The organism is Spirosoma fluminis (assembly GCF_054778895.1).
This window is the reverse complement of the sequence record NZ_BAAGZD010000016.1, coordinates 56,491-114,161: the sequence shown is the minus strand read 5'-3', so window position 1 is coordinate 114,161 and position 57,671 is coordinate 56,491. Positions and strand designations below refer to the sequence as shown.

The window sequence follows — 57,671 nt, the reverse complement described above, 5'->3', positions numbered from 1 at the left end:
AAGAGCAGCGCGACCCCGGCCAGCATACCTACCGCAACCAGCACCGTTGTTCTGCGCCAACGTAACGCCACCTTCACCAACGGCTCGTAATGTTTATACAGCCAATCCATCAGCCGGTCGGAGAAGGTTCGCTTGTCGGTGATGGTTTTAGGCAGCAGCAGCGCCGACATCATGGGGACGTACGTCAACGATAAAACCAGGGCGGCCAGAATCGCGAACCCGACCGTTTGCGCCATTGGCCGGAACATTTTCCCTTCGATACCCGTCAGGGAGAGAATGGGCAGGTAAACGATCAGAATAATTATTTCGCCAAAAGCGGCCGACTTCCGGATCGACGACGCCGAATCGAATACCGCATCATCCATTTCGGCCGCGCTGAGGGTTCGGCCCACGTAGCGTTTATTCGAGCCGAAGTGATGCAGCACAGCCTCGACAATAATAATTGATCCGTCAACGATCAAACCAAAGTCAATGGCTCCCAGGCTCATCAGATTCGCCGACAGACCCAGCGTTTTCATCATCCCCAGCGTAAACAGCATAGCCAGCGGAATCACTGATGCGACGATCAGGCCCGCCCGCCAACTGCCAATCAAGATGAGTAACACGGCGACAACGATCAGTCCGCCTTCCAGCAGGTTACGTTTAACGGTGCTGATAGTCTGGTCGATCAGTTTCGTCCGGTCGATGAACGGTTCAATCCTGATTCCCTCGGGCAGCGACGACTGAATGCGCTGGATTCGTTCCTTTACTCCCTCAATGGTAGTTTCCGAGTCGGCTCCTTTCAGCATAAGAACGATTCCGCCCACCGCTTCTCGCTCACCGTTACGAGTCAGGGCCCCGAAGCGAACGGCGTGGCCAAAGCGGGCCTTGGCTACGTTACCGATGCGAATAGGCAGGCCGTGGTCAGCCCGGATGATTATGTTTTCAATATCCTTCAGGTTCACTACCGCTCCCTCGCCCCGGATGAAATACGCCTGGTTGTTCCGTTCGATGTAGGATCCGCCCGTATTGGCGTTGTTGCGGGCCATAGCGTCGGTGAGCTCGGTTAGGGTCACTCCGGCCGATCGCAGCCGATCGGGGTCGACAGCCACTTCGTACTCTTTCAGATACCCGCCAAAACTGCTGATTTCGATTACGCCCGGAATACCCGCCAACTGACGTTTTACGATCCAATCCTGAACAGATCGTAACTCGGTTAGCGAGTACCGGTCTTCATAGCCGGGTTTCGGAACCAGGGTGTATTGATAGATTTCCCCTAGCCCCGTTGTAATGGGGGCCAAAAAAGGACGCCCGTAATCAGCCGGAATGTCCTGAACGGCCGTTTGCAGCTGTTCAGAAACCAGCTGGCGCGCTTTCAGCATGTCGGTGTCTTCAGTAAAAACGACGGTTATCACCGATATACCCAGTCTGGAGACAGAACGAATCTCTTCGACGTTCTGTAGGTTGGCCATCGCCAGTTCGAGCGGAGTTGTGATGAAACGTTCGGCTTCCTGAGCCGCCAGGGCAGGCGTTTGTGTAAGGATAACAACCTGATTATTGGTTATGTCAGGTACGGCATCTACCGGCAGATTATACGCCGAGTAGCCGCCCCAGCCAATCAGGGCGGCCACAAAAGCGCCAATCATTAATTTATTTCGAATGCTAAATCGAATAATGGCATCAAACATGAATATAGAAAAGTACAGACCGCTGGGGCGGCTGAAATGACCAACTATAGGAGCCTGACCAAGCCGGGTACGTCAAGTCAGGCGGGCGCAACAAGAAAGTTACAGCTTGTTGACAAGCTGTATTCGTAAGACGACAGGGAGTGAAGCAGATTTACAGACGGGGCGGCTGAAACAGGGGGGTGAACACCTGCTGGCCCGTCATGGGTCGGATGTGAAAAACGGCGGCTGCCAGTAATTCCGTCACGAACGGTTTATAGACCAGCCGAAATAACTGCGTGAAGTCGTATGTAGCAGAATGATTATCGACAGCAGGCAAGCGGCTGTGGCTGTGATTGGGCGCTTTGTGGTGATGCGAATCCAGTACGTAGTGTTCGATCAGAAACGCCCAGAACGCCAGATCGCAACCTTCTTCGCGTTGGTGTTCGTGGTAATGCGCCATTAACTCGGGCAACCGCGCTACCCTCTCATTATTTACCCGAGGAAGCAAATTCCCGGTAAAAATGAGCACCGCCAGTAGTAGCGCAATTACCTGTTTCATGCGTGCTGAAAGAAAACCGATTGTCTCTGACTGACCTGATCTACGCAGTGAGTTGACTTTCAATCGTATTGAAGATAGCCAAAATTACAACATTTAACCATAAGCCTCCTACTGCCGGCCGTCTGCTTTCTTACAACGCTGGAGTCTATAAACTAAATAAGCTGTATCGCCCGGAAATTATGTTATTAAATACCTTATCTTGTTAATCAAACAAATACAAATATCATTTTTTGGTAACATAATACTTTGCTGCAGCGTTATGAATTTTTTACGTGTACTGCTTATAGTATTGGGGCTACTAGTTCAGATGCCATTGACTGCTCAGCGTTTTAAACCGCTTGTTTGCGCCACCCCCGATCTGACCGAATCAGAACGTAGTGGCCTGAGCAGCCAGGCAGTTTTTGCGTTACGTACCAAACGAGCCGCTGGCGCGCAGTCTGCCATTGCTTATGTTCCGATTCGCCCGCACATCATTCGCCGGAGCAACGGAACTGACGGCATGGCGCTGGATAAGCTGAACACAATCATCGCGATTGCAAACAGCTATTACCTGCAAAATGGCAGTGGAATCCAGTTTTACTTCTGCGGCACGACACCTGATTACATTAATAACGATGCCCTATTCAATAGCTTTCCGGCATTCAATGAATCCAGCATCAACGGTCGGGATGCCGCCAACGCGCTGAATCAGTATTACGTCAACGCATTTGATACCAATACGTTGGGCGGTTACGCGTACTTCCCGAGTGCGGATACCCGTCAATCAACCCGCTCCTTTATCCTGAATGGCGACGAAGCCGATCTAGGGAACCGACTAATACCCCATGAACTAGGCCATAGCTTTGGTTTATTGCACACATTCGGTAGTACGAATAACAATAAAGAACTGGTTACCCGAGGAGTTGGGGCGAACTGTACAACCGAAGGTGATGAACTTTGCGATACGCCTGCGGACCCGTACGGACTGCCGAACGCGACAACAACCATTTCGAACGGCTGCGAGGTCTACAACGGCACCGCCGTCGACGCGCAGGGGAACCCCTATATGCCGTCCATGACCAACATTATGTCGTATTACTTTCCGTGTACGCATGACTTCACACCGGGGCAATACAGCCGGATGCAGGCAGGTCTGGCCCTACGTCAAACGCACACATCCTACACACTGGATTGTCCGCCAACGGCCGTTGCAGCCCCCAGTAATCTGGCCGCCAATATAGTAAGCGGCCGCGTTAGGCTAACCTGGCGGGACAACGGCACGAATGAAATGGGTTACTTTGTGGAGCGATCGCTTAACGCTACGTCGGGTTTTGTGCCGATCGGCGGTGTCGGGCCAAATGATACCACATTTGTCGATTCCAAAGCGGCTAGTTATACTGTCTATTATTACCGGGTTAAACCGTCGAATGCCACCACTAGCGGCATCAGTCCGGTTGTGACGATCCGAACGCCCGCCTGCCGCCCAAATTACAGCAGTATCGCCTGCACGGACAGCGATGGACTTAATGGATTTTCAATCAACAATACGGTTGTCAGCCAGCGGTCAGGCTGCTCACCTGATGGATACAATTCAATTCCTACTTCGGCAACGGTAGCGGCAGGTCGGTCGTATTCTTTTACCGCTACGTTGTTAAGCCCAGTCTATGAGGAAGGCATGAGCATTTGGGTTGATTTGAACCACAACGGACTGTTCGAGACGGATCGGAATGAACTGTTGTTCCAGACACCCGCGACGGTCAAGGGCAGTGTTTCGGGTCAGCTCACCTTACCCGCTACTTTAACAGCGGGTCCGCTGACCATGCGTATCATTGTGGCGTATAACCAGATTCCAGCCGATCCCTGTGGGTTTTACTCATACGGGGAAACTGAAGATTACGTTTTGAACGTAGTGAGCAAGTCCGTGGCTGATTTAAGCCTGTATATGCGTACTAGCGACCGGCTTCCGGCGCTGCACGAACCCGTCAGTTACTCATTAACCGTTTACAACGAAGGTCCCAACGATGCGACGGGAATACGCTGGCAGAACCGGCTCCCAGCAGGCCTGAGCTTCGTTGGTGGTGGCCCTGGTATTATGGGGTCTGCCACGGCCGTAACCGGAGCTTCCAGTCTATCACTGGCAACGGGTCAGTCCATAACCTTTTCGTATCAACTACGTCCCACACAACCGGGTACTTACCTCAACGCGGCTCAGATCATAGCGAGCGACCAGCCTGACCCCGACTCCCGGCCTGACTCCGGCACTGGCGATGGCGAAGATGACAGCGCCATGGCCGACATTCGCACGCAGGTCGGGGGCGGGCTACTGCTGATATCGCCTAACCCAAACCAGATTTCACTGCCACCCGTTGCGTCGAATCAGCCCCCGCCCGATCCAGCTAAAGCCGATCTTTCGCTCAGTATGGTCGCCAGCAAACGAGTGGCTACGTTGCATGAACTGGTTTCCTTTACCATCACCGTTACCAACACAGGCGGTTTAAGCGCTTCGGCGGTCGTGCGCGATACGTTACGAGGGATGACCCTGCAGTCAACACCGTCGGGAATGAGTGTTGTAAGCACGACGGCTGGATACAGCATTCTCGAAGGCACTATTGCCCCTCTGGCCGCCAGGCAGTCGGCGCAGCTGGTGTTCACGGCGAGTATAGCGACAATGGGCCCAATCCGAAATTCGGCGCAGATATGGTCAGCAAGCGCGGCTGATCCAGACTCGGTGCCGGGCGCGGGTACCCCAACGGCGAATAACCTGAATGGTGAAGATGATGTTGCCTGGGTTGATCTGCGTGTGCCGATGTAAGATCAGTGACGTATTACTGGCTGAACGGCCATTGCTTGCGTAGGGTAGCCACCAGCAGAAACGCGATTACGCCCAGGCCAATGACCGCCAGCCCGGAGAGCGCAAAGGTGAGGCCAGTTGAGATAAAGACAAATGTCCATACGCCAATCACCAGCAGGACCGGGAGCGGATACAAGGGCATTCGGAAAGGAAACACCACCGATTTCGACGATTCGTTTGTCTCTGCCTGTTTTGCTCCTCGTTTGTGAAGCAGCAGAAGTCCGATAGCCTGCCCAATGAACTGCACGACAATGCGCATGGCCAGAATCGCCGTTATTACGTCGCCGAGCCGAAACAACAAACTAAACACAAAACCCAGACTACCCAGAAATAGCAGCGATACGTACGGAAACTGCCGGGTGGGGTGCAGCCGGGCAAAAATCTTGAAAAACTGTCCATCGACCGCGGCCGCATAGGGCACTCGGGAATAGCCCAGCAACACCGCAAACAACGAAGAGAACGCAACAAGCAGCACCAGAATGGTTGCCAGCCGGGCCGCGCCGGGGCCGTACAGCGTTTCGATGAACGTACTGACAATAAACTCGCTGTTCTGAGCCTGCTGCCAGGGTACGACACTTACCACGCTTAGATTCATCAACAAATAAAGTGCGGCAATACCTACGATTGAGATGAACATACTGGCCGGAATATTACGGGCCGGCCGCTGAATCTCACCGCCCAGGTGGCAAACGTTATAATAGCCCAGGTAACAGTAAATGGTTTTCACCGAAGCCTGCCCCACCCCAGCAGCCAGCAAACCACCACTGATCGACCCGGCCGAAGACAAGGTCTCACTTAAGGGAATATGGCCGCCGGTTAATCCGCCGATAATGATCCAGCCTAACGTCAGCAAAACAGCGCCCCACATCACCAGGCCAATCTTACCAATCGAATCAATTTTTCGGTAAAGCAGGATAATAATGATCAGTACAGCCCCGCCCGATACCGCCTTACGCTGCCATTCATCGAGCGGCATCAGATACGACGCGTATTGCGCAAAGCCAATAGCTCCCGAAGCAACTACCAACGGTGCCTGTATGAGCGTTTGCCAGACGTACAGAAATGAAAGCAGGCGTCCCCAGCGCTGGGGACCATACGAAATCTTCAGGAAGTTATAGCTTCCACCCGCCTGCGGAAAGGCCGCACCTAGTTCGGCCCAGACGAACGCATCGATCAGCGACACAAACGCTCCGAGTACCCACGCCCACAGAAACTGCTGGCCGCCCATTGTTTTGATCACCAGCGGCATCACGACAAACGGGCCGATACCGACCATATCGATCATGTTCAGGGCGGTGCCTTGCAGCAGATTCAGCCTTCGGGGCAAAGCCGAAGAGTCCGACGAGGCACCAGGAAGTTGTTCGGAGGAAGTAGAATCAATCAATAGCGTACCAGATTGCAGCCCAGAGAAATGAGTGACGAGACTATTGGCCAACGGTTTGCCGCGGCCGAAAAGTTCGTTTAATCAGGCGATACACCAGTTTTTTACGGTCTTCTAAGCCGCGGAGCCGTTTGCCACTTATTTCCAAACAAATGCTATAGACTAGGGTTGATAGACTAGTAATTCGATGAACTTACACGATAACGTTATGAAAAAGTCCATATTTCTCAGTGTAGTGCTCATGGCGGGATTGGTTACAGGAGCCAGCGCGCAAAGTAAATCTGCCAAAAACAGCACCAACGGCGTGGTTTCGCAGCAAGGCAAAACCACAGATGCCAATACAAGTTCGGTCGAAGGAATGCAGCGGAAAGGCAGCGGCAAAATGGCCTCTGGCGTGAGCCGGAATGGCAACAGCAACCTGTCACCAACGTCGCCGACAAACACGCAGGGCAGTACTTCGCAGGGTTCGGCAAGCGTACAATCGGCAGGTGGTGCCAAAGAAACCCGCACGAAGCAGGCCGCTCAGGTCAACGCTCCGAAAAGCACAAAGAACGGTACCGCCAGCGACGGTGGCCTGACGAGTAACGGCACCCCGAAATACGGAGCCAAAGTCGATCAAAACTCAACATCTGGCTCAACGGGTGGTTCTAAACGCCCTACGTCGACGACCGCAACGCGGAAGGAAGCCAACACGAGCGATAAAAACGTAAGTACCGGATATCCTCAGCCAACCGGAGCCGGTAAGGCAGGCACACCCTCGGGCAGCGCATCGGGTAAGAAGGCCGGTGGAAACAGCTATCCGCAGGGTGGCAGCAACGGCAATCAGTAGACGTAATGCCTGTAAACAAAAAGGCTTTCCATGCGGAAAGCCTTTTTGTTTACAGGCAACATCCGCTTAGTTCAGCAACTGATCGAACGTCAGGCTGATGTAATACGTAGAGCCGATGTACGGGTTGCCGAAGGCCTGAAAGTACGGTTTTCCGAACAAGTTCGTTCCCCCTATTTTTACGATCGATTTAATGCTGGACACTTTGTAGTTCACCTGCGCGTCGAGGTTACTGATGGCGGGTACAATCGTATTGCCGTAAAGCGGTACGCCTACTTCAGTTGGCTGCCCAAATCCTTCCCAGACAAACTCATCCTGATGGCGGAAGGTAACCGCGAACCCAATGTTGGAGTTGCCGATTGCCCGTTTGTTAAAGCCTATATTCCAGCGATACTTCGGCGTATTAAAGCCGGAGGTCTGCAGTTCTTCCGAAGGTTTGAAGTTGTTCAGCGTATTGTTCGCGATGTTACCTGATAAGCCATATCCTTTTGGCAAAGCATAGTTCAGGCCGATTGCCCAACCCGAAGCGGTAATCTGCTCACTGCTGTTAACCGGCACGGAGAACACGCTACGGGTGCTGCCCGTTAAGACACCCGAAGCCAAAGGTAATCCGTTAGCAGCGGGAGCCGTAGGCTGAATCAGCACAACGCTTCCGATAAAATTATTGTACACACTGTAATAATAGTAGGCGTCAACAAATAGCTTTTTACCGAAAATACCCCGGTAGCCGATCTCGTAGTTAGCCACGCGCTCGGGCTTAAATTCTTTACGCTGGTACGGTTTTAAGTTTCCGATGTTGCCCAGTATGGCTAATCCCTGAACCACGGTCGCTGCGTTTGCCTGAATGGCCGCCGGGGCATTGGCCGCTACCTGCTGCTGGATAACCGTGGCCGCTGCCGCGGCTGGAATCTGACCGGCCGCCACAGCCGCCTGTACCTGAGCAGTTACCTGAGCAGTTACCTGTTGGGTAATCAATGCGACAGCCTGCTGCTGAGTAGCCGGATTGGCTGCCGTAGCCAGAATGGCATTACCTACTTCCGTTACGTTGGTTCGTGAATACGAATTCGCTAGCTGATAGCGATCATAGAACTCGGGCAAACCGCCAATGAGCCGGGCCAGCGGTGTCTGAAGATCTATGTACTGGTTCTGCGTCGTTGGAATCCGGAAACCAGTCTGGTAAGAGACCCGGAAGTTATGATCGCCAAACGTAGCAACGGCCGATACCCGTGGGGTAAACTGCCCGGTAAAGTTCTGGTTTTTGTCGTAGCGGGTAGACGCTGTTAGTTTCAGATGGTTGCTCAGTAACGTCTTGCTGACTTGCGCAAAAGCGCCGTATTCAGTGATTCCGATACGGCCGTTACGTCCTTCAACCTGATCGGCAAACAAGGTTCCTTCCGAACCCAGTTGATACTGACGCAGGTTCGCTCCGACCAGCACGTCAGCAAACTTGATTTGATTTTTTAAGTTATAAACGCCTTCAACGTGGTACAGATTCGACTTGTCCTGAAAGGCACCCCCGCCCTGATTGATCGGCAGGTTACGAACGCGTTCGTAGAGGGTATTGTAAGCCTCACTTCCCGGTACAGGGCGGCCCTGATCGGCAGCTCCACGGGCTGTTAACTGAGCGGCATTGTCATCCTGTCCGGCACCCCGCGCCTGTGCATACGCTCCTACGTACTGCCCAAACCACATAGCACTCGGTTTCCAGGCTTCGTTCATAGCCACACCCACCAGGCCGGACGTGTAGGACTTACCCGACCGCTCCTGCGTGGTGTAGGCGCGAAGCGTGAAATTATCGCCACGAAGCTCCAGTTTAGCCTGCGTAAGGCTGAAATCCCGCAGGGAGTACCGGCCGCTGGCCGTATAGACCGTTGTACCGAAACCATAGTTAACCTGGGCAATAGCTTCCACTTTTTCGGACAGCCGGTAGTGGACAGCCCCATTCAGTTTCAGGCTCTTGGTATTGTAATCAACCAGATCCAATTCCCGGAAGCCAGTCCGGCTCACGTTTACATTCGGCAGGATGCCGAGTGCTGAAGCGGGTAGTGCTCCTGCACCAACGAGCGCCTGGCCGATAGTACGCATATTCTGCTGATTCTCATCACCATATACGTTCATTCCGTCGTAGTTGATTGGTGTTCCCGGACCACGGCTGGGATCAGTAGATACCGACCTCGACGCAGTAATTCCAGGGTGGTTCAGGTCTGTATAGTTGGTTGCCTGCCAGTCCTGGGCTTTGATGTACGACAAGTTGATTTTGAAGGCGAGTTTGTTGTTGAACGCTTTCGCGTACCGGATCGAGGCATCATAGAAACCAGTAGTTGCCGTCGTGCGGTTATCCGCGTGCATTGCTCCCGTTTTTACGTTTGCGCTTAGTCCCTGGTACAGGAATGGGCTTTTGCTGTTCATTAGAATCAGGCCCTGAATGGCATTAGGCCCATAGAGCGCCGAAGCGGCCCCCGGCAGAATCTCTACGCTTTCTACGTCCTGTTCGGGAATACCCACAATGTTATCAATCGGGAAGTTTAAGCCCGGTGCTGAATTGTCCATCCCATCGATGAGCTGTACCGTGCGTGGGTTACCCGTCGCGCCAAAGCCCCGCATGTTGATGGATTTGAACAAAAGTCCCTGCGTGGCTACGTCGATACCCTTGACGTTCGCCAGCCCGTCGTAGAAGCTGGCCGCGGGTGTATTCTGAATAGCCCGTAGATCCAGCTTCTCAACCGAAACGGGCGATTTCAATACGCTTTCTTCGACGCGCGAGGCCGACACAACGACCTCCTGACCAACGAGTACCTGCTCTTTCAGCGCAACATTTAAGCTGCGACTACCACCCGTAATCGTAAACTCCTGCGTTTGGAAGCCAACTCCCGACACAGCAATCGTAAATGGCGTGTCCGTATTGGTCGTCAACGAAAAGTTACCTTTTTGATCGGTTATGGTACCAACAACCTTTCCTTTCACCGCAATACTGATACCGACAAGCGGATTTTGGGCATCATCAGTCACTTTCCCGTCAATGCGTGTCTGAGCGAAAGCACTTAAGCTTACCAAACAGAACAGCCACAGGTAGGGTAGAGAATTCGTAAATAGTTTACGCATAATTAATCTGATATTGAAGTGGTAGGTTAATGAGTTCACGTCTCTGGCGCTAAACTTACGGATAACTCTGACTTCTGTACAAAATAATCTTGCTATTAATTAATTTATTTGACCATTTCAGAGGTTTCGCGTTCATGAACTGCTAGTTTGTCAGTAGTAAGTCAATTAAAGGTTACATAATACGTAACACCAAATTAGCCTGTTCCTTGGAGGAAGAGTTTTTAGAGCAGCTTTACGTCGGCCGCTTTAGTCAAGTAAATCCACGAATGTCTGGTCTTTACGTAATCAGCATCTTACTTTTCAACCGATACTTTTACGTACATGACAAACGAATCGAACCAGGACCGCCGTGAGTTTTTGAAAACTTCCGGTCTGCTAACCGGCGGAGCTATTTTAAGCAGTTTGCCTTTTGCCGCCCAGGCGGGCGTTGCCAAATCTGTAGGGTACCATTTTTCGGCCAACGATACCATCAAAGTAGCCCTCATCGGCTGTGGTGGACGGGGTACGGGTGCCGCTCAACAGGCTCTAAGTACCAAACAGAATGTAAAAGTTGTGGCTATGGCAGACGCCTTCCGCGACCGTCTGGACGATTCGTATCAAAATATCACAAACTTTCTGAAGGCTAAAAATCTGAAATCACCCGACGGCACATCGAAACTCGACGTTCCGGAAGATCACAAATTTGTCGGTTTCGACGCCTATAAACAGGCGATAGCATTGGCAGATGTCGTCATTCTGGCAACTCCTCCGGGTTTCCGGCCCACTCATTTTGAAGAAGCCGTTCGGCAAAGCAAGCAGATATTCATGGAGAAGCCCGTAGCGACGGATGCGCCGGGGGTTCGGAAAGTGCTGGCCGCTGCCGAAGAAGCCAAGAAGAAAAAACTAAATGTCGTTGTCGGCTTACAGCGCCATTACCAGCCCAGCTACCGCGAAATGGTTAAGCGCATTCACGACGGGGCCATCGGCGATATCGTTGGCGGTCAGGTGTACTGGGTCAGCGGTGGCGTATGGCACAAACCCCGTAAGCCAAATCAGTCCGAAATGGATTATCAGATGCGCAACTGGTATTACTTCAACTGGCTCTGTGGCGATCACATCAACGAGCAGCATATTCACAACATCGACGTAGCGAACTGGGTGAAGAAAGGCTATCCGGTCTCCTGCCAGGGTACGGGTGGCCGCCAGGTGCGGAATGGAAAGGACGACGGCGAAATTTTCGACCATCACATCGTCGACTTTACCTACGCCGATGGCACCACCATCAATAGCCAGTGCCGCCACTACGAAGGTACGTACAGCCGGGTAGACGAACTGTTCCTGGGCACGAAAGGCAAGATTGAAGGCATGGAGAAAAAAAGCTCCAGTCTGCTAGGCTACAACGGTCAGCCCCTGTTTACGTATACGAGCAAAGGTGACGCTAGTCCCTACCAGATTGAGCACGATGAGCTGTTCGATGCCGTTGCCAAAGGCGAGTACAAATTTGCGGACGCTGAAAACGGTGCCAAAAGCACCATGACCGCCATTATGGGCCGCATGGCAACGTATTCAGGCAAGACCGTGAAATGGGACGAAGCGCTTAACTCACAAATTGATCTTTTCCCCGACAAACTGGCCTGGGACGCCATGCCCAAAAGTCAGCCCGATGCCAACGGCCTATATCAGATTGCCGTACCAGGAAAAACCGTAACGGTGTAGACTGCAACCGCTCTCAACCGCTCTCAACAGATTGAGAGCGGTTGAGAGCGGTTGCGATGTAAGCTTGATTATGAGACGTAGCGTACTCGTTCTATTTGCGGCTCTCTCTTACGTTATCCCTATCCTACTAGTTGCCCAAAACACGACGGCGCAGCACCAGGCATTATCTCCACCCTGCTCGTGTTCGGTTATCCTTGAAGAAACAGTTGACAAGGTCAGCCGTATCTATGCAGGTTTTGATGATAAGGTGACTACTGAAACGAGGTCTTCTTACAAACAGCTACTACGAACTGTCAGACTAAAAGCGAAGCAAGCCAAAACGCAGCGCGAATGCCGGGATGTATTGAAAAATTATACTTCCTTTTTCAGAGACAGCCATGTTTTCATTCTTTGGAATGAATCTGCCGCTAAGCCCATTACGTCAGTAGAAGCGTACAAAGACCGGATAGACCTTGTCGAGTTGAAGCCCCTAAACAAGGAATACGTCTACGTGAAATTGGCCGTGTTTAATCAGCGTGAAGTCGATAAATTAGACAGTCTGCTACGTACCAATGCTAGTTTATTGGCCAGCACGCCTAACCTGATTTTTGATCTGCGCGGAAACGGAGGAGGCAATGCCAGCACTTCCGACGAAATGATTAGGCTGATTTACACAAACCCGATTGTTTATCCAGCATGGGATTACCGTTCGAGCGATGAGCGCATAAGGGCAGCAACCAAAGAATTGGAAAGCTATCAGAAAGATACCGTTGCCAACGCTTTTTTCTACCAGCGGGCAAAGCAGCTATTACGTGATTTAAAAGCAAAACCTGGGGGTATGGTACGCGAAGGTGAGGATCTGACGCGTACGGCAGAAGTCTCCCCAACAGCAGCACCTCAGCGTATTGCGTTTCTAATTGATAAAGGCTGCGCTAGCTCGACCGAATTTTTTGTGTTTGAAGGGAAGCAGAGTAAGAAAGTAACCTTATTTGGCACCAATACGCATGGGGTGATGGATTACGGAAGCGATCAGAACTTCGATCTGTGCGATGGCGGATTTAACCTGGCTGTACCCTGGGGACGCAATGGCTGGGTTCGTCAATTTCGCATTGACAACGTAGGCTTCGCTCCTGATGTTACTATTCCGTCAACCGAAACCGATTGGATTGGTTTTGTGCAGCGCTACCACCAGAACACAGCCAAAAAATAAGCGAGAAGGTCTGGGGGTAACCTTACGGATTAAAAGTAGCAGATTGCCAGCTGCGTAGTCGGCCGTTTTTGTTTTCGAGCATGTATACCTGTACACCCGAAAACCGCTTTACGAGCCGACGGCTTTTCCGCAGGCCCGCTACGCTGAATACCTTTGTCAGCGCATCAGCCCGGTAACCCTCCGGGGCCAGCACGGTCGTTTGCACAAAATGGGAAAGCCCCAGTCCTGACCGCGGATTCATAATGTGCGAGTAGCGTTTTCCTTGGTGCTCAAGATACCGATACGTATCCCCAGAGGTTGTAATGGCCACATTCTTGATCACGACAGTCGACGTATCGATTTTACCGTTTTTGAGGGAGCTAATGGTCACTCGCCAGCCTTCGCGGTTTGGGGGTGCCTCCCCCACCAGCACATCACCGCCTATATCGATCAGCACAGACCGCAGACCAAAGCCATATAACACCTGCAAGGCTTCATCTACTGCGAAGCCTTGCCCAATCCCGCCAACGTCTAACCGCATACCTGCCCGGCGGAGCTTTACCGATTGAGTCACCGAATCCAGCTCCATTCCTTTATATCCGACTGCCTGTCTGGCCTGGCGACGTCTCCTGGCATCCGGAAACTCATGCCGCCTGACGGCTCTGCGCCACAGTAGTGACAATGGCCCAACGGTCGGATCAAAACGTCCACGCGAACTGGAAGCGATCTGGTCTGCTTTCTGGAGAACCTCGAATAGCTCGGCCGAAACAGGAACCCAACGGCCCGAGCCCGCTGTTTCGGACAGACGATTGATCTCGGAGCCGTCCAGGTAATCGCTCATGATCTGATTCAGCGTATCCATCCGGGCCGAAACAGCCGTATAAGCACGTTGGGCGGTCAGGCTGTCAGGAGCATACAGAATCACATTGAACTGCGTACCCATCAGGCCGCGGTGAAAGCTGTACCGCTGGAGCGGTTGAGCCGAACCAGGAGAGGGCATCAGCCAGCAAGCCAACGTCAGCAGGTATAGAAACAAACGAAGCGGCAACTTCAGAATAACGTAAGTATGGTCACGATAAAAAATAAATTCATCCTGCTGGCGGCTGGTTTCTGGCTGACCGGAATTGTACTAACTCTGCTCGGTGCTTACGGCAACAACCACCAGTGGGAAAGCACGGGCGTATTGCTAAGCATCGGAATAACCAGCCAGGCCGTGGGTTTCGGCTTTCTGGGGTTTGCGATCATGCAGGCCGTTTTCAGGAAAAAGCCTTAAATACGGGCTGCTTTGTTCCGCAGCATCATATCGACCAGCACCAGTGCGGCCATGGCTTCAATAATCGGCACGGCCCGTGGTACCACGCAGGGATCATGGCGCCCTTTCCCCGAAACAGTTACCGGCTGCCCGTGCACATCGACGCTGTCCTGATCCTGCATGATAGTGGCTACCGGCTTGAACGCCGTGCGAAAGAAAATGTCTTCTCCGTTGCTGATGCCCCCCTGAATGCCGCCCGAATGATTTGATTTAGTACGTACGCGTCCCGTTTCGTCGGTGTAGAACTCGTCGTTGTGCGCTGAACCATACAATTCGGCCCCGGCAAAACCGCTGCCGTATTCAAAGCCTTTCACGGCGTTAATGCTGAGCATGGCTTTCCCTAACTCCGCATGGAGTTTATCGAAGACGGGTTCGCCCCAACCCACCGGAACTCCCGTAATCACACAATCCACTACACCACCGATTGAATCGCCCCGTTTGCGGGTTTCATCGATGTACTGAAACATCTGCTCGGCCGTATCGGGGTCTGGGCAGCGAACGGCATTTTCTTCGGCGAGGGCCAGGTTCAGCGCCTGATAGGGTTTTTCGAGTTTAAGAGTTCCGACCTGCGATACGTACGCCCGAATCTGTACACCCTGTTGCCCCAACAGAAGTTTGGCGATTGCGCCCGCAGCTACCCGCGCGGCCGTCTCCCGCGCCGACGAGCGGCCCCCGCCCCGGTAGTCTCGCGAACCATACTTGGTCTGATATGTATAATCAGCGTGAGAAGGCCGGAACTGTTCGGCAATATGGCCATAGTCTTTACTACGTTGGTCCGTATTCCGGATGAGCAGCGCAATAGGCGTTCCCTGGGTTTTTCCGTCAAACACGCCCGACAGTACCTCAAATTCGTCGGCCTCACGGCGTTGGGTCGTTATCCGCGACTGACCCGGCTTTCGCCGGTCCAGTTCGTGCTGAATAAAATCGGCATCAAAAGATAATCCAGCCGGACAGCCATCAATGACAACGCCAATACCTGGCCCATGCGACTCACCAAACGTAGAAATTTTAAATAAGGTACCGTACGTACTGCTCATGCGATTTAGTTACGCCCCGCTGCCCTAGCGAAGCATTAATGTTTAAAAAAAACAAAGATCATTCCCAGCAACATCAGAATTATCAGCACATTGGCGACCGACCGGATCAATACCGATACGCTTACGGGCTGATGGCGGCTATCCATCGACTCAATACCGGCGAACAGCGAATTTGCCGACGAGTTGATCGGGACCGCGTTTTCGTCTCCCTTTGCAACCTGCGCCACGGCCGCTACGTTCCCCGTTGCCTGTAAACCACTCCCGCCCACTATCAGCCGCATATTCGGTCGCAGGGTGTCGTATCGGGCGAGCTGCGGATCGAAATAAACCCACAGAAATCGGTCTGCCAATGAAATCGTTTTGTTCTCGTGCGGCACGATGAAGTACGAAAACGTTTTTCGCCCGGTCACCTGACTGGCCGATCGGTTAACGACCTGCCGTTCCTCGGGCGGAAAAATAGCCAGATCCGTTCCCTCATTGGGTAATGCAGGCGCTGGTAACGTAGCAATATTTCCTTCTCCGCTTACGGTAAAGGTATATTTAACGCTTTTACCGATGCTGACCCGTTGTCGTTCGAGCCCTTCAGTGAGTTGAAACTTGCCAACGGGTACCCGGCCCCGCAAGGGATGAGGAGGCAGCGCCCGAACCTGCACCACCGTAGGTCGGCTGGTAAAGGCAACTTTGCTGGTCTCGGGTGCGGGCGGTCCAATAACGGGTCGGGTCTGGGTTAACCATAAAGACACCGACGGTATACGTAACGACTGGCTGGACAGCGGAAAAAATATGGATTGAAAGAGTCGGTACTCGCGGTACTTTTTTCCCCGAATCATCAACTGGATCGGCTTCAGGTCGGTTATGTTCAGGCTTTCTTCCCAAGCATTCGTTGGCCGAATCCGACGCGATATTGTTTGCAGCTGTTGATCCAACGCTTTGAAATCGAGCACATACGGGTAGTTATCGGCTACGTAAAAGGATAAGGTGAGCGCTACGGCCTCTCCCGTATAAATAGATCCCGTAGACGGCTTTAATGCCAGGAAAGCCGCATCGTTAGAGGGCGGTAGGGTAGCCGTAGCGGCTATAGCAGCGGCCGATGGTTGTACAGTCAGGATAGCCCCGTCGGAGGTGGCCACTTCGCCGTTCGCGGTAATTGTGAACGGCGCTAGTCGGAATCGTCCGACTGCCCGCGCCTGATAGTTCTGCGTAATGATCTGATTGGTAATCGTTTTGCCCCCGACCTCACTTGTTGTTACACTGGCCGACGTACCCTTCTTCGAAAAGCCGGGGATGTCGGGGAAGACAACAGCCGGACGCGTATCACTATTGGCGATAAGTACTGAAATCGTAAAGGGCCGTTCAATCGGAAAAACAGACTGACTTAATTCGATAGTTACAACATTATCAACACTTTGTGCAATACACAACGAAAAACTTAAATAAAATAATGCAAAAAAATTTAATAATAATCCTAAAAATCTATTTAGTTTGCGGCAACAATTCCTCGAACAAGTCGTTACGTTTTTGAGTGACACACCATTAACCAACATGTCAACTTCTTTCATTTTTATCAACTTCTTTAACCAAAAAACAAGATACCATGCTTTCCATGCTTGAGTATATCAAGACTATCCTTCAGAAGGTAAGTTTTGATAAAGGGCTATTCGAAAAAGAACTGGCGAAAGCAATCCAAATGCTGATTCCAGACGAAGTAAAGCAACTCAAACGCTGGTGTTACGCCCAGTTCGGCAAGGTCTATCGTGTTGTGCTAAACCGTTGCTTTTCGCGGACTAGATTTGCCTGACTACGTATTTATTTATTGTCTGCCCGGCCCCCAGTTTAAACGCTGGGGGTTTTTTGTTGGCTACAACTCAACTTTGTCGCGCATAGCGGGAATGACTACCTGCCGAAAACCGGCTGCCTGTAATTTTTCTTTCCAGATCAGCTGTTCGTCGTATTCGCCGTGTACCAGAAACACGGTTTTAACCCGCGCCGGGTCCTGACAGGCCAGAAATTGAAGCATCTCCCGGTAATCGCCGTGGGCCGAGAATGAGTCCATAACCTCAACGTTGGCTTTTACGGTGTAGCGCTCCCCAAAAATCGTTACCTCTCTATCGCCCCGCTTCAGAGCACCGCCCAGACTGTTGGGCGATGCGTAACCGACCAGCAAAATCGTCGTCCGATTATCTTCAATGTTATTCTTAATATGATGTTTGATACGTCCCGCTTCAGCCATACCCGACGGGGCAATGATAATACACGGTCCTGGCCGGTCATTGATGGCCTTTGATTCGTTAACGTCGGCTACGTAGTGTAAATTGGGGAAATCAAACGCGTCCCCATCTTTTTTTATGTACGCCAGAATATCTGGATTATAATCTTCCTGGTGCCGACGCATGACTTCAGTAGCCTTTACCGACATAGGGCTGTCGATATAAACCGGCAGTCTGGGCAAGCGCCCTTCGCTGGATAGCTGATCAAGGGCATAGATCAACTCCTGCGTCCGATCGACGGCGAAGGCGGGTATGATCAGTTTGCCTCCCTCATCCACGCAGGTCTGTTTCACTATGCGCAACAGGTGCGCTTTCATATCGGGCTCGGCCTCATGAAGCTGATTGCCGTATGTCGATTCACAGATAATGTAATCGGCCTGCGGAAAGGGGTCGGGTTTACGCAGTATTTTATCATCCGGGCGGCCGATATCGCCACTAAAAAACAAGTGCTTTTCTTCCAGCTGACCGGTTTTATCTTTTTCGCGAATGGTTAGGCTAACGGACGCGCTGCCCAGCAGGTGCGCGGCATCGGTTAATAAACCAGTCACCTCATCGCAGATCACAAAGGGGCTGTTGTACGCAACCGGCTGCATCAGACCCAGCGCCTGCTCCACATCGGCCTCGTCGTACAGTGCTTCCAGCTCCGGTTGGCCACGACGACTCCGGCGCTGATTGACACGGTCGAGATCACGCTCCTGAATCCGGGCGCTGTCCATCAGCATAACTTCGCACAGATCAGCTGTAGATGCGGTTGTAAAGATTGGCCCCCGAAAGCCCTGCCGGACGAGCCGGGGAATCAGACCGGTATGATCGATGTGCGCGTGCGACAGCACCATATAATCCACGGCCGCCGGATCAAATCCAAATTCCTGGTTGAGTTCGTCGGTATTGATTCCCTGAAACAAACCGCAGTCAAGCAGAATTTGTGTGCCCGAAGCCGTGGTGAGCAAATGTTTGCTGCCCGTAACGGTACGGGCCGCCCCGAAAAATTGAATGGTCATGGACAAAAATAGTATAGGAACAACCCCGACGCATTAATTTGCCTCTCTTCTTCGCTTTTTCTACCGTAGCAACAGAAGTCAAGTGCTATACAAAGAAACACAGAGATTTACCGAGTTATCAAATCAAATGGTTGCGTTCGCGAAAAGACACCTCATACAGCTAAGCAAACAACGCGTTGTTCGGGTGTTTCTTTTGGCTATTGTCGGTTTTCTTAGCCTCGATTTCTTATTTCCGGTCAATACCCGGATTCCCTATGCTACGCTCATCACGGCTCAGGATGGGTCAGTGCTTCACGCGTTTCTGAGCCGCGATGACAAATGGCGGTTGTATACAGAGCTTTCCGAAATAACACCCCGACTCCGGGAGGCCATACTGTTTAAAGAAGACAAGTATTTTTATTACCATCCCGGATTCAACCCCGTAGCCATGATCCGGGCCGCTGTTCGAAACACTCTGACCGGCCAACGAACGTCTGGCGCATCCACAATTACAATGCAGACCGTGCGGCTACTCGAACCCCGTAAGCGAACGTACCGAAATAAGCTCATTGAGTTGTTCCGGGCCGTGCAGTTGGAACTACATTATTCAAAAGATGAGATTTTACAGCTATACCTGAATCTGATTCCGTATGGCGGTAACGTTGAAGGATTAAAATCCGCTTCACTCCTGTACTTTGGCAAATTGCCGACGCTGCTGAGCCTGGCCGAATTAACCACCTTAACCATTATTCCGAACCGCCCGTCGAGTCTTCGGTTAGGCAAGGCGAATCCGTTTATTGTTCAGGAGCGGAACCGCTGGCTGAGCCGCTTCAAAACAGCCCAGCTCTTCGATGCAGCCGCCCTAACGGATGCCCTTCACGAACCCCTCACTGCCTACCGGCACCAAGCCCCGCAGCTCGCCCCGCATTTGGCCCAACGCCTTCGCAATACGTATCCAAATCTTCCGATTGTTCGATCGGCCTTACGGCCGGATATGCAGAAAACAGCCGAACGTATCGTAACGAATTACGCCAACCGCCTGCGCACTGTCGGCATACAGAATGCGGCTGTGCTGATCGTAGATAACGAGACCCAGGACGTAGCAGCGTACGTTGGCTCGGCTGATTTCACAAGTTCGGTCGATGGCGGACAGGTGGACGGGGTGCGGGCAATCCGGTCGCCGGGCAGTGCGCTGAAGCCCCTGCTCTACGGACTAGCCTTCGACGCTGGTTTTGTTACGCCCAAAACCAAACTGGCTGACGTTCCAACCAACTTTAGCGGTTATGAGCCCGATAACTATGATCGTCGGTTCAACGGTCTGGTCACGGCGGAGTTTGCCCTGGCCAACTCGCTGAATATTCCGGCGGTAGCTTTGTTGAAGGAACTCGGTACGCCTGCACTGGTATCTACCCTACGAAGAGCGGGTTTTTCCACGGTCAAAAAGCAAGCGAACGACCTGGGGCTATCGATGATTCTGGGTGGTTGTGGCGTAACGCTGGAGGAAATGACCCGGCTTTACACCAGCCTGGCCAACGAAGGCGTTTTCAGACCCCTGCGCTTCACCAGTAACTCCGCTAAAAGTGCATCCGTGCGTACTACGTCATCAGGTGTAAACCAGATATTGAGTCCGGAAGCCGCTTATCTCGTTACCCATACCCTCACCCAGATTACCCGGCCCGACCTCCCGAATAATTTCGACAACAGTTATCACCTCCCGAAAATTGCCTGGAAAACGGGGACTTCCTACGGCCGACGCGACGCCTGGAGTATTGGCTACAACCGACGTTATACCATTGGCGTGTGGGTGGGCAACTTTTCGGGAACGGGCGTCGCGGAGCTAAGCGGGGCAAATACGGCTACACCTTTATTGTTTCAGCTCTTCAATGCGGTGGATTATAATTCATCGGTTGGCTGGTTCAGGGTCCCAAGCGACGGAGCGGCCTCCCGGCTGGCAATGCGGCTCATCTGCCCCGAAACGGGGGACATTCCCGGTGAATTCTGTCAGAATCCCGTAACGGACTACTGCATCCTCGGCGTGTCGCGGAACCACCGCTGCCAGCATCGAAAGGCCGTTTACACGAACAAGGCGGGTACCCTGTCGTACTGTGCGCACTGTCGGCCCGACTCGGCCGTGGTACGTCGGGCCTATCCCAACCTTTCGCCCAATGTCTTAACGTTTTACCAGACGAATCACATTCCCACTGAACTGCCTCCTCCGCATAATCCAGCCTGCGAACGCGTTTTCGGCGACGGAGGACCGCTGATTACGAGCCTGAACGACGGCAGTGAATACTTTATCAACACCAAACACCCCGCTGATCTTCAGCTAGGTTGCCAGGCCGACAACGATGTCAAGATGGTCTACTGGTATCTAAACAACAAGCTTTATGTAAAAGCGAAAGCGGCTGAGGCCGTCTTTTTCAAGCCGCGTCCGGGTGTGCTTAAAATTTCCTGCGCTGACGACAAGGGCCGCCACAGTGACATACAGGTCGTCATCAAAGCGGAATGAGCCGGTTTTGCTTTCTCAATTTTTATGAACAGTTTTCCACTCTGAAAACCTCCTTCCCATTCTCTTATGAAATTCTGTTTATCCTTATTCACCGCAGTACTGCTGACAACGGCAACGTACGCCCAGCAAGCCACCGACCCAACCCAGGACCCAACGGCCCTTGGCAATGCCTTTTTTAAAGCGATGCTCGACGAAGATGGCACCACGATGGGTAAGCTCCTGGCCAGTGATTTCAGCATCATCAGTTTCGACGGACAGTCTGTGGAAGGTGATATGCTGGCGCAGGGCATGAGTGGCGGGTACGTAGTGGTTGAAAACGCTACCGTTTCGAACACCCGAACCCGCCAATACAACAACGATTCAGCCGTGATGACCGGCAACTGGAAAGCCAAAGGCAACGTGCAGGGGCAAGCCTTTGATACCAACGTAACGTTCTCAGTGATCAGCGCCAAACAAGGCAATGCTTGGAAAATTGTGAATGTCCAGTTTACGCCCACTCGCTAACGACCGCTTGCTAAGTCCGTTTTTAAAAAGCCAGCCCACTCATCTACATTGAGTGGGTTTTTCATTTCCCTGACCATTCTCACCGCTTCACTCATGAAATCGCGTTTTTCAGTAGGGCTCGTCTGCGCTTTAGTTTCCATACTTCTTATTCATTGCTCACGGCTCCCGTTCAATGAGCTTTCAGTGGTGGGCCGCAACTTCGAGGATGAAGTGCAGCAAACCCAGAATCTCATCTTTACATTTAACAAAAACATTTCCCAAGCGAATCAGATCGACCAGTGGGACTCAACGCAATACGTCCGCTTCAAGCCCGCAGTACGGGGTAAATTCAAGTGGACGGCCCCGAACGAACTGATTTTCTCCCCGGCGGTAGCCTTCGATCCGGCGACTGATTACCGCGCCGAGCTAACGAACGACTTACTGGCACGTACTGACCAGAAGGAACTGACGGTATCTGGCGATGTGATCAGTTTCCACACCCCCTATCTGCAACTGACCAGTTCAGAAAGCTGGTGGTCACGCTCCCGCGAAACAGGTCAGCCCGTAGCCAAAGTCCGGCTGAATTTCAATTACCCGATCAATTCGTCCGACATAGCGAACAAACTGGCGATTACCAGCAACGACAAACCTCTCACCACGCAGGTTAGCCAGCAGGACGCGCAAAACAGTGTATCCGTTGCCTTAGTGAATGCGCCCGCCGAGAAGAATGAACAGCCGCTTGCCGTAAAAGTAGACAAAGGCCTTAAGGTACCGAACACGGCGTTTACCAGTAAGGAAACCATCGAGGAAACGGGTACACTGCCATCGCGCTACAAGATTGATATTACGGAGGTTCAGACGAGCTTCGAAAGCAACCGTACTGGTCAGCCCGAGGGTGTTGTGCGCGTCATTACAACTCAGGAAGTTCAGGCGGGTAATCTGAGCGCGTATTACACTGTACAACCGCAGGTCGAAACAACCGCTGAACTAACGGAGAATGGCTTCATCATCCGGGGCAATTTTAACGAAACAGATACGTATGTCTTAACGCTTACCGATCAGATAAAGGGGGTATTAGGCGCTACGTTAACCGAGTCAGCCACGCGCGATCTGTTCTTCGGAAAGATGCCCGCCAGCATTCGGTTTGCGAACCAGAAAGCGATGTACTTATCCTCAAAGGGTGCCCGAAACGTTGGCTTATCGATCGTAAACATTCCTAAGGTACAGGTAAAAATTGCCAAGCTCTACGAAAACAACCTGCTGGGGTACCTGCGCTCCAATCGATACGAACAATACGGCGAAGACGCCAGTGGCAACTGGAAGCCTACGGGTGTTTACTCGTACGATGCCGATGAGTCGAACGACCTCAGCAGCCTACTGGTCGACAAGACGATTGAAACGACCGACTTACCCAAAGTTCGGGGTGTTTCGGCCCTTAACGTAGCCTTGCCCGATCAGAACAATACGTTCCGGGGTGTTTATCTGGTGTCTGTAGGCTCCAAAGACGAAGCCTATTTGCAGGCTAGTCAACTGGTGTCCGTGTCAGATATTGGCCTGGTGGCGCGACAAACGAAAGACGAGGTGCTGGTATGGGCCAACTCGATTCAGTCGGCCGAACCTCTTCAGGGCGTTGAGATAAGCCTGATCAGTAGTAATAATCAATCAGTATACACGCTACAGACCGATGGAGCCGGGTTCGCCAAGTTCGAAGAAATCAGCGAGAAAGCGCCCGGCTTCACAATCGCCCTGATTACCGCCCGACTGGGCACAAAGGCAGCGACTCCGGGGGATGACTTCAACTTTCTGTTTTTACCCGACACACAAGTGGAAACCTCACGCTTTGAAGTCGACGGCAAACGAGACAACGAGTCCGGATTTGACGCCTTTGTATATGGCGACCGGGATATTTACCGACCCGGTGAAACTATTCATTTCAATACTGTGATTCGCTCGCAGGCCTGGCAAAGTGTGGGCGAGATTCCGGTATTGATCCGGTTACTGATGCCAAACGGACGGGAATACCGCGCCTTCCGCAAAACGACCAATGCGCAGGGTGCGGTAGTTACGGATATTCCTCTTGACCCGGCCGCAGTAACCGGCAGCTATACCATTGAGGTCCTGAACGCAAATAATGTGCTGCTTACGTCCCAGGCGGTCAGCGTCGAAGAGTTTATTCCGGATCGGATCAAAGTCGACGTATTGACTGACCGGACCAGCTACAAATCCGGCCAGACGATTACGCTTTCGGCGACGGCGCTGAACTTATTTGGCCCCCCCGCGTCGGACCGGGCGTATGAGATGGAGATACAGCTCAAGCGAAAAGCCTTTACCCCCAAAGGCTTCGAGGAATTTGATTTCAGCATATCCGGTGAACAGGCTGGTGTTTCGGTATCCTTCCCTAAGGAGTTACGTCAGGGCCGCACGAACGCGAACGGTCAGGCCACCGAGCGCTTTGCCATTCCGGCGCAGTATCAGGATATCGGTTTGCTCGAAGCCAAGCTGTTCATCACCGTTTTTGACGAAAATGGGCGACCCGTTAATCGACTTCGGCGGTTCGACGTGCTTACGCAGGATACTTTTTTCGGAATTCGCCTGCCCGATCGTTACGTCAGCACCAACACACCTATCGCTACTGAATTGGTAGCGCTGGATCCTACTGGCATTCATCGCGCTTCGGCTTCGGCGCAGGTGGAAGTTGTACGCTATGATTACCAGACCGTTATTGAAAAGAAGGATAATGAGCAGATAAAATACACCACCAAACGGCGCGAAAAATCGGTATATACCAACACGCTGGTGTTTAAAGCGGGCAAGTCTTCGTTTCGCTACGTACCGACGGTTTCGGGTGAATACGAGATCCGGGTTCATCGGCCGAATCAGTCTAATGGCCCGGCGGTCAATTACGCAGCGACTGGTTTTTACGCCTATGGCTACGGCAGTACGTCGGCCTCGTCCTTTGAGGTGAGCCAGGAAGGGCAGGTGCTGATCACCGCCGATAAGTCTGTATACGAGACCGGTGATAAAGCGAAAGTACTTTTCAAAGCACCGTTCGATGGCAAACTGCTCGTCACCGTTGAGCGCAATCAGGTACTGGAACATCACTGGCTGATGACCGATAACAAATCGGCGGAATTGACATTTGCCGTGGGTGATGACCACCTGCCCAATGTGTACGTAACGGCCACGCTCATCCGGGCTATGGACGGCCCCAACGGCGTACCATCCAACCTACCGCTGACGGTAGCGCATGGCTTTGCGCCGATCTCCGTTCAGAACGCCGACACCAAACTGCCGATCACGATTTCGGCTGCTACCCAATCCCGGTCAAAAACAAAGCAAACGATACGTATCAAAACGACCCGCAACGCTCAGGTTACAGTGGCCGTGGTGGACGAAGGCATTCTTCAGCTCAAGAATTTCAAAACGCCCGACCCGCATGGGTTCTTTTATCAGAAACGAGCGCTTGAAGTAGGCAGCCATGATCTGTATGCCCTGCTTTATCCGGAGTTGTCGTTACGTTCGTCGAGCGTTGGCGGAGACGGTTACGATCTGGAACGACGCGTTAACCCGCTTAGCAACGGCCGGGTGCGCTTAGTGGCTGTATGGAGTGGCCTGCTGGATACGGGACTGGATGGCGAGACCGAGTTTACCATTGACGTACCTCAGTTTTCGGGTGATTTGCGGATTATGGCGGTGGCTTACAAAGACAATGCGTTTGGATCAGCCAATACTAACATGAAGGTGGCCGATCCGATTGTGATCAGTACCGGCCTGCCGCGCTTCCTGACTCCCGGCGACCAGCTCGACTTACCGGTCAACCTGAGCAATACGACCAGGAAACCAGCCGTGGTAACGGCCAGGCTAAGTTTATCGGGTCCGTTAGCTGCCGACAGCGTCACCACGCAGAACGTAACGATTCAACCAGGGCGCGAAAGTCGGGCGTTGTTCCGCCTGACCGCTCGCCAGGCGATTGGCCTGGGAGCGGTAACCATAACCGTAAACGGTCTGGGCGAGACATTTACCGAAAAAACCGACGTAACGGTACGCCCGGCGGCTTCGTTGCAGAAAACCACTCTGTCCGGTGCGGTAGCCAGTGGCCAAAGTCAGACCTTACGGTTAGCCAGCAATTTCTTACCCGGCACGGCACGGGCCAGCGTAATGCTGAGTCGATCGCCGGTAACGCAATACGGGCGGGAACTGTCCTACTTACTGGGCTATCCACACGGCTGTATCGAGCAAACGATTTCCAAAGCTTTTCCGCAACTCTATTTTGCCGATTTAGCTAAGCAAGCGGGGTCAAATACGTATTTCGTTCGGACGGGTGACAGCGACCTCAACCCCGGCACAAACGTTCGACAGGCGGTGCAAACCGTTGAAGGCCTGCAGGCAGCGAACGGTGGATTTATGATGTGGCCGGGTATGGAAAGCGCCAAAACCGACCCCTGGGTAACCGCGTATGCCGTGCATTTCCTGACGGAAGCTCAGGAAGCAGGCTTTGCCGTTCGCTCGTCGGTAGTCAGTGGCGCTATTGACAATCTGACTACGTTCACCAACAACCCGGCAACGGAAAACTCGGTAACCTACGACGAAGCCGGTGGACGTACCGTACGACCCGTCGCCAGTAGAACCGCAATTTATGCGCTGTATACGCTGGCGGTGGCGGGCAAACCCAATCGGTCGGCCATGAACTACTACAAACAAAATAGTAGTCTGCTTACTCCCGATAGCCGGTATCTGCTGGCGGCAGCGTTCTTCCGGGTGGGTGATACAAGAAGTTATACCGCTTTATTGCCCAAACGATTTACGGACAACACCACCGGTCGGGAAACCGGCGGCAGTTACGCGTCTCCCCTCCGGAATCTGGCCTTAACGCTTGATGCCCTTATCGAAACGGATCGCGACAACCTGCAAATTCCAATCCTGGCCCGGCAGCTGGCCAGCGCGTTACGTCAGGCATCGTACCTCAATACGCAGGAAGCTGCTTTTGCTCTCCTGGCGCTGGGTAAACTGGCCCGTCAGAATGCCAATAATACGGCAACAGCTACGCTTACAACAGGCGGTAAATCGCTTGGTACGTTAAACGCCCCCTACTTGAACATCAAGCGTGTACCGACCAATCAGCCCTTACTGCTCACTACCAAAGGTTCGGGTACGGTCTACTACTTTGCGCAAAGTGAAGGGATTCCGGCAACGGGACCTGTTACCGAGGAAGACAATGGATTGCGTGTACGCCGGGAGTATTTGACACGTGATGGTCAGGCGGTTACGGAGATCAAGCAGAACGATTTGGTAGTAGTGAAGCTAACGCTGGCCAGTACCAACGGCTTAACCGTCGGCAACGTCGTCGTTACCGATTTACTCCCGGCTGGTTTAGAGGTCGAGAATCCGCGCCTGACCGAGCAACGGGATATGACTTGGATGCAAAAGCCGAGTACCCCCGACCACTTCGATCTACGAGACGACCGGATCAATTTCTACGCCACCGCTACGGGAACTGAACAAACGTTTTATTACCTGGCCCGAGCCGTTTCGAAAGGACGCTTCATCCTTGGGCCGGTTTCTGCCGACGCCATGTACAATGGAGAATATCGAAGCTACAATGGTGCGGGAAGTATAGTAATCCGTTGATGCCTCTCTTAGTATCGCAGGAGGATTGTGGAGTAAATTTCCGATGGGCGTTTACTCCACAATTCTTGTAGAATGAAGTCCCAACATTTGCCTTGATTCTGGTGTTGACTAGCTAAAATGCCTTGGTACATTATTTGACCCTTATTTTTCGGCATTATCAATAAATGATCCAACGTTATGAAAAGGAACACATGGGTAGTCGCTTCATTTCTGGCTGCTACAATTGGACTATCATCCTGCGCAACCGTTGAAGGATGGCTTTATGGCGACTCCCGGAACAGTCGTCAGGAAATGGTACAGTACGACCGGACATCACGCGACCGGGATTCGCGCAGCCGGACAGCCAGTAACGACAAAGACCGCGACGAGCGATACAGCCGCCAGGATCGTCGGAAGGATGACGACCGGGAAGAACGGGGTTTGTTCAGTCGTCGGGGCAATGAGCGGATGAGCCAGAACGACCGGTCTCGAAGCGACTCCCGAAATTCTAACTCATATCGGAATCCATACGGAACCTCCAGTAATCGGTACGACGACCGGGAAGACCGGCCCAGTCGCCTGTCGGGTGGAGATTCCTATGATAATCGGTACTCGTACAACGACCGGAATCGCCAGGATTACGACGACCGGGATTCGTACAGCGGACGCTCAGATTATAACAGCTATCGGGACCGGAACTCCTACGACCGTGACCGCATGAACGAGGATCGATACTCCTCCAATGATCGGTACAACGATCGGGATCGCGACAGTCGCCGGTATAGTGACCGGGAAGATCGGTCAGATTACAACAGCGACCGGTACTCGTATCGCCAAGATGATCGGGACGATGATCGACGTAACCGCTACGATGACCGCGATAACCGTCGTGACAACGACCGGGATCAGGATAGTCGGGATCGTGACAATCGCCGGGATGACCGCGATAGTTACCGGGATCGCGATGATCAGCGGGGCGTAGGCAATCTGTTCAATCGTCGGGATGATGATCGGGGTCGGGATAGCCGGGACCGGTATGACGACCGGGATAGTCGCCGGGATAATGACCGCGACCGGAACGATCGCGACAGAGCTGACCGCACCAGCCGTAGAGACAACGACCAGGACAATGATCGGGCTGCCAGCCGCGACCGTCGGGAGTTAACCGATCGTATTGGCGAGCAAATGGATAAACTCGACGAACAGATCGACGACGCGAAACAAGAGGTAAAGAACGAAAGTCGTAAGGACAAAAGAGCCCGCGAGGACCGCGTAAAAGACCTGGAGGATAAGCGTCGGCAACTCGCTGATTCGTACTACAAAGTGCAGCGCTCCAGTGAAGACGACTTCAAAAAAGTGAAGCGGGAAACCAATCGTCTGGTCGACGATATTGAAGACGCTATGGATAAACTGAAGGATAAGGTTGACAAAAAATAAGCGGTACGTCTACCAACGTGATAAGTGGGTCTGGTTCGATGAACCAGACCTTTTTTTTGTGGCTATACGCCGATCAACATAACAAGCCCCAATCGACTCATTTCAACTCATTCTTTACGCTAACTTTGCGGTATGGCTCTACTAAAATCTGTTCGCGGCATTCATCCTCAGTTCGGCGAAAATTGCTGGTTTGCCGAAAACGCTACCATTGTTGGCGACGTAACGATGGGACGCGACTGCACTGTCTGGTTCAACGCGGTCGTGCGGGGCGACGTAAATTCGATTACAATCGGCAACCAAACCAACATTCAGGACGGGGCCGTGATTCATTGTACGTATCAGCGCTACAAAACTACCATTGGCAGTTACGTGTCCATTGCTCATAATGCAGTCGTGCACGGCTGTACGCTGGAAGATAAAGTACTCGTTGGCATGGGCGCTATCGTTATGGATGGGGCTGTTGTCGGTACGGGCAGCATTATTGCCGCGGGCGCTATTGTTACTCAGAATACAGTAGTCCCTCCCGGGTCCATCTACGCCGGAAACCCAGCCAGACTGCTCAAGCCTGTGTCAGCCGAGCAGGAAGAAATCTTTATGCGAACCGCTAACAACTACGTACTATATGCCCAGTGGTTTCGGGAATAGTACGTCCATGAGAAAGTAACTCGTTCACGTAGCTCCCCTTTTCCTTCATTCGTTCGCCTTGCCGTATCTAAGTAATGTCTGATTTTTTTATCTATCTGGGTCTTGGATTCGACCACATCACCGACCCCAGTGGTTATGATCACATTTTATTTGTCATCGCCCTATGTGCGGTTTACACCCTTCAGCAGTGGCGTCAGGTGCTTATCTTGGTAACGGCGTTTACCCTTGGGCACTCCATTACGCTTGCGCTGGCCACACTGCAACTGATTACGTACAAGACTGAACTTATCGAACTGCTGATTCCGGTTACCATTCTTATTACCGCCGTCACAAATTTCTTTTTCGACGAACCGAAAACACGTTCGCTTATACCCGTCAGTCAGCCCAATCGCCCGTGGCGGTATACGCTGGCGTTGTTGTTTGGTCTGATTCACGGAATGGGGTTTTCGAATTACCTACGGAGCCTGCTGGGTCGTGAAGCCGATATTATCAAACCCCTGCTTGCGTTCAACATTGGCCTGGAGATTGGCCAGTTAGTAATTGTTGGGATTATTCTGGCAATCGGGTTTGTGGTGCTTGACATATTACGTAAAAGCCGACTCCGCTGGACCTTGCTTATATCCGGTATTGTGGCCGGTATGGCCATCTCATTACTTATCAATAATGAGTACTTGGCGAATTTACTAGACTGATCCGCTATTCACTTTTGGCTGCCATTCTCAATTCACAGCGAACTCATCCAGAGAACCTCTTTTTTTGTAATTTTAACGCTCCTGTCAACAACTAGAATCCATTTTATGCAAAAGATAATTTTGCTGGTAACAAGTTTAGCCATTTCAATTGGATACACCCGGGCTCAGGCACCTACCCCACCGACGCAGCGGGCCAATACTCGATTTGAGCAGCTCGGGCCGATGTTACCAACTCCCAATACGTACCGTACGGCCTCCGGTGCTCCCGGCAAAGACTACTTTCAGAACCGCGCTGATTATGACATCAAAGCTACGCTCGATGATGCAAAGCAAAAGTTAACCGGTACGGAAACCATTACGTACCATAACAATTCAACCGATGCCCTGCCTTATCTATGGCTTCAACTGGATCAAAACCTGTTTCGGCCTGACGCCGTCGGCAACGTTGCTAAAACAAGCAGCATCAATGCCGAGCGGGGTGCCTCGCTTCGTCAGATCGATCCCGGCGCGGGTCTGGTCGGCAAAGATTATGGGTATAAGATCACCGCTGTCCGCGATCAATCCGGCAAAGCACTGAAGTACGTTATCAATCAGACCATGATGCGGGTTGATCTGCCGCAGCCAGTTACAGCGGGCAGGACGGTAACGTTTTCGATTGACTGGAACTACAACATCACAGATGCCAGAGCTGTTGGCGGCCGTTCGGGGTATGAGTTTTTCCCGAAAGATGGCAATTACATCTATGAAATTGCGCAGTGGTTTCCGCGCCTATGTGCCTACAGTGACGTAACGGGCTGGCAGAATAAGCAGTTTCTGGGGCAAGGCGAGTTCACCCTGATTTTTGGCAATTACAAAGTTGCGTTAACCGTACCCAACGATCACATTGTAGGCGCTACCGGCGAACTCCAGAATCCAACGCAGGTCTTGACTGCAACTCAGCTGAAGCGGTGGAACGAAGCTAAAACGAAAGGCGACAAACCTGGCGAGAACCCAACCTTACTCGTAACGCAGGCCGAAGCGGAAACCGCCGAGAAAAGCAAACCGACGGGCACCAAAACCTGGGTTTACAAAGCCGATAATGTGCGGGATTTCGCCTTTGCCAGCAGCCGTAAATTCATCTGGGATGCCCTGCAACCTACGATCGAAGGCAAACGCGTGTGGGCCATGTCGCTGTATCCGAAAGAAGCGAATCCGCTGTGGGGGCAGTATTCCACCCGGCTCATCGCGCATACTCTCCGCTCCTACTCGCGCCGGACGTTTGGCTATCCGTATCCGGTAGCGTACTCCGTGCATGGCCCGGTTGGCGGTATGGAATATCCCATGGTCAGCTTTAACGGTGCCCGGCCGGAAGCAGACGGTACGTACTCGGTTGGGACGAAGAACTTCCTGATCTCGGTAGTTATTCACGAAGTGGGTCATAACTTCTTCCCCATGATTGTAAACTCCGACGAACGGCAATGGTCGTGGATGGATGAGGGCTTGAATACGTTCCTGGAGGGCCTCGCCTGTCTGGAATGGGATGCCGACTTCCCGGCTCATAGCATCGATCCGCAGTACATTGTGCCCTATATGCAGGTTGATTCGAATCAGCAGGTGCCCATTATGAGTAGTTCGGATAACATTCTGCCCAACACGTTTGGCCCTAATGCTTACTCAAAGCCAGCAACGGCGCTGAACATTCTTCGCGAGACGGTGATGGGACGGGAGCTGTTCGACTACGCGTTCAAAGAATATGCCCGCCGGTGGGCCTTTAAATCGCCCGAGCCCGCCGACTTCTTCCGCACCCTGGAAGATGCTTCGGGCGTTGATCTGGACTGGTTCTGGAAGGGCTGGTTCTTTGGCGTACAGCCCGTTGATCAGTCGCTGGTAAAAGTCGACTGGTACCAGGTTAATTCGCAGAATCCGGAGGTAACCAAAGCAGCCGCCCGGGCCGAAGCACAGCGCCGGGCGGGCACCATCAGCAAACAGCGCGATGCCGCCACGAAGGCTGAGACAGTGGTAGCTCAGGATTCCAGCATGCGTGACTTCTACAACAGTTATGACCCGTACACCGTCACGGACGAAGATCGGAAACGGTATCAGGCTTACCTGGCCACATTAACCCCCGAAGAACGCCAGACGGCCGAAGCGGGTACGAATTTTTATACCTTGTCTTTACAGAACAAAGGCGGGCTTCCGATGCCTATTATCGTACGGATGGAGTTCGAGGATGGTACCGATTCGGTCGCGCGTTTCCCAGCCGAAATCTGGCGATTCAACGACGTGTCGGTTAAAAAAGTGGTTGCGACGGCTAAGAAAGTCAAGCAGTGGACACTTGACCCATATTTTGAAATTGCCGATATCAACACTGAAGACAACTCGTTTCCGCCGGTCGCCAACCCTAACCGGTTCCAGTTATTCAAGCAACGGCAGGGGGGAGCTTCTGCCCCCAATCCGATGCAGCAACAGCGCCAGCAATCACCAGCCCGGCAAGGCAGCGGTCGTAACTAACCAACGTATTTAACTTCTATTGAACCATGAGAAAAATCGTGTTGCTGGCTAGCCTGACTCTTTGGTCAGCAGCTTTATTAGCCCAGGCACCAACGGCCCCAACGCAAAACGCCAATACCCGTTTTGAACAATTAGGGCCTATGCTACCAACCCCGAATACGTTTCGCACGGCCGCGGGGGCACCGGGTAAAGATTACTTCCAGAACCGGGCCGACTACGACATCAAGGTTGAACTGGACGATGCCAATCAGAAAATCATTGGTTCGGAAGTCGTTACGTATCATAACAACTCATCGGATGAGCTGCGATTCATCTGGCTGCAACTGGACCAGAACCTGTTCGCGAAAGGCTCGACCGGAAGCATTACCCGTACTGGTAGCGTTAACGAAAGCGGCATGAGCTTCGCTCAGCTTCAGAATCTAACCTCTGTCCGTGAACGTAGCAGCCAGCAGGCATCCGACAAATACGGCTACAAGATTACGTCGGTTAAAGATGCAAAATCGGGTAGTCCGTTGAAGTACACCATCAATCAAACTATGATGCGGATTGACCTGCCCAGCCCATTAAAGCCTGGAGCAAGCTATTCATTTGGTGTTGACTGGAATTACTACGTTACCGAATATTATGGACGTAGTGGTATGGAGTTCTTTGCCAAAGATGGCAACTATAACTACTTCATTGCCCATTGGTTTCCACGGCTTTGCGCTTACAATGACGTAAACGGCTGGCAGAACAAGCAGTTTCTGGGGCAGGGTGAGTTTACCTTGATTTTTGGCAATTATAAAGTGGCCATTACGGCACCTGCCGATCACGTCGTTGGTGCTACCGGTGAATGCCAGAATTACAAACAGGTACTTTCGGCTACGCAGCAGAAACGAATGGCACAGGCCGCAAATTCCAAAACTCCAGTTGTCATCGTAACGCAGGCGGAAGCCGAAGCGGCCGAAAAAGCGAAACCTGGTGACGCTAAAGCCAAGAAAACCTGGGTTTTCAACGCGCAAAACGTACGGGATTTCGCCTTTGCCAGCAGCCGTAAATTCATCTGGGACGCCATGCAAACCGATGTCTACGGCGACGGTCGCAAAATCTGGAGTATGTCTTTCTACTCGAAAGAAGGCAATCCGTTATGGGGCCAGTATTCCACCCGTGTTGTTGAGCATACGTTAAAATCATACGGTAACCGGACCATAAAATACCCCTATCCAGTTGCGATCTCCTGCCACGCTACGGCGGGTGGCGGTATGGAATACCCCATGATTTCGTTCAACGGGGGCCGCCCAGAAGCCGACGGTACGTATTCTGAACAGACAAAAGCCGGTATGATCGGGGTAATTATCCACGAAGTGGGCCATAACTTCTTCCCCATGATTGTGAACTCCGACGAACGGCAATGGACCTGGATGGATGAAGGGTTGAATACGTTCTGCCAATATCTGGCGGAAAAAGAATGGGATTACAACTTTCCAAGTCGCCGGGGCGAACCTCAATACATTGTCGACTACATGAAGTCCGATAAGTCGGTTCTATCGCCGATTATGACCTCGTCTGATAACGTAATAAGCCTGGGGCCTAATGCCTATGCGAAACCAGCAACGGCCTTGAATATCCTTCGCGAGACGGTGATGGGTCGGGAGCTGTTCGACTACGCGTTCAAAGAATATGCCCGCCGGTGGGCCTTTAAATCGCCCGAGCCCGCCGACTTCTTCCGTACCCTGGAAGATGCTTCGGGCGTTGATCTGGACTGGTTCTGGAAGGGCTGGTTCTACGGCGTTGAACCCGTGGACCAAGACTTGGTAGAAGTTGACTGGTATCAGGTAGATACTGGAAATCCGGAAGTGTCGAAAGCAGCCGCCCGGGCCGAAGCACAGCGCCGGGCGGGCACCATCAGCAAACAGCGCGATGCCGCCACAAAAGCTGAAACGGTAGTAGCTAAAGACTCGACAATGAAGGATTTTTACAATAGCTATGATCCATACGCCGTTACCGACGCCGATCGTAAGCGGTATCAGGACTATCTGGCTACGTTGAGCGAAGACGAACGTAAAGGCTTAGAGACAAGCGCCAAGACGAACTTCTATACACTTTCTTTAAAGAATAAAGGTGGTGTGCCAATGCCCGTCATTGTACGTATGCAATTTGAAGACGGAACTGATTCGGTAGCACGCTTCCCGGCCGAAATCTGGCGGTTCAACGACGTAGCGATCAAGAAGGTAATTGCTACGTCCAAGAAAGTGACGCAATGGACGCTTGACCCCTTCTACGAGATTGCTGACATCGACGCTGAGAACAACTCATTCCCCCGGGTTGCTCAACCGACGCGCTTCCAGCTATTCAAACAGCAGCAACGTTTTGGTCCGCAGGGACAAAATCCGATGCAGCAGCAACGACGCGCTAATCAGCCCCCTGCCACGCAGGGAAGCGGACGAAATTGATTTAATTCGTGCAATGGATAATCTGTCGGCCGACGGATTATCCATTGCATACTTGTCAATAATCCTTACCTTTGCGAACCCATTCGGGATGTAGCGCAGCCTGGTAGCGTGCTTGCATGGGGTGCAAGAGGTCGTGGGTTCGAATCCCGCCATCCCGACATACCAAAGCCGACTCTTACCAAAAGAGTCGGCTTTTTGCGTTTATCACCAGTGCTCATACGTCTTCCGAAGCGACCTCTACCCGCGCCCGTAACCGGCTAAGACAAAACCGGAAAATAATTAGGAACTGCTGTGGAATTCATTCTATCCCTGCATCTATGTGATAACTGCAATTAGTTGACAACGTAAACAAATACTATAAATCTTAACAAATATTTTATGAGCACTGGACCACCAACGTAAGAATACCTACCTGTTCAGACCGGAGATAATGAGTGTGTTTGATTGACAAACAAGGATTTATTAAGCTTAGTCACCGGATGTAGCTTTCTCGCTAGAGTAAAATATGTCCAAGTAAATATTACTGGATTGCCATAAAAGTGAAAGATTTGCTCCATTGTTTTGTGTGGTTTTAGCCAGAAAAGCCATAGTTTTGTGAAGGTTTGAAGGCATTTCCATCAAATTTTTAGATGGGCAAACCGAAAGAGTCTAAATTTTTCACTTTTTTTACCGAGCAAACCAACTTTTAATTTTAACCCTACAGTCCAGTTCCAATGAAAACACAAACTCCCTCTCCAGCACCAGCCAAAGCATCGGCACCAAAGAAGAAGTCGTCGGGCGGTCTGAACCCCGCATTTGTCATTCCGGTTCTGCTGTTGATTGGTATCCTGACGTACATGTTCGTCTTCGGTGACGGCAGCCACTTCCAGGACAATGATAACACGAAAGAACCCCTTCCCGGAGACTATTTTGGCACCGTGTACAAGGGAGGATTTATCGTACCGATCCTGTTCACCTGTTTCTTAACAGTGCTTGTTTTCTCAATTGAGCGCTTTTTCACCATCGGCCGCGCGAACGGTACAGGTTCGATCGACGATTTCGTTCGTAAAGTGAAAAGCCTGTTGGATCGCAATGACGTAGCAGCCGCTATTCAGGAATGTGACCGTCAGAAAGGTTCAATCGGTAACGTTGTAAAAACGGCCCTGTTGAAGTATCAGCAACTGTCGACCGACACCGAACTGAACAAAGAGCAGAAGCTGGTCGCCCTCCAGAAGGAAGTAGAAGAAGCAACGACGCTGGAATTGCCGATGCTGGAGAAAAACCTGACCATTATCGCAACGCTGGCTTCGGTATCGACGCTTATCGCCCTGCTTGGAACGGTACTTGGTATGATCCGCGCTTTCGCAGCTATGGGTGCCACGGGTCAGCCTGACACGGCCGCTCTGTCAACGGGTATCTCTGAGGCCCTTGTAAACACGGCTCTTGGTATCGGTACAGCCGCTATTGCAACGATCATGTACAGCTACTTCACCAGCCGCATTGACGTATTGACGTACAACATCGACGAAATCGGTCTGAGCATTCAGCAGAACTTCGCAGCTCACTATTAGTCGAGATTGCAAAGTAAGTTTCAATTAACCCACTTGTCCTGAATTGGTCGGGCAAGTAGAAACAGAATAACTCATGCCAGCAGTTAAAATTAAACGCGCCAGTTCTTCAGTGGACATGACCGCGATGACCGACGTGGCGTTTCTATTGCTGACGTTTTTTATCCTGACGGCCCAGTTTCGGTCTCAGGATGCCGCCAGCATTGAAACTCCGTCGTCTATCTCCGGCATCAAAGTTCCTGATAAGGACATTATGACCATTGGTCTCGGCAAAGACGGTAAAGTCTATTTCGGTATCGATAACCAGCAAAATCGCATTACTATGCTGGATAACATCGCAGCTGCCAAAGGCCTTACCTTCTCTGATAAAGAAAAGAAGGAGTTTGCCCTGATGTCGAACTTTGGTCTACCAATCAACCAGCTAAAGTCGTACCTGAACCTTTCTAAAGAACAGCAGGCTAAAATTAAGCAGCCTGGTATTCCTACGGATTCTACCGGCGCAGGTGCGAACAATGAGCTGAAAGATTGGGTATTTAACTCGCGTAAGGCCAACAACGGACTTCGGATTGCTTTGAAAGGTGATAACCTCGCCAAGTTCCCTGAGTTCAAGAACGTACTGGCTACGCTACAAGCGCAGAATATCAACAAATTCAACCTCATTACCGGGACGGAAGCCCCACCAGCAGGTTGGAAAGCCGACTAACTATTGTTTGAAGGTTTGTCTGTTTGATTGGCAGGTTATTATCTAATGAGCTACTGATCGGGCAGACAAACGCCAAACAACTAAACACAAATTGCCATGGCAGAAATTAACACTGGTGGCGGTGGTGGTAAGCATGACGGTGGTAAGGTACGTTCCAAGAAAGCGTCGACCCGCGTTGATATGACGCCGATGGTAGACTTGGGATTTCTTCTCATCACCTTTTTCATTCTTGCCACTACGTTAAGCAAACCGTCTTCGATGACGCTTAACGTGCCGGATAAAACAAAACAAGAAGAGACCGAGCCGATCAAGGCTTCAAACGTAATGACCGTCTTCTTGGGTAAGGATAACAAAGCGCATTACATTTTCGGTAAAGCGGCCAACGAAGACCCAGAAGTAAAGACAATAGGTTACGGTTACGAGTTCAGACAAGCCATTCAGGAGAATGCGCGGAAAGTAGGTGGGGATAAGTTCGTAGTGGTTATCAAACCAACGAAACAGTCAACCTACAAGAATATGGTTGATGTATTGGACGAGATGGCTATCACCAAAACGAAGCGGTACGCACTCGTGGACGTATTGACTCCGGATGAGAAAGCGCTTCTCAAAGACAAAGTTAAGATAGACGTATAAACACCATGGCAGAAACTCCTCAAAACGCGACACTTGATGATATAGTGTTTGCGAACCGGAACCAGGCATATGGCGCCTACGAATTAAGGAAAGCCTATCCGAAGACGGTCACTCGTGCCTTGATCATTGGTGGTGTTTTATTTACGCTGGGTGTACTTGCTCCAACTATTATTACCGCTTTAACTCCCGAGCAGGAAGAACAGGCAATGGTTGAAGTAGACTTAATGAAGCTTCCACCACCGCCGATTGATCCAAACGAGCCGCCACCGCCACCGCCACCACCGGTTGAAGTGCCTAAGGTAAATACGGTTAAATTCCTTCCGCCGGAAGTAAAGCCGGATGAAGAGGTGCCGGAAGAAACACCCCCGCCAGCCGTCGAAGAGTTGAAAGAAGCCGTAGCAGCTGAGAAAACACAGGAAGGTGACCCGAACGCTGAAGAAGTGATTGCAGCCCCTGAGGCAACAGCTGCTCCTACGAAAGTAGAGATTGCTGTAGAAGCAGCCCCTAAAGAAGAAGAAATCTTCACGGTCGTAGAACAGCAGCCTGAGTTTACGGGTGGTATGGCTGCGCTTGGTCAGTATCTGCAGAAGAACCTGCGTTACCCCGCAGCCGCTCAGCGGGCAAACGTATCTGGCCGCGTATTCGTAAGCTTCGTCGTAAATACGGATGGTAGTATTCAGGACGTTCAAGTGCTGAAAGGATTAGGTTTCGGTACCGACGAAGAAGCAACTCGTGTTGTAAAAAGCATGCCCAAGTGGCGCCCTGGTAAACAGTCAGGTCGTCCGGTCCGGGTAAAATACAACCTGCCGATCAACTTCACGCTGGAATAATTTGTCTATGCGCGGACGAAATCGGGGGCCAGCCCAGCTGACACTATATATTTCGGTATTGGCTTCGCTGGCTTATTTGGGAGGAGGCATCGCACTGATTGCCTCCTCTCAGTCTTTTGGCGTGTTCCCTGACCCCGGTCTGCTTCGGTATGGAATGGCGGTTTTGCTGCTGATTTACGGAAGTTATCGGGCGTATCGAGCCTATCAACGTTTTCAGGAAGATGATTAAACGTATTGTGTGGGGTATCGGGTTAGCAGCTGGTTTTTTAAGCTGTGGGAGTGATAAACCGGCGTTAGACAGTCCGGCTCGGGGCAGTATTGTCGTTGCCGCAGATGAGTCGTTCCAACCGCTAGTTATGCAGCTCACTTCAGCCTATTCAGGTATATATCCAGACGCTCACTTTAAGGTTGTTTACAAACCTGAGCAGGAAGCTATCAATATGATGCTTCAGGATAGTGCTCGTTTAGCAATAGTTACACGACCGTTGACTTCATCAGAGCAGGCCGTGTTAAACAAACGAAAGATAAAAGGGGCAACTGAGAAGATTGCGACGGACGGCGTGGCGCTGATCATCAATAAGGCAAACACAGACAGCCTGATTACGATGAACGAATTGCAAGGCATCTTTAACGGTCAGCTAAAGCAATGGTCACAGCTGAAAGGAGGCAATCAAACCGGGCCTTTAACGCTGGTTTTTGATAACAACAATTCCAGTAATCTTGAATTTGTATTAAACACTTTTAAAATAAAGGAAGTTAAGGGGCTACGTATTTTCACAACCCGTTCAAATCGCGAAGTGATTGAGTTTGTGCGTAAGAACCCGTCGGCACTGGGATTTATTGGTGTCAACTGGATTAGTGACGGTGACGAGCCTTTATCTGTTGAGTTAGCTCGTGATCTTCGTGTGGTAGGTGTTTCGTCAAAGTTAAATCCTACGATCAGAGATGATTACTACCAGCCTTTTCAGGAAGATTTAGGCATGCAGCGTTACCCATTACGACGCCCTGTCTATATACTGAGCCGAGAAGCGCATCCGGGATTAGGCGGAGGATTGATCAATTATGTGGCACGGGATGCCGGCTCACTTATTATTCGAAAATTGGGCTTATGGCCCAGAATACCGTATAATAGAGAGGTTAATCTGGTAGACTAAGCAAGTTTTTTGGTTTAGTTGCAATTATTTAGTTTTGTTGACTGTTTTATAAACACTAACATTTTTCTCATTTCCAACCTGAAATACATGATGAACAATCAGAAGAAATCGCTGTTGACCATCCTGTTTGTTGGAGCAATCGCGATTGCTCCTGTTAAAGCCCAGGACGTCCAGACAGCACTCAAGGATATTGAGGCTGAGCGGTTTACCAAAGCAGGTCAAACACTCACTCAGTTGGCGGGTAGTTCGCCATCGGCTGAGAATCAATTTTATTTAGGTTATTATTATCTCAAAAGTGGTCAGGTCGATCAGGCAAAAGCTACCTTCGAAAAAGGTGCCGCTGCTGACGCCAAAAATCAACTAAATAATATTGGTCTGGCCGGTGTCGCCCTGATGAAAAAGGACCGGGCTACAGCAAAAACCTTGATTGACAACGCTGTTGCTCAAACGAAAAGTAAAGACCAGAACGTGTTGATCCGGGCCGCTGAAATGTACACGCTTTCGGAGCAGACAAACGATCCGGCAGAAGCGTTACGTTTACTACAGATTGCCGATGAGAAAGACAAGAAGAATGAGAACGCCGAAATCGAAATGTTGATGGGCGACGCTTACTTCTTAAAAAATGACGGTGGTAACGCGATTTCAAAATACGAGAATGCGTTAGCAATCAGCCCAAATTTGGCAGAAGCAAACTACAAGATTGGGCGTTTGTATCTACGGGGTAAAAACTATGCCAAGGCGCAGGAGTATTTCAAGCTGGCGATTCAAACAGACCCTGAGTTTGCTCCAACGTATCGGGCTTATGCCGATGCATTAGCAAATTCACGCGCTTACAAACCTGCTGCCAGCAATTATGAATTGTACATACAAAAAAGTGGTACGCAGGATCCAGAATTACTGCTTGACGTAGCACGGTATAAATTCCTGGCCGAAGATTATCAGGGTGCCACAGCTTATCTTGACCAGTTAAAGGGCAAGATAAATAACCCAATTATCAATCGGATGTATGGTTGGGCTTACACTGCCTTAGGTAAGAACACAGAAGCTGTACAAGCTCTGAATCAATTTGTTACGGATGCTCCTCAAAAAGTGATCTATGACGACTACAAGTACCTTGGCCGGGCTTATGGTCAGTTAGGGACTCCAGAGGGCGATTCGTTGAGCATCGTAAACCTGGAAAAAGCGGCTCCTTTGGATACGACGGAGAATCTTTATCGTGAAATCGCTAAGAAATATTACGAAACCAAGCGGTACGATAAGGCGGCTACTTATTACACTAAAACAATTCAGAACGATAAAAAGCCACAAAACAATGACTATCTATGGTTAGGATTGGCTAGTTATCAGTATGCTCCCCGTGTAGGTCGTGATAGCTCAGCAGCACCAATGGATACAGCGCAAATCCGTCAGGTGAAGCAGCAGTATTACCTGAAAGCTGACTCAGCTTTTGCTCAGATGGCCCAACGGATTGAAGCAGACGGTCAGACATATCCGCTGGCTTATTATTACCGAGCACAGGCAACTTACTATGCAGATCCTAAGCAGGCTTTAGCAAACGGTACGGCTGTGCCTATGTATGAAAAGTTCCTTGAGCAGGCAAATGCTGAGGCTGATGCGGCTAAAAAGCAGAGTTATCAGAAGTATATGATAACGGCTTACAAAGCGCTGGCAGGTTACAACCTAGCTAGGAAAGATGATGCTAAAGCAAAGGAATACTTCAATAAGGTGCTTGAAATAGATCCTAACGATGCCGATGTTAAAAAGGCCTTGGAAGGCCCTAAAGCGGCAGCACCAGGGGCTAAACCAGGTGCAAAGCCGACAACAAAGGCACCAGCTAAAAAATCAACCGCCAGCGAATAGAAGCTGTCAGGTTACGTAGATAAAAAGAGCGCAGTCATAACGGCTGCGCTCTTTTATTTTCCTAATAATAAAAACCTCTAACCGCTCAAAGCAATCATTATTATTTACCAAGGGGAGTTGTAACTTTGCGGGCGCAAATTTTGACTGAACGACACTACCCACTAGAGGCTATATGCTTAACCTTGTACTGTTTGGCCCACCGGGTGCCGGGAAAGGCACTCAAAGCGAAAAATTGATTAACAAATACAATTTGGTTCACTTATCAACGGGCGATTTACTGCGGTCACAAATTGCAGCAGGCACTGAGCTGGGATTGCGAGCCAAACAATTGATGGATCAAGGCTTACTTGTTCCTGATGAGGTAGTGATCGGCATGATTGATCACAAACTACAGGAGAATCGATCGGCAGCAGGGTTTATTTTTGACGGATTTCCACGTACTGTACCGCAGGCACAGGCACTCGATCAACTGTTAGCGCAGTATAATACGCAGATTACCACTATGATCGCCCTGGTAGTAGACGATGAAGAATTAATACGTCGTTTATTGAAGCGGGGTGAAACATCGGGCCGGGCCGATGACCGTGACGAGACTACAGCCCGTCGGCGGGTTAGTGTATACAATACTGAAACTAAACCTGTAGCTGACTATTACGATCAACAACAGAAGTATAAAGCAATTGATGGGATCGGTGATATCGATGATATATTCCAGGGAATATGTCAGAAGATCAAAGAATCCACGGATTAACAGCGCTGACGGTGAGCCAGGGGTTCAGTAACGTGCGGATTAGACAACTATGGCTTCATCAAATTTTATTGATTACGTAAAGATTAACTGTCGCTCGGGAGCGGGTGGAGCAGGTTCTGTGCACTTCCGGCGGGAAAAGCATACCCCTAAAGGCGGTCCGGATGGTGGAGACGGCGGCCGGGGAGGTCATATTATTTTACGCGGTAACGCACAACTCTGGACGTTACTTCACCTTAAGTACCGCAAACACGTAAAGGCGGGTAACGGCGTAGCTGGCGAAGGTGGCCGCCGAAGCGGAGCCCAAGGCGAAGACGTGATACTGGAAGTTCCACTTGGCACGATTGCGCGGAATCCAGAATCAAATGAGAAGCTAGCCGAGATCACTGAAGATGGTCAGGAGCTAATTCTGTTTCCGGGAGGCCGGGGTGGCTTAGGTAACGATCATTTCAAAACAGCAACGCAGCAGGCGCCTTTATACGCTCAGACTGGCGAGCCTGGCCGCGAAGAATGGGTGATTTTAGAGCTAAAACTGTTGGCGGATGTAGGCCTCGTTGGCTTTCCAAATGCGGGTAAGTCTACGCTTTTGTCTGTGCTTTCAGCAGCTCGTCCTGAAATTGCTGATTACCCGTTTACAACCCTTGTACCCAATCTGGGAGTCGTAGCCTATAGAGAATACAAATCGTTCGTGATGGCCGACATTCCCGGCATCATCGAAGGAGCGTCACAAGGAAAAGGACTTGGATTACGATTTTTGCGGCATATTGAACGAAATTCAATTCTGCTTTTTCTGATTCCGGCCAATAGTGAAGATATTAAGCAAGAGTACAACACATTACTGAATGAACTGCACGAGTTTAATCCAGAATTGATGGACAAAACTCGAATGCTGGCAATTACCAAAACGGATCTGGTGGACGAAGCAACTTTAGAGCAATTGAAAGCCAATTTGCCCAAGAAGCTTCCCGTGGCGTTTATTTCATCAATAACCCAGCAAGGCTTAGATCACTTGAAAGATATAATTTGGCAAAATCTCACGGCCGCTAACGAGCCAGTTCAATAATCCATTTTTGTGTAGGGATTGGTCTGCTTGATTAGCTGCGTTTAAACAACTATGAAACACTTTTGCGTTGCTACAAATACTTTATTTTTAGTATTGCTTCCTTTTCTAGCGCTAAGTCAGATCCAGATTTCGTTTCCTACCAGCCGGGCTGTCTTCCAAAGAAATAATTCCAATCAGGCAACCTTCCGAATTACGGGCTATTATACTACAGGCAGTATTACACGTATTGAAGCCAGAGTGGTTGCCCGCGATGGACAGGGTGCAACAACGGATTGGCGAACCATTCAGGGTAATCCAACTGTAGGTACGTATGTAGGTGATTTCACAGCTACCGGGGGCTGGTATAACCTTGAAGTTCGAGGGATGAGCGGGGATCAGCAAGTGGGCAATCCGGCGGTCGTCGAACGCATTGGCGTGGGCGAAGTATTTGTAATAGCTGGCCAGTCGAACGCACAGGGCGTTCACCAGAATGCGCCGAACCCGCTCAACGACCGGGTCAACTGTGTTAATTATCGATACCCAGACAATGGATTTCCGAACGACCCACCAACTCCTTCGTTCACCATTGTAGATAACACACCTGGTTTTACAATTGCACCGCGGGGTGTAGGTAGCTGGTGCTGGGGGCAGTTAGGCGATATTCTCGTAAAACGGCTCAACGTACCGGTCATGTTTTTTAACGCAGCATTCACCGGAACAGCAGTACGCAACTGGCGCGAAAGCGCCCCGGAGGGAGGCATAGCCTATGGGGTGTACAATGGCCAACCTTATGAAGGCCGTCAGCCCTATATAAACCTCAAAATTGCGTTACAATATTATGCTAACATGCTTGGGGTTAGAGCCGTCCTTTGGGAGCAGGGAGAAGCCGATAACTTAATTGACACGGGCACAAGCCGTTACGTCAGTGAACTGCAGTTTGTGATTAACCAAAGCCGCCAGGATTACGGTCGCAATATTTCGTGGGTCGTGGCGAGAACGAGTTACGGTGATTTTATTGGCGGAACTGACCCTGCAATTATAGCTGCTCAAAATCAGGTGATAACGAGTACACCGAACGTATTTGACGGTCCGGTAACAGATAATATTCAGGTACCCCGCAAACGGGCACCTCTTTTTGAAATCGAGGGTTTACACTTTGACTTCGAAGGGTTAATTGACCTGGCCAATGCGTGGAACAGTAATCTGAACGACAACTTTTTTCAGAATTCAACACCAGTTGGTCCATCGCCCGCTCCAGCCATCTCAGTGGCTTGTGCTCCGAATAACAACGTAACGCTTACGGTCAACGGCAATTATTCCTCAATTCAATGGGAATCCGGAGAAACGGGGAATAGCATCACCAAAGGGTCTGGTCTGTACCGCGCGAAAGTAAAAGATGGATTAGGCAATACGTTCTTTACCGGACAAGTTCGAATCGCGGACCAACCGGTTGCGTCTGTGGTAGACAATCGCCCCCCTTCCGTCTGTGAAGGCAGCGACTTAGGACTGACCTCAAACTACGAGAGCGTTACCTGGATAAATCAGCAGAATAACGCAACTATTGCCACAACCCGCACCTTCCGAACCACGTCTGCAGGCGCTTATTACGTCCGCTACCGGGACGTAACAGGATGTGAGTTTACCTCAAACGTTGTCAACGTAGCCGTTAATCCTTTGCCGCCTACGCCGGTTGTTGCTAATGAAAAGCCAACAACATTTTGTCAGGGCGACAATACGGTACTACGTGCCAGTAACAACAATGTGCAATACAACTGGAGCAGCGGTCAGCAAGGCCAGGCGATCAGTGTAGGTTCTTCGGGGTCTTACTTTTTGACGGTAACCGATCAGAATGGGTGTACGTCTGCTCAGTCGAATACGATTGTTGTTGTCACGAATCCGGTGCCAGCGAAACCAGCTGTTGCAGCCAGTGGCCCTACTACGTTCTGTGCCGACCGAACCATTACGTTAACAGCTCCGGAAAATGTAGCTTATCAATGGAACAACGGGCAAACGACCCGCTCTTTAACCATCAACCAATCGGGTAATTTTGCCGTACAGACGCGTAATCAGTTTGGTTGTACGTCGGTGCCATCGGATGTAGTGGCCATCCAGGTTAATCCTTTGCCCCAATCGCCGTCGGTATCAGCCGCTGGCGCAACTACCTTCTGCGAAGGCAACCGAGTTACGTTGAATGCGAACAGCCCGCTGGCTGTGCTCTGGTCAAGCGGCCAAACCGATAAATCCATCACGGTTAGTACATCCGGTAACTACACCGTACAATCCCGCGACCAGAACGGCTGTTTGTCACCTTTTTCGTCGATCATCGCTGTAAAGGTGAACCCGTTGCCAGCAACACCCACCATTGCGTCAAATCGACCACCAATTATTTGTGAAGGGGACCGGATAACCCTGCGGGTTGACGGACCCTACACAGTGTTCTGGAGCACGGGCGACTCAACACAAAGTATAAGCACAAATCTAGCGGGCACCTATTCAGCACGAATTCGGGACGTTAATGGATGTATATCAGCTCAGGCAGGCAACACGACCGTCGAACTGAGACCGCTTCCACCTGCACCAACGATCAATGCAATCGGTACGTACACGCTTGAGGCCATCAGTTCAAGCAACGGCACGCAGTATCGGTGGTATCGGGGTACCGATTCACTAGCTGCGCAAACCGGAGTTATCAAGGCCAATCAATCAGGCACGTATACCGCTCGCGCTTCGATTATTTACCCCGAATCGCTCACCTGCTTTTCGTTGCCTTCAGCTCCCTTTACATTCACTGCTGACCTGAGCAACAGAGGGCTCAGCCTGTATCCTAACCCTAGTCCGGATAAGGTTATTCTGTTGGAAACGCAGGCCAACCTGAGAAATGCCGAAGTTACCCTATACACATTGAACGGTCAGGTAGTCAATACGTACCTTATTCCGTCTGTTGATGAACGTAAGCAGCTTGTTTTAACGGGCCTCCCTTCCGGACCTTACATTATCCGCGTGAAGGCCGCTGATTTTGATGTCTCGAAACGAATTATATTAGGTTTGTAATATAATCGGCAAACCTACCGTTCAATCATAAAAGTTAGCCTTAAATTTGTACTTTACTTAGATGCAATCCAAACCGGATTGTAAACCGTAAGGTATTGTTTTGCCGACGGTTTGATTTTTGCTTTCTGTAGGAGGCAATAAGTATAAGTAGCGCTACGTAAGAGACAAGACGAATGAACAAGCACTATCTATTATTTTTTGTTCTGGCGTTCTGTGGCTTTACCACACCTTTTGTAGGGTTTGGGCAGGGCACAGGCCAGATCGTAAAATTAACGTACCCTGAGAGCCGGGCCGTTTTTCAACGTGAAAACGACAATACAAGCACCATTTATCTCTCGGGAAACTACTATCAGCCTATCGATAGCGTTCAGGCAAGGGTAGTGGCCGAAGTAGCCGGCCAAGGAATAAACACCGACTGGGTAACGGTTCAACGGAATCCACGGGGCGGTGTTTTTCAAGGATCTTTGAAGGCAAAAGGCGGCTGGTACCGATTAGAAGTGCAGGTTCTGGCGCAGGGGAAAGCGATTGGTGCTGACGTTGTCCGCAAAGTAGGGATTGGCGAAGTGTTTATTATAACCGGCCAGTCGAATGCGCAGGGATTTCAGAATTTTGGAGCGGTAGCGGCAGCGGATGACCGGGTCAACTGTGTGGTTTACGACAATACGGTGGCCCAGTCGCTGAACGATCCACCAGCGCCCACGTTTCAACAGCTAAGTGCCAACTCGTTGATTGGTCCCCGCGGTCAGAGCGCCTGGTGCTGGGGCATTCTGGGCGATCTGATCGCTCGGCAGAATAATGTTCCCGTGTTGTTTATCAATACCGCCTGGCAGGCTACGGTTATCAAAAACTGGCGCGAAAGTTCGGACGGTAAGGTGACTAAAAACATTTTTGCACTCGGTACGCCGGATGAGAATTTTCCAGTGGGGATGCCCTACGCCAATCTGGTCATTGCGTTACGTTATTACTGTTCATTACAAGGTCTACGGGCGGTGTTGTGGCAACAGGGTGAGAACGATAACGTTCCGCTGCATTCTACCCGCAAAGCTTATGGCGATGATATGCAGTATATCATCAACAAAACCCGTGCCGATACGGATCGTTATCCGGCCTGGGTGCTTGCCCGCTCTTCTTACAATGCCGGACAAGTAAGTCAGGACATTATACAAGCACAGAACGACGTCATCAATACGTACAACAACAACGTATTTGCCGGTCCTTTTACGGATAATATTCAAGTGCCCCGGTACGAAGGTGAGGTACACTTCGGACAGGAAGGTCTAAGGCAACTAGGGCAAGCCTGGTTTGAAAGTTTGAATGCTGTCTTCTTTGCTAGTTCCCGTCCTTTACCTCCTCTGCCATCGCCGGTTGTATCTGTAACGTGCACGCCATCAAACAATAGTTTAGCTGTCAGTTTACCGAATCTGTACAGGACGTATACCTGGAGTAATGGACAAACCGGACAGAATCTGTCGATTGCTCAACCGGGCGTCTATAGAGCCGTTATTAAAGATAAGAACGGCAATACGTTCCTGTCACCAACGGTTGATGTGCAGGCCCCTCTTCAACCCACAACACCCACGATCTCGTTAGTCAGCCAGCCGAACCGTATCGCTGATCCGCAGCAGCAGGTATGCGCCGATTCATCGCTGGCGTTGATTGCCAACACATCCGCCAACAGTACCGGCGTCTGGAGCACGAGTGCCACCAGTCGAACCATTGCGCTGGACAAATCAGGCACGTATTCACTGCGTGCCGTTAACATTTATGGCTGTCAATCCGGGCAGACAAGCTCTATCAATTTAACCGTACGTCCGAAGATTCCAACGCCGAGTGTTGAACAGATCGGTACGTATACGTTACAGGCTGTTTTACCGGCCCAAACGGGTGGCCAGCAGGATTTATTCGACTGGCGCAGGGGTTCTGAACTGATTCCTCAGAATAGTGCCGTTGTAAAGGTTATTGTTACGGCAAACTATTCAGCCCGCGCCAAGGCAACATTTGCCGTGAGTGATGGCAACAACCTGACTTGTTATTCGGATTACAGCCAACTGAGAGCCTTTACGTTTGAAGAATCGAACGGCGGGTTGAGCGTCTACCCGAATCCATCCAGCGATGGAATTGTTACGATAGAAACGATAGAAAACTTCCAGAACGCCGATATTGACGTATTTTCGCTAAGTGGCCAACGTCTGTTTACCAGCCGGGTGGCGATGCTGGATGAGCGTAAAGCCATCGACCTGTCTGGCCTGGCCCAGGGTGTTTATATCATCCGCGTGCGATCGGCCGGGTTTGACGTGTCCCGACGAATTGTTATCAACAGATAGCTGGATCAATCATCTATTCTGAACCAAAAGCTTCTTCTAAGGGAGAAGCTTTTGGTTTTTGGGACAAGCCCATCTGCGAAGTTGATTTAGCAGGGCTTATATTGTATCTTTGACATGCAATTGGCACAGCCAAACCTGCAGCCATGTATTACTGCTGCAACGTTTTATCGCTACCTTTGTGCCATCATTTTAATTCGCTGTATGAACGCATCATACTTACCAGCCGACTATCTGCCAGTACTGATTCAACTGGGTCTGGCGCTTGGATTTATTGTAACAACGATGATTGTTACGCACTCTATCGGCCCAAAACGCAAAAGCCAAAAGAAAGACGATCCGTTCGAATGTGGTATTCCTGTTCAGGGTGATGCCCGTACGCCGATTTCGATTAAGTACTTTTTGATTGCTATTCTGTTCGTTCTGTTCGATGTGGAAGTAATCTTCCTGTATCCCTGGGCGGTCAACTTTAAAGGATTGGGTGTAGAGGGCTTCCTCCAGATGGTCCTGTTTATGGGTCTGTTACTAGCTGGCTTCTATTACATCATCCGCAAGGGTGTTCTGAAGTGGGAATAAGTTTTGACAAATGAATTTTAAAACATTTGTTTTCGTTGTTATACTAAACAAGATCAACGACTTATATGGCAACTGATATTAAGCTGGCGGAAGCTCCGGCGAGTTACGACGGACCCGGGTTTTCAGCCACTTCTTTCGATAAAGTTATTGGTTTGGCCAGGGCAAATTCGCTTTGGCCTCTGCCTTTTGCGACGTCCTGCTGCGGTATCGAGTTTATGTCAACCATGGCGTCGCACTATGACTTAGCCCGTTTTGGCTCAGAGCGGCCCAGTTTCTCTCCGCGCCAGGCCGATATGTTGCTTGTAGCGGGTACCATTGCCAAAAAGATGGCGCCGGTTGTTAAGCAAGTGTATCTGCAAATGGCCGAACCACGCTGGGTAATTGCGATTGGTGCCTGTGCGTCGAGTGGCGGCATCTTTGATACGTACAGCGTGTTGCAGGGTATTGATCGGATCATACCCGTTGACGTGTATGTACCCGGTTGCCCACCTCGCCCCGAGCAAATTCTGGATGGCGTAATGCAGGTTCAGGAGTTAGCCAAAAATGAATCCCTGCGCCGACGCAACACCGAAGACTATCAGAAGCTGTTAAATTCATACAGTATTCAATAATCACAGTGAGCGGAGGCTGAGTACGTTTGAAATTGCTGCTCGATCCGCTCACTTACCATTCACGTATACGGAAAATGCTGACCAACGAAGAAGTTGCGCAGACAATAATCAACCAGTTTGGCGAGTCTGTAAGTGATTTTGACGATCCATTTGATCTCCTTACGTTCTCTACTACTCGGGAACAGATTATCCCGGTTATTCAATACCTGAAAGCCCACAAATCCCTGCAGGTCGGCTTTCTTACTGATATTACGGCCGTGCATTACCCGGATTCTCCTGGCCAGGAGTTTTGCGTGGTTTATCACCTGCATAGCCTGGTCAACAACTTCCGGATACGTATTAAGGTGTTTCTGGCTGCGGAAGACGTTCACATACCAACGGCTACTGCGTTGTTTGCCAGTGCGAACTGGATGGAGCGTGAAACCTTCGATCTGTATGGCGTGATTTTCGATGGGCACCCCGATCTGCGCCGTATTCTGAACATGGAAGAAATGGATTATCACCCCATGCGCAAACAATATCCGCTCGAGGATTCGACCCGGGAAGATAAGATAGATGCCCTGTTTGGCCGTTAACTATCAACAAGCTGATGATTTCTGAAGAACTCGATATAGCAAACAAGAACGTTCCGGCTCGCAACGATAACGGACCCGTTCAGTACGTGAATGAGCTGACAACGCTCAATCTTGGCCCAACCCACCCTGCTACGCACGGCATTTTTCAGAACGTTCTGCAAATGGATGGTGAAAAGATTGTGTCGAGCGAACAGACCATCGGTTACATTCACCGTGCTTTTGAAAAGATTGCGGAGCGTCGTCCCTTTTACCAAATAACTACGCTCACCGATCGAATGAATTACTGCTCCTCCCCTATTAACAACATGGGATGGCACATGACGGTGGAAAAGCTGTTGGATATTGAAGTTCCAAAACGGGCGCAATACATACGGGTTATCATGATGGAATTGGCCCGATTGGCTGACCACGTCATTTGCAACGGTATTCTGGGTGTGGATACCGGTGCGTTCACCGGCTTCCTTTATGTATATCAGGAGCGGGAAAACATCTACGAGATCTACGAAGAAGTTTGTGGAGCCCGCTTAACCACCAACATGGGACGTATCGGTGGGATGGAACGGGACTTGTCGCCCACGGCTATTCGTAAGATCAAAGAATTGCTGGTACGCTTCCCGAAAGTGCTGCGCGAGTTTGAAAACCTGTTCAACCGCAACCGGATTTTTATGGACCGCGTCGTTAACGTGGGCGGTATCTCTGCCGAGCGGGCTTTGAGCTACGGCTTTACCGGTCCTAACCTACGCGCTGCCGGGGTAGACTATGACGTGCGGGTTATGAATCCCTACTCGTCGTACGAAGACTTCGAGTTTGATATTCCCATTGGTCAGAATGGCGACACGTACGACCGCTTCATGGTACGTAACGAAGAGATGTGGCAAAGCCTGCGAATCATTGAGCAGGCAATAAATAATCTGCCCGAAGGTTCGTATTACGCAGACGCTCCCCAGTATTACCTTCCTCCCAAGCAGGAAGTGTATAAAAATATGGAAGCCCTCATTTATCACTTCAAGATTGTGATGGGCGAAATTGACGCACCAGTTGGGGAAGTGTATCATGCCGTTGAGGGGGGTAATGGCGAATTAGGCTTTTATCTGATTAGTGATGGGGGCCGCACACCCTACCGCCTGCACTTCCGTCGGCCGTGTTTTATTTACTATCAGGCTTACCCGGAAATGTGCAAAGGCTTGACGCTATCCGACGCCATCGTGATTATGAGTAGTATGAACGTGATCGCTGGTGAGTTAGACGCTTAAAACCTGCCGAAACTTTATGACGACTGAAACCAATAATACCGTTCAATTTACACCTGAGCGGCTGACCAAAGCGCAGGAGATAATCGCACGTTATCCGGAAGGAAAGCAAAAGTCAGCCTTACTTCCGCTGCTCCACCTGTTGCAGGAACAGGAAGGCTGGACCAGTCCGGAAGGGATGGATTACGTAGCTCGGATGCTGGATATCCAACCCATCGAAGTGTATGAAGTGGCCACGTTTTATACGATGTACCATCTCGATCCGGTTGGTAAACACGTAATAGAATACTGCCGCACAGGTCCATGCTGCTTGATGGGCGGAGAGGATGTATTGGCTCATTTAAAGCAACGCCTGGGTATAGAAACCGGACAAACAACCGTGGATGGCCGATTCACCCTGAAAGAGGTGGAGTGCCTGGCTGCCTGTGGCATGGGTCCTGTTTTCCAGATTCGTGAGAAGTATTACATGAATCTTACGAACGAGCGCGTGGACGAGATCATTGATGAGTTGTCGAAATAACGCACACATGGCTACTAAGATATTAACCGAATATATCAACGTTCCCGGCATCGAAGCCTTCGATGTATACCGGAAACAAGGCGGATACACAGCCGTTGAAAAAGCGTTGAAAACGATGACGCCGGAAGCCATCGTTGAAGAAGTAAAAAAAGCGGGCGTTCGGGGCCGGGGTGGTGCCGGGTTCCCAATGGGCATGAAATGGAGCTTTCTGGCCAAACCCGAAGGTGTTCCCCGCTACCTCGTCTGTAACGCGGACGAATCGGAGCCCGGAACGTTCAAAGATCATTACCTGATGAAAAATCTTCCCCATCTTTTGATCGAGGGAATGATTATCTCGTCGTTTGCGCTGGGTGCGAACAAGTCGTTCATCTATGTTCGTGGTGAGTTGATGTACGTGATTCACATCCTCGAAAAGGCCATTGCTGAAGCAACAGCCAAAGGCTTCCTGGGTAAAAATATTCTGGGTAGCGGCTACGATCTTGAGCTTATTGTGCAACCCGGTGGGGGCGCTTACATCTGTGGCGAAGAAACCGCTCTGCTGGAATCACTCGAAGGCAAACGCGGCAACCCACGTAACAAACCACCATTCCCGGCGGTAAAGGGCCTATATCAGTGCCCGACTGTTGTCAATAACGTTGAGTCGATTGCCACTACGTCCTGGATCGTTAACAACGGTGGCGATGCTTATGCGGCTATCGGCATAGGCCGCAGTACGGGTACAAAGCTTATTTCAGCATCTGGTCATATCAACAAGCCGGGCGTTTATGAAATCGAGCTGGGTGTCCCGGTAGAAGATTTTATTTACGCTGACGAGTGGTGCGGTGGCATTCGTCCTGGTCATAAGTTCAAAGCCTTGGTAGCGGGTGGTTCCTCGGTACCCATTTTACCGGCTAACCTTGCTCTGACTCTGGCGAATGGCGAGAAGCGGCTGATGTCGTACGAATCTTTATCAGACGGTGGGTTCCAGACGGGTACAATGCTGGGTTCGGGTGGCTTTATTGTCTTCGACGAAACGGCCTGTATCGTACGTAACACCTGGAATTTCTCACGTTTTTACCACCACGAATCCTGCGGCCAGTGTAGTCCGTGCCGTGAAGGAACGGGATGGATGGAAAAGGTGCTGCACCGAATCGAGTATGGTCATGGCCATCAGCATGATATTGACTTGTTGGTTGATGTTGCCAAAAAGATAGAAGGAAATACCATTTGCCCGCTTGGGGATGCGGCTGCCTGGCCGGTTGCCAGCGCCATCCGACACTTCCGGGATGAGTTCCAGTGGCATATTGATAACCCCACTGAAGCGACCCAGCCGGGTGCCGTTTACCGGGGCGATATGGCCTTAGTATAATACGTAGTAGTGTTCAAGCTGCTTAATTAGTTAGACCAAGCTGCGACTTGTAGCCGCATTATTAATATGGAAGATGTAAAGCCGCAATTAGTAAAAGTCACCATCGACGGCATTCAGGTTGAGGTCGAGCCGGGGACGACCATTTTGCAGGCTGCTCGAAAAATTGGTCCAGAGGTGGCTCCTCCGGCCATGTGTTATTATCAGCCGTTAAAAGGTAGCGGTGGCAAATGCCGCGCCTGTCTGGTACGAGTAGCCGCCGGATCGGAGAAAGATCCGCGCCCAATGCCTAAACTGGTAGCTTCCTGCTTAACGGCTGTCCAAGATGGAATGGTCGTCGAAAACACGACCAGCCCGCAGGTGCTTGAAGCCCGAAACGGGGTTGTCGAGTTTTTATTGCTGAATCACCCACTAGACTGCCCAGTATGCGATCAGGCTGGCGAGTGCGATCTGCAGAACTTTGCGTTTGATCACGGCCGGGCCACGACCCGGTACGAAGAAGACCGTCGGACGTTTGAGAAGCGGGACATTGGCCCGTATATTCAGTTACACATGACCCGGTGCATTCTGTGTTATCGTTGTGTATATACGGCTGACCAGATCACCGAAAAGCGGGTTCATGGCGTATTAGGCCGGGGCGATGCTGCGGAGATAAGCACTTATATTGAGAAAGCCGTTGATAACGACTTTTCGGGCAATGTCATTGATGTGTGTCCGGTTGGTGCTTTAACGGATAAAACGTATCGCTTCAAAAACCGCGTTTGGTTTACCAAACCTGTGGATGCCCACCGCGATTGTCCAACGTGTTCCGGTAACGTAATACTGTGGTATCGGGGAGAGGACGTTATTCGTGTAACGGCTCGTAAGAACGAATGGAACGAGGTTACGGAGTTTATCTGCAACACCTGCCGCTTCGAGAAAAAGAAAACGAGCGACTGGGTAATTGAAGGACCAACCAAAATCTCACGCAGTTCGGTTATTTCGGCTAACAAATACCGCAAAGACGAGCTCAAACCAAGCTTTGGCAAACGGTTAGCCGCGGCTGAGTACAAGCCAATCCACGACGAGCGTGATACGTCACAACTGTCGATCAAGCAATTACCACCTGAGCGCTTTGCGAAGCTTCCTTCGGCACTGGAGCCAGAACCATGATCATCAAATCTAACCAGTAAACTACAGTGGATTCAACCATATTAATCGCCAAAGGTCTGATTATCCTGGTCATCTTCGGGATAACCCTCCTCATTGCGATGTATTCTACCTACGCAGAGCGTAAGGTGGCTGCGTTTTTGCAGGACCGGATTGGCCCTAACCGGGCGGGTCCATGGGGTTTACTGCAACCCGTTGCCGATGCGGGTAAAATGTTCTTTAAAGAGGATTTCATCCCATCGCAGGCTAGTAAGTGGCTGTTTATACTCGGCCCCTGTCTGGCTATATTAACGGCTTTGATGTCGAGTGCGGTTATTCCGTTCGGCGATACCATTCGATTTGCCTGGGACAACATTAATTACGAAGTGCCATTACAGGCTATCGAAATTAACATTGGTGTATTATACATCTTTGGTGTGGTTTCGCTGGGCGTTTATGGCATCATGGTCGGTGGCTGGGCGTCTAACAACAAGTTCTCACTGCTGGGCGCGATCCGGGCTGCCTCTCAAAATATCAGCTACGAAATCGCCTTAGGTCTGTCACTGATTACGATCCTGATGATGACGGGCTCGCTTTCGTTACGGGCGATTATTGACGAACAGGCTACGTTCTTCGAATGGAATATTTTCACGCAGCCGTTGGGCTTCGTTATTTTCCTGACGTGTGCATTTGCGGAATGTAACCGTACCCCCTTTGACCTGCCCGAGTGCGAAACGGAACTTGTTGGCGGCTATCACACAGAGTACAGCTCTATGAAGCTCGGCTTCTACCTGTTCGCTGAGTACATCAACATGTTTGTTTCGTCGGCCTTTATCTCGGCTTTGTATTTCGGCGGCTTCCATTATCCCTTTATGGATATGGTGAACGGAGCGCTGGAAACTTCGCTGGGTGCCGTAGCGGGTCACAACGTAGCAACAGCGATCGGCTTTGTTGTTTACTTCGCCAAAATCTTCTTTTTCATCTTCTTTTTCATGTGGGTTCGGTGGACGCTTCCACGCTTCCGCTACGATCAGCTCATGAATTTAGGCTGGAAAACTTTTATTCCGCTGTCTATTCTAAATGTAGTTATAACCGGTGCGGGTTTGCTGTTTGATTTTAAATACGCAACCTGGTTAATTGCTATAGTAATGATTGTACTGGCTGTTGCCTCAACGGCCCGCGCCCCCAAACGGCAGGTGGTTCAACAACGTACAGTATAAGTCAAATTTGTTTCTGTTACCGGTTTGTGGTTTGATTGAGAGACTTTTACAAGGCTAAACCTCGAACGACAAATTAATAATCAGAAAGCTGACAACTGACCATAATGCAACTAACGAATCGCTCTAAACAAGTTAGCAATAAAGAAATGACGCTCGCAGAGAAAATGTATCTGCCTGCAGTCATTAGTGGCTTAGCCATTACGATACGTCACTTCTTCCGAAAAAAGCCTACGATTCAATATCCAGAGGTAAAAAAATACCTCGGACCCATTTATCGGGGGCATCACGTACTGAAGCGCGATGAACAAGGGCGCGAACGCTGTACGGCCTGTGGCTTATGCGCCGTAGCATGCCCCGCTGAGGCTATTTCAATGGTGGCGGCTGAACGAACGAAAGGCGAAGAGAATTTATACCGCGAAGAAAAGTACGCAGCCGTGTATGAAGTGCATATGCTTCGTTGCATCTTTTGTGGTTTATGCGAGGAAGCTTGCCCAAAACAGGCAATTTATCTCCGTCACGATCGGATGGTACCTGTTTTTCAGGAACGCGATGAAGTCATTTATGGCAAAGACCGGCTGGTCGAGAAAATGGACGATCGGTACATCCGCATTGCCAACTCAGAAGTAAAGGCTACACCAACCGAGCCTAGTTTGACACGGGCCGCTACCTAGTCGAAACCGACTCAAGTGCCCTCCAATCGACCAAGCAATGACTGACTATTTAAACTTCCTTAAGACACTCACTCCTACCGGGTATCTTTTCTTGTTCCTAACCGCGCTGACCCTTTTCAGTGCGATCAGCGTAGTAACGGCTCGTAACCCTATCTACAGCGTATTAGGCCTGATCGGCACATTCTTCTGCCTGTCTGGCCATTACGTTTTGCTAAATGCGCAGTTCTTAGCTGCCGTGAATATCATCGTTTACGCGGGTGCAATTATGGTGTTATTTCTGTTCACCATTATGTTTCTGAACTTACGGAAGGAAGATGAGGAATCAAAAACGAACCTGACCAAAATGGCCTCAGTCGTTGTTGGCGGCTTACTAATGATCATGCTGATCACCATCTTCAGGGCAAAGAGTGCACAGGTACCAACATTTAGCCCGATGTCGTTTAACGCAAAGACGGGTCTGGTCGAAAATCTTGGTCAGTTGTTATATAGCGATTATATTCTGCCGTTTGAGCTGGCGTCGGTTCTCTTTCTGGTTGCCATGGTTGGCGCCGTTATGCTTGGCAAACGCGAAGCTGGAGACCGGCATTTCTGATCAAACCGGGTTTGGTGCTTTTTAACTTTATTCACAAGTAAGCCGCTCAGTGAGCGGCTTACTTATTTTCATCTATGCGCTACGTATTCATTCTCTTCTTCATGGTGGTAGTAACATCTGCCAATGGACAACTGATTAACGATTCGGTACTGATCGAAGGGCATCAGCGAACCTTTCATTTCCTGAAACCTGTTCG

44 protein-coding genes and 1 tRNA gene (2 of these 45 only partly in view) are annotated in these 57,671 nt (G+C 50.7%); 37 read left to right on the top strand and 8 right to left on the bottom strand.

What is annotated here, in order from left to right; genetic code table 11:
• Both ACYVBJ_RS18515 and ACYVBJ_RS18510 read right to left on the bottom strand, forming a co-directional pair.
• Nucleotides 1–1,667, bottom strand: partial view of a CusA/CzcA family heavy metal efflux RND transporter gene (locus tag ACYVBJ_RS18515; protein ID WP_460983791.1) — the 5' end (the start) only. 2,659 nt of this gene lie to the left of the window's left edge; the window shows 1,667 of its 4,326 coding nt (coding positions 1–1,667); the start codon lies at nt 1,665–1,667; its stop codon lies beyond the left edge, outside the window.
• Between the two features lie 151 nt (nt 1,668–1,818).
• Nucleotides 1,819–2,205 carry a hypothetical protein gene (locus ACYVBJ_RS18510; protein WP_460983790.1) on the bottom strand — a complete coding sequence of 129 codons (387 nt, stop codon included), beginning with the start codon at nt 2,203–2,205 and terminating at the stop codon, nt 1,819–1,821.
• 259 nt (nt 2,206–2,464) lie between these two features.
• Here ACYVBJ_RS18510 and ACYVBJ_RS18505 point away from each other — a divergent pair, with 259 nt between their 5' ends.
• On the top strand, nt 2,465–4,996 hold the full coding sequence (locus ACYVBJ_RS18505) for a GEVED domain-containing protein (RefSeq protein WP_460983789.1): 2,532 nt from the start codon (nt 2,465–2,467) through the stop codon (nt 4,994–4,996).
• Between the two features lie 13 nt (nt 4,997–5,009).
• Here ACYVBJ_RS18505 and ACYVBJ_RS18500 read toward each other — a convergent pair whose 3' ends face one another.
• Entirely contained in the window at nt 5,010–6,419 is a 1,410-nt protein-coding gene (locus ACYVBJ_RS18500; protein WP_460983788.1) for an APC family permease, read from the bottom strand.
• Nucleotides 6,420–6,624: 205 nt separating this feature from the next.
• Here ACYVBJ_RS18500 and ACYVBJ_RS18495 point away from each other — a divergent pair, with 205 nt between their 5' ends.
• Nucleotides 6,625–7,245, top strand: coding sequence for a hypothetical protein (locus ACYVBJ_RS18495; RefSeq protein WP_460983787.1), 621 nt, complete (start codon nt 6,625–6,627; stop codon nt 7,243–7,245).
• Between the two features lie 66 nt (nt 7,246–7,311).
• On the opposite strand, the gene ACYVBJ_RS18490 is transcribed toward ACYVBJ_RS18495, so the two are convergent.
• Nucleotides 7,312–10,344 carry a carboxypeptidase-like regulatory domain-containing protein gene (locus ACYVBJ_RS18490; RefSeq protein ID WP_460983786.1) on the bottom strand — a complete coding sequence of 1,011 codons (3,033 nt, stop codon included), beginning with the start codon at nt 10,342–10,344 and terminating at the stop codon, nt 7,312–7,314.
• Nucleotides 10,345–10,665: 321 nt separating this feature from the next.
• Between ACYVBJ_RS18490 and ACYVBJ_RS18485 the strand changes: the two genes are divergently transcribed.
• Nucleotides 10,666–12,039, top strand: coding sequence for a Gfo/Idh/MocA family protein (locus ACYVBJ_RS18485; RefSeq protein WP_460983785.1), 1,374 nt, complete (start codon nt 10,666–10,668; stop codon nt 12,037–12,039).
• Between the two features lie 70 nt (nt 12,040–12,109).
• Nucleotides 12,110–13,228 (top strand): S41 family peptidase, encoded by a 1,119-nt coding sequence (locus ACYVBJ_RS18480; RefSeq protein WP_460983784.1) that lies wholly within the window; start codon nt 12,110–12,112, stop codon nt 13,226–13,228.
• Between the two features lie 22 nt (nt 13,229–13,250).
• Here the strand turns inward: ACYVBJ_RS18480 and ACYVBJ_RS18475 are convergent, their stop codons facing one another.
• Entirely contained in the window at nt 13,251–14,243 is a 993-nt protein-coding gene (locus ACYVBJ_RS18475; RefSeq protein WP_460983783.1) for an FAD:protein FMN transferase, read from the bottom strand.
• A 30-nt stretch (nt 14,244–14,273) separates the two neighbouring features.
• On the opposite strand from ACYVBJ_RS18475, the gene ACYVBJ_RS18470 reads away from it, so the two are divergent.
• A complete protein-coding gene (locus ACYVBJ_RS18470; protein ID WP_460983782.1) occupies nt 14,274–14,480 on the top strand; it encodes a hypothetical protein in 207 nt (68 codons plus the stop codon).
• Here the strand turns inward: ACYVBJ_RS18470 and aroC are convergent.
• Nucleotides 14,477–15,556, bottom strand: coding sequence for a chorismate synthase (gene aroC, locus ACYVBJ_RS18465; protein WP_460983781.1), 1,080 nt, complete (start codon nt 15,554–15,556; stop codon nt 14,477–14,479). The genes ACYVBJ_RS18470 and aroC overlap by 4 nt on opposite strands.
• A gap of 35 nt (nt 15,557–15,591) precedes the next feature.
• Nucleotides 15,592–16,977: a BatD family protein gene (locus ACYVBJ_RS18460; protein ID WP_460983780.1), complete on the bottom strand. Its 1,386-nt coding sequence runs from the start codon at nt 16,975–16,977 to the stop codon at nt 15,592–15,594.
• A gap of 173 nt (nt 16,978–17,150) precedes the next feature.
• Here ACYVBJ_RS18460 and ACYVBJ_RS18455 point away from each other — a divergent pair, with 173 nt between their 5' ends.
• Nucleotides 17,151–17,354: a hypothetical protein gene (locus tag ACYVBJ_RS18455; protein ID WP_460977183.1), complete on the top strand. Its 204-nt coding sequence runs from the start codon at nt 17,151–17,153 to the stop codon at nt 17,352–17,354.
• A 60-nt stretch (nt 17,355–17,414) separates the two neighbouring features.
• Here ACYVBJ_RS18455 and ACYVBJ_RS18450 read toward each other — a convergent pair whose 3' ends face one another.
• Complete coding sequence (locus ACYVBJ_RS18450; protein ID WP_460983779.1) at nt 17,415–18,824, bottom strand: MBL fold metallo-hydrolase RNA specificity domain-containing protein; 1,410 nt, start codon at nt 18,822–18,824, stop codon at nt 17,415–17,417.
• Nucleotides 18,825–18,951: 127 nt separating this feature from the next.
• Between ACYVBJ_RS18450 and pbpC the strand changes: the two genes are divergently transcribed.
• The 31 genes from pbpC to ACYVBJ_RS18295 form a co-directional block, all read left to right on the top strand.
• Entirely contained in the window at nt 18,952–21,312 is a 2,361-nt protein-coding gene (gene pbpC, locus ACYVBJ_RS18445) for a penicillin-binding protein 1C (RefSeq protein WP_460983778.1), read from the top strand.
• 66 nt (nt 21,313–21,378) lie between these two features.
• On the top strand, nt 21,379–21,816 hold the full coding sequence (locus ACYVBJ_RS18440; protein ID WP_460983777.1) for a nuclear transport factor 2 family protein: 438 nt from the start codon (nt 21,379–21,381) through the stop codon (nt 21,814–21,816).
• 93 nt (nt 21,817–21,909) lie between these two features.
• Nucleotides 21,910–27,423 carry an alpha-2-macroglobulin family protein gene (locus ACYVBJ_RS18435; protein WP_460983776.1) on the top strand — a complete coding sequence of 1,838 codons (5,514 nt, stop codon included), beginning with the start codon at nt 21,910–21,912 and terminating at the stop codon, nt 27,421–27,423.
• Nucleotides 27,424–27,600: 177 nt separating this feature from the next.
• The gene (locus tag ACYVBJ_RS18430) at nt 27,601–28,839 is read left to right on the top strand and encodes a hypothetical protein (RefSeq protein WP_460983775.1); all 1,239 of its coding nucleotides are present in this window, start codon (nt 27,601–27,603) and stop codon (nt 28,837–28,839) included.
• Between the two features lie 132 nt (nt 28,840–28,971).
• Entirely contained in the window at nt 28,972–29,484 is a 513-nt protein-coding gene (locus ACYVBJ_RS18425) for a gamma carbonic anhydrase family protein (protein WP_460983774.1), read from the top strand.
• A 74-nt stretch (nt 29,485–29,558) separates the two neighbouring features.
• Nucleotides 29,559–30,176: a HupE/UreJ family protein gene (locus ACYVBJ_RS18420; RefSeq protein WP_460983773.1), complete on the top strand. Its 618-nt coding sequence runs from the start codon at nt 29,559–29,561 to the stop codon at nt 30,174–30,176.
• Nucleotides 30,177–30,281: 105 nt separating this feature from the next.
• Nucleotides 30,282–32,666, top strand: a complete 2,385-nt coding sequence (locus ACYVBJ_RS18415; RefSeq protein ID WP_460983772.1) for a M1 family metallopeptidase — start codon at nt 30,282–30,284, stop codon at nt 32,664–32,666.
• Between the two features lie 26 nt (nt 32,667–32,692).
• Entirely contained in the window at nt 32,693–35,098 is a 2,406-nt protein-coding gene (locus ACYVBJ_RS18410) for a M1 family metallopeptidase (protein ID WP_460983771.1), read from the top strand.
• Nucleotides 35,099–35,182: 84 nt separating this feature from the next.
• Nucleotides 35,183–35,256, top strand: a tRNA-Pro gene (locus tag ACYVBJ_RS18405).
• A 555-nt stretch (nt 35,257–35,811) separates the two neighbouring features.
• The gene (locus tag ACYVBJ_RS18400; RefSeq protein ID WP_460983770.1) at nt 35,812–36,648 is read left to right on the top strand and encodes a MotA/TolQ/ExbB proton channel family protein; all 837 of its coding nucleotides are present in this window, start codon (nt 35,812–35,814) and stop codon (nt 36,646–36,648) included.
• 73 nt (nt 36,649–36,721) lie between these two features.
• On the top strand, nt 36,722–37,348 hold the full coding sequence (locus tag ACYVBJ_RS18395) for an ExbD/TolR family protein (RefSeq protein ID WP_460983769.1): 627 nt from the start codon (nt 36,722–36,724) through the stop codon (nt 37,346–37,348).
• 96 nt (nt 37,349–37,444) lie between these two features.
• Nucleotides 37,445–37,981: an ExbD/TolR family protein gene (locus ACYVBJ_RS18390; RefSeq protein ID WP_460983768.1), complete on the top strand. Its 537-nt coding sequence runs from the start codon at nt 37,445–37,447 to the stop codon at nt 37,979–37,981.
• Nucleotides 37,982–37,986: 5 nt separating this feature from the next.
• On the top strand, nt 37,987–38,811 hold the full coding sequence (locus ACYVBJ_RS18385; protein WP_460983767.1) for an energy transducer TonB: 825 nt from the start codon (nt 37,987–37,989) through the stop codon (nt 38,809–38,811).
• Between the two features lie 7 nt (nt 38,812–38,818).
• Entirely contained in the window at nt 38,819–39,040 is a 222-nt protein-coding gene (locus tag ACYVBJ_RS18380) for a hypothetical protein (protein ID WP_460983766.1), read from the top strand.
• Nucleotides 39,033–39,965 carry a PstS family phosphate ABC transporter substrate-binding protein gene (locus ACYVBJ_RS18375; protein ID WP_460983765.1) on the top strand — a complete coding sequence of 311 codons (933 nt, stop codon included), beginning with the start codon at nt 39,033–39,035 and terminating at the stop codon, nt 39,963–39,965. Before ACYVBJ_RS18380 ends, ACYVBJ_RS18375 begins: the two co-directional genes overlap by 8 nt.
• An 87-nt stretch (nt 39,966–40,052) precedes the next feature.
• Nucleotides 40,053–41,825, top strand: a complete 1,773-nt coding sequence (locus ACYVBJ_RS18370) for a tetratricopeptide repeat protein (protein ID WP_460983764.1) — start codon at nt 40,053–40,055, stop codon at nt 41,823–41,825.
• A 172-nt stretch (nt 41,826–41,997) separates the two neighbouring features.
• Nucleotides 41,998–42,576, top strand: a complete 579-nt coding sequence (locus ACYVBJ_RS18365; protein ID WP_460983763.1) for an adenylate kinase — start codon at nt 41,998–42,000, stop codon at nt 42,574–42,576.
• Between the two features lie 49 nt (nt 42,577–42,625).
• Nucleotides 42,626–43,636, top strand: coding sequence for a GTPase ObgE (gene obgE, locus ACYVBJ_RS18360; RefSeq protein WP_460983762.1), 1,011 nt, complete (start codon nt 42,626–42,628; stop codon nt 43,634–43,636).
• A gap of 93 nt (nt 43,637–43,729) precedes the next feature.
• Nucleotides 43,730–46,666: a T9SS type A sorting domain-containing protein gene (locus ACYVBJ_RS18355; protein WP_460983761.1), complete on the top strand. Its 2,937-nt coding sequence runs from the start codon at nt 43,730–43,732 to the stop codon at nt 46,664–46,666.
• Nucleotides 46,667–46,839: 173 nt separating this feature from the next.
• Complete coding sequence (locus tag ACYVBJ_RS18350; RefSeq protein WP_460983760.1) at nt 46,840–48,990, top strand: T9SS type A sorting domain-containing protein; 2,151 nt, start codon at nt 46,840–46,842, stop codon at nt 48,988–48,990.
• A 201-nt stretch (nt 48,991–49,191) separates the two neighbouring features.
• Nucleotides 49,192–49,563, top strand: a complete 372-nt coding sequence (locus ACYVBJ_RS18345) for an NADH-quinone oxidoreductase subunit A (protein ID WP_460983759.1) — start codon at nt 49,192–49,194, stop codon at nt 49,561–49,563.
• 65 nt (nt 49,564–49,628) lie between these two features.
• On the top strand, nt 49,629–50,174 hold the full coding sequence (locus tag ACYVBJ_RS18340; RefSeq protein WP_460983758.1) for an NADH-quinone oxidoreductase subunit B: 546 nt from the start codon (nt 49,629–49,631) through the stop codon (nt 50,172–50,174).
• A 74-nt stretch (nt 50,175–50,248) separates the two neighbouring features.
• The gene (locus tag ACYVBJ_RS18335) at nt 50,249–50,749 is read left to right on the top strand and encodes an NADH-quinone oxidoreductase subunit C (protein WP_460983757.1); all 501 of its coding nucleotides are present in this window, start codon (nt 50,249–50,251) and stop codon (nt 50,747–50,749) included.
• A 14-nt stretch (nt 50,750–50,763) separates the two neighbouring features.
• A complete protein-coding gene (gene nuoD / locus ACYVBJ_RS18330; protein ID WP_460983756.1) occupies nt 50,764–52,002 on the top strand; it encodes an NADH dehydrogenase (quinone) subunit D in 1,239 nt (412 codons plus the stop codon).
• Between the two features lie 16 nt (nt 52,003–52,018).
• On the top strand, nt 52,019–52,519 hold the full coding sequence (nuoE, locus tag ACYVBJ_RS18325; protein WP_460983755.1) for an NADH-quinone oxidoreductase subunit NuoE: 501 nt from the start codon (nt 52,019–52,021) through the stop codon (nt 52,517–52,519).
• Between the two features lie 7 nt (nt 52,520–52,526).
• Nucleotides 52,527–53,867 (top strand): NADH-quinone oxidoreductase subunit NuoF, encoded by a 1,341-nt coding sequence (gene nuoF, locus ACYVBJ_RS18320; protein WP_460983754.1) that lies wholly within the window; start codon nt 52,527–52,529, stop codon nt 53,865–53,867.
• Between the two features lie 66 nt (nt 53,868–53,933).
• Nucleotides 53,934–55,016, top strand: a complete 1,083-nt coding sequence (locus tag ACYVBJ_RS18315) for an NADH-quinone oxidoreductase subunit G (RefSeq protein WP_460983753.1) — start codon at nt 53,934–53,936, stop codon at nt 55,014–55,016.
• A gap of 26 nt (nt 55,017–55,042) precedes the next feature.
• The gene (nuoH, locus tag ACYVBJ_RS18310; protein ID WP_460983752.1) at nt 55,043–56,212 is read left to right on the top strand and encodes an NADH-quinone oxidoreductase subunit NuoH; all 1,170 of its coding nucleotides are present in this window, start codon (nt 55,043–55,045) and stop codon (nt 56,210–56,212) included.
• Nucleotides 56,213–56,316: 104 nt separating this feature from the next.
• Nucleotides 56,317–56,883: a NuoI/complex I 23 kDa subunit family protein gene (locus ACYVBJ_RS18305; RefSeq protein WP_460983751.1), complete on the top strand. Its 567-nt coding sequence runs from the start codon at nt 56,317–56,319 to the stop codon at nt 56,881–56,883.
• 37 nt (nt 56,884–56,920) lie between these two features.
• On the top strand, nt 56,921–57,475 hold the full coding sequence (locus ACYVBJ_RS18300) for an NADH-quinone oxidoreductase subunit J family protein (protein ID WP_460983750.1): 555 nt from the start codon (nt 56,921–56,923) through the stop codon (nt 57,473–57,475).
• 74 nt (nt 57,476–57,549) lie between these two features.
• Nucleotides 57,550–57,671, top strand: partial view of a CE1 family esterase gene (locus tag ACYVBJ_RS18295; protein ID WP_460983749.1) — the beginning only. 742 nt of this gene lie beyond the right edge of the window; the window shows 122 of its 864 coding nt (coding positions 1–122); its start codon is at nt 57,550–57,552; its stop codon lies off the right edge, out of view.

Bases quoted from the DNA above. Each gene is read 5' to 3' on its own strand.
- ACYVBJ_RS18510 (WP_460983790.1), bottom strand. From the start codon at position 2,205: ATGAAACAGGTAATTGCGCTACTACTGGCGGTGCTCATTTTTACCGGG.
- ACYVBJ_RS18505 (WP_460983789.1), top strand. From the start codon at position 2,465: ATGAATTTTTTACGTGTACTGCTTATAGTATTGGGGCTACTAGTTCAG.
- ACYVBJ_RS18495 (WP_460983787.1), top strand. From the start codon at position 6,625: ATGAAAAAGTCCATATTTCTCAGTGTAGTGCTCATGGCGGGATTGGTT.
- ACYVBJ_RS18490 (WP_460983786.1), bottom strand. From the start codon at position 10,344: ATGCGTAAACTATTTACGAATTCTCTACCCTACCTGTGGCTGTTCTGT.
- ACYVBJ_RS18485 (WP_460983785.1), top strand. From the start codon at position 10,666: ATGACAAACGAATCGAACCAGGACCGCCGTGAGTTTTTGAAAACTTCC.
- ACYVBJ_RS18480 (WP_460983784.1), top strand. From the start codon at position 12,110: ATGAGACGTAGCGTACTCGTTCTATTTGCGGCTCTCTCTTACGTTATC.
- ACYVBJ_RS18470 (WP_460983782.1), top strand. From the start codon at position 14,274: ATGGTCACGATAAAAAATAAATTCATCCTGCTGGCGGCTGGTTTCTGG.
- aroC (WP_460983781.1), bottom strand. From the start codon at position 15,556: ATGAGCAGTACGTACGGTACCTTATTTAAAATTTCTACGTTTGGTGAG.
- ACYVBJ_RS18455 (WP_460977183.1), top strand. From the start codon at position 17,151: ATGCTTTCCATGCTTGAGTATATCAAGACTATCCTTCAGAAGGTAAGT.
- ACYVBJ_RS18450 (WP_460983779.1), bottom strand. From the start codon at position 18,824: ATGACCATTCAATTTTTCGGGGCGGCCCGTACCGTTACGGGCAGCAAA.
- pbpC (WP_460983778.1), top strand. From the start codon at position 18,952: ATGGTTGCGTTCGCGAAAAGACACCTCATACAGCTAAGCAAACAACGC.
- ACYVBJ_RS18440 (WP_460983777.1), top strand. From the start codon at position 21,379: ATGAAATTCTGTTTATCCTTATTCACCGCAGTACTGCTGACAACGGCA.
- ACYVBJ_RS18435 (WP_460983776.1), top strand. From the start codon at position 21,910: ATGAAATCGCGTTTTTCAGTAGGGCTCGTCTGCGCTTTAGTTTCCATA.
- ACYVBJ_RS18430 (WP_460983775.1), top strand. From the start codon at position 27,601: ATGAAAAGGAACACATGGGTAGTCGCTTCATTTCTGGCTGCTACAATT.
- ACYVBJ_RS18425 (WP_460983774.1), top strand. From the start codon at position 28,972: ATGGCTCTACTAAAATCTGTTCGCGGCATTCATCCTCAGTTCGGCGAA.
- ACYVBJ_RS18420 (WP_460983773.1), top strand. From the start codon at position 29,559: ATGTCTGATTTTTTTATCTATCTGGGTCTTGGATTCGACCACATCACC.
- ACYVBJ_RS18415 (WP_460983772.1), top strand. From the start codon at position 30,282: ATGCAAAAGATAATTTTGCTGGTAACAAGTTTAGCCATTTCAATTGGA.
- ACYVBJ_RS18410 (WP_460983771.1), top strand. From the start codon at position 32,693: ATGAGAAAAATCGTGTTGCTGGCTAGCCTGACTCTTTGGTCAGCAGCT.
- ACYVBJ_RS18400 (WP_460983770.1), top strand. From the start codon at position 35,812: ATGAAAACACAAACTCCCTCTCCAGCACCAGCCAAAGCATCGGCACCA.
- ACYVBJ_RS18395 (WP_460983769.1), top strand. From the start codon at position 36,722: ATGCCAGCAGTTAAAATTAAACGCGCCAGTTCTTCAGTGGACATGACC.
- ACYVBJ_RS18390 (WP_460983768.1), top strand. From the start codon at position 37,445: ATGGCAGAAATTAACACTGGTGGCGGTGGTGGTAAGCATGACGGTGGT.
- ACYVBJ_RS18385 (WP_460983767.1), top strand. From the start codon at position 37,987: ATGGCAGAAACTCCTCAAAACGCGACACTTGATGATATAGTGTTTGCG.
- ACYVBJ_RS18380 (WP_460983766.1), top strand. From the start codon at position 38,819: ATGCGCGGACGAAATCGGGGGCCAGCCCAGCTGACACTATATATTTCG.
- ACYVBJ_RS18375 (WP_460983765.1), top strand. From the start codon at position 39,033: ATGATTAAACGTATTGTGTGGGGTATCGGGTTAGCAGCTGGTTTTTTA.
- ACYVBJ_RS18370 (WP_460983764.1), top strand. From the start codon at position 40,053: ATGATGAACAATCAGAAGAAATCGCTGTTGACCATCCTGTTTGTTGGA.
- ACYVBJ_RS18365 (WP_460983763.1), top strand. From the start codon at position 41,998: ATGCTTAACCTTGTACTGTTTGGCCCACCGGGTGCCGGGAAAGGCACT.
- obgE (WP_460983762.1), top strand. From the start codon at position 42,626: ATGGCTTCATCAAATTTTATTGATTACGTAAAGATTAACTGTCGCTCG.
- ACYVBJ_RS18350 (WP_460983760.1), top strand. From the start codon at position 46,840: ATGAACAAGCACTATCTATTATTTTTTGTTCTGGCGTTCTGTGGCTTT.
- ACYVBJ_RS18345 (WP_460983759.1), top strand. From the start codon at position 49,192: ATGAACGCATCATACTTACCAGCCGACTATCTGCCAGTACTGATTCAA.
- ACYVBJ_RS18340 (WP_460983758.1), top strand. From the start codon at position 49,629: ATGGCAACTGATATTAAGCTGGCGGAAGCTCCGGCGAGTTACGACGGA.
- ACYVBJ_RS18335 (WP_460983757.1), top strand. From the start codon at position 50,249: ATGCTGACCAACGAAGAAGTTGCGCAGACAATAATCAACCAGTTTGGC.
- nuoD (WP_460983756.1), top strand. From the start codon at position 50,764: ATGATTTCTGAAGAACTCGATATAGCAAACAAGAACGTTCCGGCTCGC.
- nuoE (WP_460983755.1), top strand. From the start codon at position 52,019: ATGACGACTGAAACCAATAATACCGTTCAATTTACACCTGAGCGGCTG.
- nuoF (WP_460983754.1), top strand. From the start codon at position 52,527: ATGGCTACTAAGATATTAACCGAATATATCAACGTTCCCGGCATCGAA.
- ACYVBJ_RS18315 (WP_460983753.1), top strand. From the start codon at position 53,934: ATGGAAGATGTAAAGCCGCAATTAGTAAAAGTCACCATCGACGGCATT.
- ACYVBJ_RS18305 (WP_460983751.1), top strand. From the start codon at position 56,317: ATGCAACTAACGAATCGCTCTAAACAAGTTAGCAATAAAGAAATGACG.
- ACYVBJ_RS18300 (WP_460983750.1), top strand. From the start codon at position 56,921: ATGACTGACTATTTAAACTTCCTTAAGACACTCACTCCTACCGGGTAT.